At 72.1% G+C, this 55404-nt stretch carries 54 protein-coding genes, 1 tRNA gene and 4 pseudogenes (2 of these 59 cut by a window edge); 31 read left to right on the top strand and 28 right to left on the bottom strand.

The features are described 5' to 3' along the window. From ACVGV0_RS08800 to ACVGV0_RS08790, 3 genes are all read left to right on the top strand, one after another. Positions 1–150: the 3' portion of a muconolactone Delta-isomerase family protein gene (locus ACVGV0_RS08800; protein WP_459159374.1), read on the top strand. It extends 141 nt beyond the left edge of the window; 150 of the gene's 291 nt are visible here — the last part of the coding sequence; its start codon lies beyond the left edge, outside the window; it ends in the stop codon at positions 148–150. A gap of 99 nt (positions 151–249) precedes the next feature. Then, positions 250–1359, top strand: a complete 1110-nt coding sequence (locus ACVGV0_RS08795) for an oxidoreductase (RefSeq protein WP_459159373.1) — start codon at positions 250–252, stop codon at positions 1357–1359. A 453-nt stretch (positions 1360–1812) separates the two neighbouring features. After that, on the top strand, positions 1813–2217 hold the full coding sequence (locus ACVGV0_RS08790) for a hypothetical protein (protein ID WP_459159372.1): 405 nt from the start codon (positions 1813–1815) through the stop codon (positions 2215–2217). A 52-nt stretch (positions 2218–2269) separates the two neighbouring features. Here the strand turns inward: ACVGV0_RS08790 and ACVGV0_RS08785 are convergent, their stop codons facing one another. Beyond that, positions 2270–2671 (bottom strand): hypothetical protein, encoded by a 402-nt coding sequence (locus ACVGV0_RS08785; RefSeq protein ID WP_459159371.1) that lies wholly within the window; start codon positions 2669–2671, stop codon positions 2270–2272. A gap of 271 nt (positions 2672–2942) precedes the next feature. Here ACVGV0_RS08785 and ACVGV0_RS08780 point away from each other — a divergent pair, with 271 nt between their 5' ends. From ACVGV0_RS08780 to ACVGV0_RS08760, 5 genes and pseudogenes are all read left to right on the top strand, one after another. Further along, the gene (locus ACVGV0_RS08780; protein WP_459159370.1) at positions 2943–3257 is read left to right on the top strand and encodes a type VII secretion target; all 315 of its coding nucleotides are present in this window, start codon (positions 2943–2945) and stop codon (positions 3255–3257) included. A 9-nt stretch (positions 3258–3266) separates the two neighbouring features. Then, positions 3267–3986: a WXG100 family type VII secretion target gene (locus ACVGV0_RS08775; RefSeq protein ID WP_459159369.1), complete on the top strand. Its 720-nt coding sequence runs from the start codon at positions 3267–3269 to the stop codon at positions 3984–3986. 1 nt (position 3987) lies between these two features. Beyond that, positions 3988–4368: a hypothetical protein gene (locus ACVGV0_RS08770; protein WP_459159368.1), complete on the top strand. Its 381-nt coding sequence runs from the start codon at positions 3988–3990 to the stop codon at positions 4366–4368. 44 nt (positions 4369–4412) lie between these two features. Then, positions 4413–5586 (top strand): annotated as a pseudogene (locus tag ACVGV0_RS08765) (transcriptional regulator). 264 nt (positions 5587–5850) lie between these two features. Next, a complete protein-coding gene (locus ACVGV0_RS08760; RefSeq protein ID WP_459159367.1) occupies positions 5851–6123 on the top strand; it encodes a tyrosine-type recombinase/integrase in 273 nt (90 codons plus the stop codon). A 56-nt stretch (positions 6124–6179) separates the two neighbouring features. Here ACVGV0_RS08760 and ACVGV0_RS08755 read toward each other — a convergent pair. Beyond that, positions 6180–6256 (bottom strand) — tRNA-Pro (locus ACVGV0_RS08755). 342 nt (positions 6257–6598) lie between these two features. Here ACVGV0_RS08755 and ACVGV0_RS08750 point away from each other — a divergent pair. Both ACVGV0_RS08750 and ACVGV0_RS08745 read left to right on the top strand, forming a co-directional pair. Further along, entirely contained in the window at positions 6599–7315 is a 717-nt protein-coding gene (locus tag ACVGV0_RS08750; RefSeq protein WP_459159366.1) for an SDR family NAD(P)-dependent oxidoreductase, read from the top strand. Between the two features lie 230 nt (positions 7316–7545). Further along, the gene (locus ACVGV0_RS08745; RefSeq protein ID WP_459159365.1) at positions 7546–8553 is read left to right on the top strand and encodes a DUF368 domain-containing protein; all 1008 of its coding nucleotides are present in this window, start codon (positions 7546–7548) and stop codon (positions 8551–8553) included. A 69-nt stretch (positions 8554–8622) separates the two neighbouring features. On the opposite strand, the pseudogene map reads toward ACVGV0_RS08745, so the two are convergent. Further along, a pseudogene (gene map, locus ACVGV0_RS08740) lies at positions 8623–9383 on the bottom strand (type I methionyl aminopeptidase). Positions 9384–9444: 61 nt separating this feature from the next. Here map and ACVGV0_RS08735 point away from each other — a divergent pair. From ACVGV0_RS08735 to ACVGV0_RS08720, 4 genes are all read left to right on the top strand, one after another. Further along, complete coding sequence (locus ACVGV0_RS08735) at positions 9445–9729, top strand: helix-turn-helix transcriptional regulator (RefSeq protein ID WP_459159364.1); 285 nt, start codon at positions 9445–9447, stop codon at positions 9727–9729. Positions 9730–9901: 172 nt separating this feature from the next. Then, the gene (locus tag ACVGV0_RS08730) at positions 9902–10849 is read left to right on the top strand and encodes a pseudouridine synthase (RefSeq protein WP_459159363.1); all 948 of its coding nucleotides are present in this window, start codon (positions 9902–9904) and stop codon (positions 10847–10849) included. Positions 10850–11043: 194 nt separating this feature from the next. Continuing rightward, positions 11044–11331 (top strand): hypothetical protein, encoded by a 288-nt coding sequence (locus tag ACVGV0_RS08725; RefSeq protein WP_459159362.1) that lies wholly within the window; start codon positions 11044–11046, stop codon positions 11329–11331. 2 nt (positions 11332–11333) lie between these two features. Next, on the top strand, positions 11334–12830 hold the full coding sequence (locus tag ACVGV0_RS08720) for a sodium:solute symporter family protein (protein ID WP_459159361.1): 1497 nt from the start codon (positions 11334–11336) through the stop codon (positions 12828–12830). Positions 12831–12875: 45 nt separating this feature from the next. On the opposite strand, the gene ACVGV0_RS08715 is transcribed toward ACVGV0_RS08720, so the two are convergent. Further along, positions 12876–13259 carry a DUF5313 family protein gene (locus ACVGV0_RS08715; protein WP_459159360.1) on the bottom strand — a complete coding sequence of 128 codons (384 nt, stop codon included), beginning with the start codon at positions 13257–13259 and terminating at the stop codon, positions 12876–12878. A 128-nt stretch (positions 13260–13387) separates the two neighbouring features. Between ACVGV0_RS08715 and ACVGV0_RS08710 the strand changes: the two genes are divergently transcribed. Continuing rightward, positions 13388–13555 carry a hypothetical protein gene (locus ACVGV0_RS08710; protein ID WP_459159359.1) on the top strand — a complete coding sequence of 56 codons (168 nt, stop codon included), beginning with the start codon at positions 13388–13390 and terminating at the stop codon, positions 13553–13555. A 14-nt stretch (positions 13556–13569) separates the two neighbouring features. On the opposite strand, the gene ACVGV0_RS08705 is transcribed toward ACVGV0_RS08710, so the two are convergent. After that, positions 13570–14739, bottom strand: coding sequence for a fumarylacetoacetate hydrolase family protein (locus ACVGV0_RS08705; RefSeq protein WP_459159358.1), 1170 nt, complete (start codon positions 14737–14739; stop codon positions 13570–13572). Between the two features lie 187 nt (positions 14740–14926). Then, positions 14927–15541, bottom strand: coding sequence for an NAD(P)H:quinone oxidoreductase (wrbA, locus tag ACVGV0_RS08700; protein WP_459159357.1), 615 nt, complete (start codon positions 15539–15541; stop codon positions 14927–14929). A 140-nt stretch (positions 15542–15681) separates the two neighbouring features. On the opposite strand from wrbA, the gene ACVGV0_RS08695 reads away from it, so the two are divergent. After that, positions 15682–16176 carry a MarR family winged helix-turn-helix transcriptional regulator gene (locus tag ACVGV0_RS08695; RefSeq protein WP_459159356.1) on the top strand — a complete coding sequence of 165 codons (495 nt, stop codon included), beginning with the start codon at positions 15682–15684 and terminating at the stop codon, positions 16174–16176. A 16-nt stretch (positions 16177–16192) separates the two neighbouring features. Here the strand turns inward: ACVGV0_RS08695 and ACVGV0_RS08690 are convergent, their stop codons facing one another. Together ACVGV0_RS08690 and ACVGV0_RS08685 are read right to left on the bottom strand one after the other, a co-directional pair. Continuing rightward, positions 16193–16522: a DUF2795 domain-containing protein gene (locus ACVGV0_RS08690; RefSeq protein ID WP_459159355.1), complete on the bottom strand. Its 330-nt coding sequence runs from the start codon at positions 16520–16522 to the stop codon at positions 16193–16195. 133 nt (positions 16523–16655) lie between these two features. Beyond that, on the bottom strand, positions 16656–16919 hold the full coding sequence (locus tag ACVGV0_RS08685; RefSeq protein ID WP_459159354.1) for a GlsB/YeaQ/YmgE family stress response membrane protein: 264 nt from the start codon (positions 16917–16919) through the stop codon (positions 16656–16658). Positions 16920–17140: 221 nt separating this feature from the next. Here ACVGV0_RS08685 and ACVGV0_RS08680 point away from each other — a divergent pair, with 221 nt between their 5' ends. Beyond that, positions 17141–17554 carry a CBS domain-containing protein gene (locus ACVGV0_RS08680; protein ID WP_459159960.1) on the top strand — a complete coding sequence of 138 codons (414 nt, stop codon included), beginning with the start codon at positions 17141–17143 and terminating at the stop codon, positions 17552–17554. A 181-nt stretch (positions 17555–17735) separates the two neighbouring features. On the opposite strand, the gene ACVGV0_RS08675 is transcribed toward ACVGV0_RS08680, so the two are convergent. Beyond that, positions 17736–18527, bottom strand: a complete 792-nt coding sequence (locus ACVGV0_RS08675) for a CHAP domain-containing protein (RefSeq protein WP_459159353.1) — start codon at positions 18525–18527, stop codon at positions 17736–17738. Positions 18528–19297: 770 nt separating this feature from the next. Here ACVGV0_RS08675 and ACVGV0_RS08670 point away from each other — a divergent pair. After that, positions 19298–19630, top strand: coding sequence for a putative quinol monooxygenase (locus ACVGV0_RS08670; RefSeq protein WP_459159352.1), 333 nt, complete (start codon positions 19298–19300; stop codon positions 19628–19630). Positions 19631–19740: 110 nt separating this feature from the next. Here ACVGV0_RS08670 and ACVGV0_RS08665 read toward each other — a convergent pair whose 3' ends face one another. Continuing rightward, a complete protein-coding gene (locus ACVGV0_RS08665) occupies positions 19741–20484 on the bottom strand; it encodes a CDP-alcohol phosphatidyltransferase family protein (RefSeq protein WP_459159351.1) in 744 nt (247 codons plus the stop codon). A gap of 66 nt (positions 20485–20550) precedes the next feature. Between ACVGV0_RS08665 and ACVGV0_RS08660 the strand changes: the two genes are divergently transcribed. From ACVGV0_RS08660 to ACVGV0_RS08640, 5 genes are read left to right on the top strand one after another with little or no spacing between them, the layout of a single operon-like run. Further along, positions 20551–21540 carry a zinc-dependent alcohol dehydrogenase gene (locus ACVGV0_RS08660; RefSeq protein WP_459159350.1) on the top strand — a complete coding sequence of 330 codons (990 nt, stop codon included), beginning with the start codon at positions 20551–20553 and terminating at the stop codon, positions 21538–21540. Between the two features lie 40 nt (positions 21541–21580). Then, the gene (locus ACVGV0_RS08655) at positions 21581–21979 is read left to right on the top strand and encodes a 6-pyruvoyl trahydropterin synthase family protein (protein WP_459159349.1); all 399 of its coding nucleotides are present in this window, start codon (positions 21581–21583) and stop codon (positions 21977–21979) included. Next, complete coding sequence (locus ACVGV0_RS08650; protein WP_459159348.1) at positions 21976–23049, top strand: glycosyltransferase family 4 protein; 1074 nt, start codon at positions 21976–21978, stop codon at positions 23047–23049. The genes ACVGV0_RS08655 and ACVGV0_RS08650 overlap by 4 nt, the downstream gene beginning before the upstream one ends. After that, a complete protein-coding gene (locus ACVGV0_RS08645; RefSeq protein WP_459159347.1) occupies positions 23046–23957 on the top strand; it encodes a class I SAM-dependent methyltransferase in 912 nt (303 codons plus the stop codon). The genes ACVGV0_RS08650 and ACVGV0_RS08645 overlap by 4 nt, the downstream gene beginning before the upstream one ends. After that, positions 23954–24997 carry a lysylphosphatidylglycerol synthase transmembrane domain-containing protein gene (locus ACVGV0_RS08640; RefSeq protein WP_459159346.1) on the top strand — a complete coding sequence of 348 codons (1044 nt, stop codon included), beginning with the start codon at positions 23954–23956 and terminating at the stop codon, positions 24995–24997. The genes ACVGV0_RS08645 and ACVGV0_RS08640 overlap by 4 nt, the downstream gene beginning before the upstream one ends. A gap of 42 nt (positions 24998–25039) precedes the next feature. Here ACVGV0_RS08640 and ACVGV0_RS08635 read toward each other — a convergent pair. Together ACVGV0_RS08635 and ACVGV0_RS08630 are read right to left on the bottom strand one after the other, a co-directional pair. Then, a pseudogene (locus tag ACVGV0_RS08635) lies at positions 25040–25693 on the bottom strand (RibD family protein); the annotation flags it as partial. A gap of 150 nt (positions 25694–25843) precedes the next feature. Continuing rightward, positions 25844–27850 carry a hypothetical protein gene (locus ACVGV0_RS08630; protein WP_459159345.1) on the bottom strand — a complete coding sequence of 669 codons (2007 nt, stop codon included), beginning with the start codon at positions 27848–27850 and terminating at the stop codon, positions 25844–25846. 99 nt (positions 27851–27949) lie between these two features. Here ACVGV0_RS08630 and ACVGV0_RS08625 point away from each other — a divergent pair, with 99 nt between their 5' ends. Next, a complete protein-coding gene (locus ACVGV0_RS08625) occupies positions 27950–28270 on the top strand; it encodes a hypothetical protein (RefSeq protein WP_459159344.1) in 321 nt (106 codons plus the stop codon). Between the two features lie 216 nt (positions 28271–28486). Here ACVGV0_RS08625 and ACVGV0_RS08620 read toward each other — a convergent pair whose 3' ends face one another. Beyond that, positions 28487–28777: a WhiB family transcriptional regulator gene (locus tag ACVGV0_RS08620; RefSeq protein WP_459159343.1), complete on the bottom strand. Its 291-nt coding sequence runs from the start codon at positions 28775–28777 to the stop codon at positions 28487–28489. A 182-nt stretch (positions 28778–28959) separates the two neighbouring features. Further along, positions 28960–30546, bottom strand: coding sequence for an N-acyl-D-amino-acid deacylase family protein (locus ACVGV0_RS08615; protein WP_459159342.1), 1587 nt, complete (start codon positions 30544–30546; stop codon positions 28960–28962). Between the two features lie 181 nt (positions 30547–30727). On the opposite strand from ACVGV0_RS08615, the gene ACVGV0_RS08610 reads away from it, so the two are divergent. Next, positions 30728–31246: a mycothiol transferase gene (locus ACVGV0_RS08610; RefSeq protein ID WP_459159341.1), complete on the top strand. Its 519-nt coding sequence runs from the start codon at positions 30728–30730 to the stop codon at positions 31244–31246. A 97-nt stretch (positions 31247–31343) separates the two neighbouring features. On the opposite strand, the gene ACVGV0_RS08605 is transcribed toward ACVGV0_RS08610, so the two are convergent. From ACVGV0_RS08605 to ACVGV0_RS08585, 5 genes and pseudogenes are all read right to left on the bottom strand, one after another. Beyond that, positions 31344–32357 carry a DNA polymerase IV gene (locus ACVGV0_RS08605; RefSeq protein ID WP_459159340.1) on the bottom strand — a complete coding sequence of 338 codons (1014 nt, stop codon included), beginning with the start codon at positions 32355–32357 and terminating at the stop codon, positions 31344–31346. Positions 32358–32436: 79 nt separating this feature from the next. Further along, positions 32437–33768 carry an MFS transporter gene (locus ACVGV0_RS08600; RefSeq protein WP_459159339.1) on the bottom strand — a complete coding sequence of 444 codons (1332 nt, stop codon included), beginning with the start codon at positions 33766–33768 and terminating at the stop codon, positions 32437–32439. Between the two features lie 254 nt (positions 33769–34022). Further along, positions 34023–34709 (bottom strand): ABC transporter permease, encoded by a 687-nt coding sequence (locus ACVGV0_RS08595; RefSeq protein WP_459159338.1) that lies wholly within the window; start codon positions 34707–34709, stop codon positions 34023–34025. Further along, positions 34706–35584, bottom strand: a complete 879-nt coding sequence (locus tag ACVGV0_RS08590; protein WP_459159337.1) for an ABC transporter ATP-binding protein — start codon at positions 35582–35584, stop codon at positions 34706–34708. Before ACVGV0_RS08590 ends, ACVGV0_RS08595 begins: the two co-directional genes overlap by 4 nt. A 31-nt stretch (positions 35585–35615) precedes the next feature. Next, positions 35616–35957 (bottom strand): annotated as a pseudogene (locus ACVGV0_RS08585) (GntR family transcriptional regulator); the annotation flags it as partial. Between the two features lie 266 nt (positions 35958–36223). Between ACVGV0_RS08585 and ACVGV0_RS08580 the strand changes: the two are divergent. Further along, positions 36224–37693 carry an aldehyde dehydrogenase family protein gene (locus tag ACVGV0_RS08580; protein WP_459159336.1) on the top strand — a complete coding sequence of 490 codons (1470 nt, stop codon included), beginning with the start codon at positions 36224–36226 and terminating at the stop codon, positions 37691–37693. 99 nt (positions 37694–37792) lie between these two features. After that, the gene (locus ACVGV0_RS08575; protein WP_459159335.1) at positions 37793–38617 is read left to right on the top strand and encodes an SAM-dependent methyltransferase; all 825 of its coding nucleotides are present in this window, start codon (positions 37793–37795) and stop codon (positions 38615–38617) included. 73 nt (positions 38618–38690) lie between these two features. Here the strand turns inward: ACVGV0_RS08575 and ACVGV0_RS08570 are convergent, their stop codons facing one another. Then, complete coding sequence (locus ACVGV0_RS08570; protein WP_459159334.1) at positions 38691–39710, bottom strand: NADP-dependent oxidoreductase; 1020 nt, start codon at positions 39708–39710, stop codon at positions 38691–38693. A gap of 166 nt (positions 39711–39876) precedes the next feature. Between ACVGV0_RS08570 and ACVGV0_RS08565 the strand changes: the two genes are divergently transcribed. Both ACVGV0_RS08565 and ACVGV0_RS08560 read left to right on the top strand, forming a co-directional pair. Then, positions 39877–40839 (top strand): pyridoxal-phosphate dependent enzyme, encoded by a 963-nt coding sequence (locus ACVGV0_RS08565; protein WP_459159333.1) that lies wholly within the window; start codon positions 39877–39879, stop codon positions 40837–40839. Between the two features lie 92 nt (positions 40840–40931). Further along, on the top strand, positions 40932–41729 hold the full coding sequence (locus ACVGV0_RS08560) for an IclR family transcriptional regulator domain-containing protein (protein ID WP_459159332.1): 798 nt from the start codon (positions 40932–40934) through the stop codon (positions 41727–41729). A 40-nt stretch (positions 41730–41769) separates the two neighbouring features. Here the strand turns inward: ACVGV0_RS08560 and ACVGV0_RS08555 are convergent, their stop codons facing one another. Continuing rightward, entirely contained in the window at positions 41770–42645 is an 876-nt protein-coding gene (locus ACVGV0_RS08555) for a glycine/sarcosine N-methyltransferase (RefSeq protein ID WP_459159331.1), read from the bottom strand. Here ACVGV0_RS08555 and ACVGV0_RS08550 point away from each other — a divergent pair. Both ACVGV0_RS08550 and ACVGV0_RS08545 read left to right on the top strand, forming a co-directional pair. Beyond that, positions 42644–42841: a hypothetical protein gene (locus ACVGV0_RS08550; RefSeq protein WP_459159330.1), complete on the top strand. Its 198-nt coding sequence runs from the start codon at positions 42644–42646 to the stop codon at positions 42839–42841. The two genes, ACVGV0_RS08555 and ACVGV0_RS08550, sit on opposite strands and share 2 nt — an antisense overlap. Before the next feature lie 388 nt (positions 42842–43229). Beyond that, complete coding sequence (locus ACVGV0_RS08545; RefSeq protein WP_459159329.1) at positions 43230–44741, top strand: acetyl-CoA hydrolase/transferase family protein; 1512 nt, start codon at positions 43230–43232, stop codon at positions 44739–44741. An 85-nt stretch (positions 44742–44826) separates the two neighbouring features. Here the strand turns inward: ACVGV0_RS08545 and ACVGV0_RS08540 are convergent, their stop codons facing one another. The 7 genes from ACVGV0_RS08540 to ACVGV0_RS08510 form a co-directional block, all read right to left on the bottom strand. Beyond that, complete coding sequence (locus ACVGV0_RS08540) at positions 44827–45741, bottom strand: PfkB family carbohydrate kinase (protein WP_459159328.1); 915 nt, start codon at positions 45739–45741, stop codon at positions 44827–44829. Positions 45742–45804: 63 nt separating this feature from the next. Continuing rightward, a complete protein-coding gene (locus ACVGV0_RS08535) occupies positions 45805–49758 on the bottom strand; it encodes a HAMP domain-containing protein (protein ID WP_459159327.1) in 3954 nt (1317 codons plus the stop codon). Between the two features lie 4 nt (positions 49759–49762). Beyond that, on the bottom strand, positions 49763–50419 hold the full coding sequence (locus tag ACVGV0_RS08530; protein ID WP_459159326.1) for a response regulator: 657 nt from the start codon (positions 50417–50419) through the stop codon (positions 49763–49765). A gap of 289 nt (positions 50420–50708) precedes the next feature. Beyond that, a complete protein-coding gene (locus ACVGV0_RS08525) occupies positions 50709–50945 on the bottom strand; it encodes a hypothetical protein (protein ID WP_459159325.1) in 237 nt (78 codons plus the stop codon). A gap of 279 nt (positions 50946–51224) precedes the next feature. Continuing rightward, positions 51225–52796: a PrsW family intramembrane metalloprotease gene (locus ACVGV0_RS08520; protein WP_459159324.1), complete on the bottom strand. Its 1572-nt coding sequence runs from the start codon at positions 52794–52796 to the stop codon at positions 51225–51227. 111 nt (positions 52797–52907) lie between these two features. After that, on the bottom strand, positions 52908–54329 hold the full coding sequence (locus ACVGV0_RS08515) for an amidase (RefSeq protein WP_459159323.1): 1422 nt from the start codon (positions 54327–54329) through the stop codon (positions 52908–52910). Positions 54330–54384: 55 nt separating this feature from the next. Further along, on the bottom strand, positions 54385–55404 hold the 3' portion of the coding sequence (locus tag ACVGV0_RS08510) for a CoA-acylating methylmalonate-semialdehyde dehydrogenase (RefSeq protein WP_459159322.1). 474 nt of this gene lie beyond the right edge of the window; the window shows 1020 of its 1494 coding nt (coding positions 475–1494); its start codon lies off the right edge, out of view; it ends in the stop codon at positions 54385–54387.

Here is a 55404-nt window from a genome sequence, read left to right as displayed (position 1 = left end):
GGTAGGAGCGCCAACATCGGCATCTGGAGCGCGGCCGATGCCGATGCCCTCAACGACGCTTTGGCGAGCTTGCCGATCCGGCCCTACGCCGACATCGACGTGACATCACTAGCCACCCACCCCATGACAGCCGAGAACCCAGCGGCGTAGCGCACGGCGCTGGGGCCTGGCCAGTCGGCGTCTGAACCACTGAACGCCGTGCGCTCAGCCACCCGAGCACGCTCCCACCGGCATCTGAAGGAGCAGACATTGACCCACACCGCAACGCGGACCACCCCGCCGCCAGAGTGGGTGGACGCAGACGCGACTCCCTGGACGGGCCTGCGGTTGCGGGGCCTGACCCTGCCCAACCGCGTGTGGCTCTCGCCGATGTGCCAGTACTCGGCCGAGCACGGCGCTCCCACCGACTGGCACCTGGCCCATTACGGCGCGAGGGCTGCCGGGGGAGTCGGGATGGTCATGGTCGAGGCCACCGCTGTCGCGCCGGACATGCGTACGACCGCCAGCGACCTGGGCCTGTGGAGCCAGCGCCAGGTCGACGCGCACCGACGACTGGCCGGCCTCATCCGCTCCGCCGGGTCCGTCCCGGCGGTCCAGCTGGGCGTCGCGGGACGGAAGAGCTCGCACGGAGTCCCGTGGGACAACACGGGCACACGCCACCCCCTCTCGCCCGCTGACGGTGGATGGCAGCCGCTCGCCCCGTCGCCGCTGCCCTTCGCAGGGCTTGCCGCACCGCGGAAGATGACGGCGGCGGACATCGACCGAGTGCTCGGAGACATCGAACGCGCCGCCCGCAATGCCCACCGGGCCGGCTACGAGGCCCTCGGCCTGCAAGGCTCGAACGGCTACCTGTTCCACCAGTTCCTTTCCCCGCTGGCCAACGAACGCACCGACGCATGGGGAGGTGACCTCGAGGGACGGCTACGATTCCCGCTCGCCGTGGTCTCCGCCCTGCGGGCCGGGTGGCCAGCGGAGAAGCCCGTCGTGATCCGCACGCCGGTCACCGATCTCCTCGACGGAGGAGTGACCACCGACGAGGCCGAGGTCCTCGTCGGTCGCATGGCCGAGCTCGGCGCGGACCTGATCGACATCAACTCCGGTGCTCTCGTCCCCGAAGCACCCCGCCCCACCGAGCCGCTCGAGAACACCCGGTACGCAGGGCATCTCCGGAAGCTCGGCGTGCTGACCGCCACCTCCGGCTCGGTCACCCAAGCACGACAACTCCACGAGGCCATCCCGGACTCGGTGGACGCTCTGCTGATCGGCCGGGCAATGCTCCGCGACCCCTACTGGGCACTCCGCGCCCACGGCGGACCACCCACCGACACATGGCCCAAGCAATACCACCGAGCATTCTGACCTTCTCGGCAAGTCCGCCGCTCAATGCCGGACAGCTGGGGACTGTAACGCTGCAGGATCCCCCAACGAGACAGGCCGGGAGGTCGAGTCCTCGGTCCTGCCCAGTCGGGGAACGTCCGCGGGGGTTGATGTTGGACCCGAACAGCGGGCCAGTGCCCGCCCTGCACAGCCCTCACGTCAAGCATCAGGTGAAGCCACAACGTCAACCATCACCTGAGACACGACAGGGCGCCGGCGAGGCTGTGCGGTCTCGGGAGATGCTTGGCACACCGATCTCACCTGATGGACGGCAGTGAGCCAGTTCCACTTCGGTTCAACCTGCGTGGCTGGACCTGCGTGGCTGGGTTGCGCTCAGGCCACGGCGGTGTTTTCCGCTTTCCGCACCTGCGCGGCTACGCGGGCTTGTAGAGTGCTTCTGGATCAAGACCGATCGAGATCCAGCTTGGGGGACGGATGGCCGAGAACACGACCGTTCCGAACGCCGCGCCGCCGCTGCCGTTGCCGACGACGCTCGGCAGCGACACCACCACGGCGGAGCCGGCTGCCGCACCGTTGACGGGTTTGCCGTGGCGCCGGTTGGTGACGGTGAACACGCACGTCAACGACGGCAGCGGTGGAGCGGAGCAACCCTCGCTCAGCGTCGATGTCGAGCAGGTCCCCGGACTCGTCGAGCAGCACGAGAAGGCGAGGGACAAGTTGCACGACATCCTGCGGAAGACCACCGACTTGCAGCAGGTTGAGGGCCCGGGCACTGACGAGGTCAGCCAGAAGCTGGCGCAGCCCTTGGGAGACGTGGCCGGCGAGGATCCCGGCGAGCTCACCTGGGTTGTGGACAAGACGATCGAGCACTTGGGATGACGCGCCCGAAATGCGGCATTTTTGCGGGTACGTCGACAAGGCAGCCGAGAAGTTAGGGGGCCTTCGGGCCTGAATCACCGGCCGGCACAGCGTCCACGAAGTTTTGATGAGGACGATTGATGATTACGGAGGTTCCATCTTCGGAAGCACGGGCTTGGACCAGTCTTGTCAGGGAAGCTGAGTAGAAGACGAACGGCGAACTGAACAGCAGGACGAATCCGATCCCGAGAAATCCACCAAGCACACCGTTCGGATGACCGATGATGAAGCGCGCGATGAGCGCGCCAGGTATCAGCACGAGAGCCGACCAGAACATGACCTGCGTGAGCGTGAACAAAATCGTCCGCGTCCGTGCACACCGCTCGCAGAGCGGCCAGTCACGCACCCCGACGATCTGCACTTTCCGCGCCTTCTCACCAAGACGGCCGGCCACGCCGAGAGCATTGGCACTCATGAAACGGCTTCCTTGCGGCTGAGCGCGCGACTGGAGCGCGAAGTCCCGCCGCCGAAAAGCAGGGCGCCCGTGTCGAACGCAGTACGGTGGCAAGCTAGCAGGCGTGCCAACCATCTCCGCCGACAAGACGAGCTCTTGCCGCTCCATCTGCCCTCCAGTGCTCATCAGAACATTACTGCTACTCAGCACGACACTCTGGAAGACAGTACCAGGAACATGATAAGTTGCCAACAATGCAGCGCAACCACCAAGAGCGGTACCGAGGTGACTCGTGGGCTTCAAAGCGAACCACAAAAGTATCCAGCAATTTGGCGAAGAACTGAGCGGCCTGGTCGGCGATTCCCGAGAAGCTGAATCGTACGCCGAAAAGTGGCTCTCATTCGGCTACTCCGAAGGCCGCATGTTCATTACTGCGGTCGAAGCTGCGGAGAACGCCAAGCAGGCACTGGTTGAGAACTACCAGCGGTTGGTAGAAGTCCAGCGCTCTGCAGCTTCCGAGGTCGACAAGGCCGCCCACTCGTATGAACAGATGGATCGCGGCGAAGCAGCACGCCTGGACAACTCTTACAAGAAGAAATCCAACTAAGGATGCTCCATGCCCCAGGAACCAGCAGCAACATTAACTGCACCAACACCATCTGACCCAATTCCTGACCTCGCCGAAAATGTCATAGGGGCCAGCCAGTACATCAGCGTTTCATACTGGACCGGCAGAGCTCTCGACATGACGATCGGAGTCAATCCTGGCGAATGGGTTGCCGAACAGTTCTCCGGCGATTGGGAAGTCGTGCAAAAAGCCGGAATAGCACTCGGGAACCTTAAAGAGTTCAATGCGGAATTCGCACAATCGATCAACAGTGCGATGCAGGATGTCTCCCATGACTGGCAAGGAGTGGCTGCGGATCAGGCCAGAACTTATTTCGCCGGCCTGGCCAAAGCGGTACAGGAACAGCAAGAGACGCTTGATGGCCTGAGTCAGCAGTTCAACCAGATGGCTACTGGCATGTACGAGACAGCAAAGGCCATCAAAGGGTTTTTGGACATGCTGCTCGACTATGCCATCGCAATGGGTCTCGAGCTTGCTGCCGCGGCGTTGAACGGTTGGAATGTGATCGGATCAATAGCTGCTGGAGCAGCGTTCGCCGCGACCCTGACTAAAGCAATGGGGGTCGCCGGGCAAGCGATCCAGGCGCACACTGTCGCATGGAACTCCGTTCAAGCCACCGTCGGCGTGATCGCCGGTTACGCCTCCGCATTGAAGGGTATCGAGCAGCACGCCCTCCCAGGAACGAACTACGACCACCCCGGAGCATGACGTGTCAGGCAAAGAGCAAGAACCGATGATGGACGTAGCGCGCGGCGATGTCGGGTTGTCGCGGCACCTGAGAAATTCATTGCGCACCATCCGGGACAAGACGGACGACGAAGAGTTCAAAAAGCTGGCAGACGACATTATCGCAGGGAAGCGGAGCCTCCGCGAAGCAAGCCGATCCGATGTGTTCTCCAGAGTACTGAACCCGCAGGTCGAAAAGGCTTCGGCGGAAATTGAATCGATGAGCGACGAAGAGCGCGAGGAACTAGCGCGTACCGGTGAGCAGCAACTAGCGGCCTTGGGCGAGGACTCCCCGAACAGTTCTTCCGACTCCGACGAAGACGACGAAGAAGTTGATTTCAGCAACACGACATGGCTGCACTAGTCGACTTCGATCAATGTTGGTTCCTCCCGAAAAGGGATCAACAACTGATTCGCGTCTACCTGAGCAAGATCGAACGCGGTGAGCGCGACGTCCGCCGGTTGGACGTCGTCTCGGACGTGGCTCGTGCGCTGCGGGTGACCGTGGCCGACCTGTTCGGCCAACCGGTGCTCGCATGGAGGACGACGACATCCCCGCTGTGCGCGATGCCCTCATGTCCCCGCGCCGGTTGTCCCGCACCCTGTTCGGCACCGCTGCCCCGCCGGTCAACGTCAACCCGTCTGCCTCGGCTCACTTCGTCGAACAGGCCTGGGACAGCTACCAAGCCGGGCTTATCGGGCGCGCGGTCTCCTCGCTGCCCGGCCTCATCGAAACGGCGCAGCAGCTCGAGGATGCGGCGAACGCGAGTGAGGGCGACGTGCAGGCGTGCTGGGCCGTCTCCGCCCGGACGCACCACCTCGCCGCCACCGCACTGAGCGAGGTCGGCGAGGCCGACCCGTCCTGGATCGCTGCCGAACGAGCCATGCAGGCCGCCGACCGCTCCGGGGATCCGCTCGTGCTGGCCTCGGCGTCGCGGGCCGGAACGCACGCGCTCCTGGCGGTCGGCCGGTTCGACGACGCGCTGCCGCTGGGCAACAACCGCCTCGGAATGGCTGGGGCTCCGCAGATGGCCAAGCGCGATCTCTCCGCGCTGAGCCTGTACGGCATGTTGCACCTGCGCACCGCCATCGCGGCCGCTCGGCGGCAGGATCGTCAGACCGCGACGGAGCTGCTGCGGCAGGCTTCCCCCGCTGCGCGCAGCCTCAACGAGGACGGCAACTGCTGGCAGACCGGCTTCAGTCCCACGACCGTAGAACTGCACCGCATGGCAGCCGCTCTGGACCTCGGCGATGTGCCTTGCGTCGTCGAGCACGGCCCCTCGGTCGTGGTGGACCATCTCCCCGTGGAACGACGCGTGACGCACATGATCGATGTCGCACGGGCGAAGAGCATGATCGCCGACGACGAACCGGCGTTGCAGTACTTGCTGTCCGCTGAGCGGGCCGCACCGCAGCTCGTGCGGCACGATCCCGGCGTGCGCGAGGAACTGATCGGTCGCAACGTCGCCGAGCTCGTGTCACCGCCGAGCACCACCGACCACGAGGTCGCCCCGATGGAACCGCGACGCCCGCCGGCTGGTCGAGCACGCCCAGCAGCGCTGGCTGTGCGCCCTCTGGTTGATCTACCTCGCCACCGGGCTGCGCCGGGGTGGAGCCCTGGGCCTGGCCTGGTCGGAGGTGGACCTGTCCACCGGCGAACTGCGCGTGCGCCGCACCGTCCAGCGGGTCAAGGGCCGGATCGTGTTCGGCGAGCCGAAGACGGCGCGGTCCCGGCGGACCTACCCGACCTCTGCCTGCAGGCGCTCAAGCAGCACCGCCAGGTGGTCGACGAAGGGGCTCTGCCGGCCCAGCACTCGCACCCGGAGCAACCGCAGGGCCTGTCCCCGTGACGCGCACCGGCAGGGTCATCGACCCGCGCAGCGTCAACCGGGCGTTCGGATCGCTGCTCAAGACCGCGGAGCTGGAACACGTGCGCGTGCACGACCTGCGGCACACCTGCGCGACCTTCCTGAAGATGCAGGGGGCGAGCGACCGCGAGGTCATGGAGCAGCTCGGGCACAGCTCCATCGGCGTGACCATGAACATCCACGCCCACGTGCTCGACGACAGCAAGCGGGAGATGTCGAGCCGGATGGACCGCTTCCTGAGCGAGGACTGATGTCAGCAGTGGATGTCAAAACGGGCCGCCGGAGTGCTCCGGCGGCCCGCTTTCGCTGGTCGGGACGGCGGGATTTGAACCCACGACCCCCTGACCCCCAGTCAGGTGCGCTACCAAACTGCGCTACGTCCCGTTGCGGTGTGCCCCTACTCTAGCGCACGCCGCACCAGCGCGATCAGACCCCCCTCCTCAGCCGTTCTCGCAGCGCACCTGCTCGGTGAGCGCGACTGGGTTGAATTTCAACCAGCACTGAAGTTACGAATGCAAAAAATTCCGGGAATCGAACCGGCGCGTCCCGAGCTCGACACCCGAGCACCGCGTGCATCCGCGGACGGAGATCACTACCCTCCGCGGCTGAAGAACGACCGACTCCCCCACCCCGCGGCAGGCGTCCGCGCCGGCCGAGCGTTGTGCCGGAGTGCGGCACCGACCGATCGCCCCCGCCCGACAGCGGTGACTTCACCAGGAGGCCCACGTGAGCTGGTTCGACGACGCCCGGATCGCGGTCACCGGTGCCGCGGGCGGCATCGGCCACCAGACCTGCGCAACGCTCGCCGCGCGCGGCGCCCGGGTGTTCGCCCTCGACCGCGCTCCCGCCGACGTCGGAGAGCACGTGCCGTGCGACGTCACCGACGAGCACGACGTCTCCGCCGCCCTGTCCCGCGTCCTCGAGCAGGCCGGCGGTGTCGACGGGCTCGTCACCGCGGCCGGCGTGGTCGAGGACGACGTGCCCGCCGAGGAGATGAGCGCCGCGGAGTTCGACCGCGTGCTCGGCGTCAACCTGCGCGGCGTGTTCCTGGCCTGCTCCACCTTCGGCAGGGCCATGCTGGAGGCCGGCGGCGGCCGGATCGTCAACGTCGCCTCGATGTCCGGCAACCACGTCGTCAACGTTCCGCAGAAGCAGGCCGCCTACAACTCCTCCAAGGCCGCGGTGAGCGCGCTGACGCGCTCGCTCGCGGTCGAGTGGACCGGGCGCGGCGTGCGGGTCAACGCCATCTCCCCCGGGTACGTGCGCACCAGCCTCGTCGAGGGCAAGTCCGAGCTCTTCGACGGCTGGCTGCAGGGCACCCCCGCGGGCCGGTTCGCCACCCCCGAGGAGATCGCCGCGGCCATCGCCTGGCTGCTCAGCGACGAGGCCGCCTACTGCGCCGGCACCGAACTGCTCGTCGACGGCGGCTACTCCCTGTCCTGAGCAATGGGGTCCTGAGCAACGGGCGCACCGAAGATCTCCCCGGCATCTTCCCCGAATGCCCCGCAGAGCCCGACCGAAGCGGCAGAACGGACGGCTGACCAGGGCCTGCGCGCCCGCGCACCGCGCCTTCAGTAGTGTCGAGCGCACGACCCCGTTGTTGAGCCGGCCGGCGCCGGGTGCTGCCGCGGCAGCCACCGCGCTGGCCGTCCCGTGAAGGTCAAGGAGAGCTGGTGACGAAGTCCCTCCCCCGCACGGCCGCCGGGCCGTCCTGGTCGAGGAGTGTTCTGAACGCGGTGCGCGGTGCGCTGATCGGCACCGCGGAAACGGTGCCGGGGGTGAGCGGCGGTACGGTCGCGCTGATCACCGGTGTGTACGAAGCGCTCATCACATCAGCCGGACACCTGTTCTCCGGGGTCCGCCGGGCGGCCGTCGACCTGCCGAAGGGTCGCGGCCTGGGCCGGGCCACCGCCGAGTTCCGCGAGGTGCGGTGGGGCGTCGTGCTCCCCGTGGTCGTGGGCATGGCGTTCGCGGTGCTGGTGATGGCCCGCTTCATGGAAGGGTTCGTCACCGGCTACCCGGTCCACACGAGCGCCCTGTTCTTCGGGCTCGTGCTCGCGTCGCTGTGGGTCCCGTTCTCGCTCGCCGCGCGCGCTCCCCGGCCCCGCCCGGACCGCGCCGCCTGGGGCGGGCGCAACCTCGTCATCGCCGTCGTGGTCGCCGCGGCGACGTACGTGGTGGTCAGCCTGCCACCGAGCGATGTCGCGGCCACGCCGGTCGCGGTCGTGCCGGCGGCGATGGTGGCGGTCTCCGCCCTCATCCTGCCGGGGCTGTCCGGGTCGTTCATCCTGCTGACCTTCGGCCTCTACGAGCCCACGATCTCCGCGGTCAACGACCGCGATCTGGCCTACATCGGGCTGTTCTTCCTCGGCGCGGTGATCGGGCTCGCTTCGATCGTGAAGCTGCTGCAGTGGCTGCTCGAGCACCGCGAGCAGATCACCCTGGTCGTGCTCACCGGTGTGATGGCGGGCAGCCTGCGCGCGCTGTGGCCGTGGCAGAACGACGACCGCGAGTTCGTCGCCCCGGACGCGCACCTGGGGGCGGGCATCGGCATGTTCGCGATCGGGTTCCTCGTCGTCGTGGCCGTGCTCGTGGTCGAGCGCCGCTTCACCTCCGAGCAGCCCGGCGGGCCCGGTGGTGACGCGTCGATGGAGGACACCCAGCAGATCCCGCGCACCTGAGCAGCACCCCGCGGCAGTGGCCGGTCCCCGCTCGGGGCCGGCCACTGCTGCGTCGGGGTCCGGTCGCGCTCAGGCCGTCAGCACGCGCGCTCCTCCTTCGGTCACCGCGAGCGTGTGTTCGGTGTACGCCGTCGCCGAGCCGTCCGCGGAGCGCAAGCTCCAGCCGTCGGCGTCGGTGACGACGCGGTCGGTGGTGCGCGCGAACCAGGGTTCCACCGCGAGGGTCAGGCCGGGGCGCAGGAGCAGTCCCCGGCCGGCGCGGCCCGTGTTGGACACGTGCGGTGCTTCGTGCATGCTCCGCCCCACGCCGTGGCCGCCGAACTCGGTGTTGACCGGATAGCCGAATTCCCGCGCGACGGCCCCGATCGCGGCCGAAACGTCGCCGAGCCGGTTGCCGGGCCGGATCGCCTCGAGCGCCGCGGCGAGAGCTCGCCGCGTTGATCCGACCAGACGCAGATCCTCCGTCCGGGCGGAACCGATGACCACGGTGCGCGCAGCGTCGGCCGCCCATCCGCCGATGGAGGCGGCGAAATCGACGCTGAGGACATCACCCGAGCGCAGCGCGTAATCACGCGGGAGCCCGTGCAGCGCCACGTCGTTGACCGACAGGCACAGCACGTTGCGGAAGGGCCGTCGCCGAACGAGGGGTTGTAGTCCCAGAAGCACGACGCGGCTCCCCGTTCCCGAACACGTCGCCGGGCGTGGTGCTCCAGCTCCAGCAGGTTCACACCCACGTCCGCACGCGCGCACACCTCGCGCAGCAGCTTCGCGACGAAGCGCCCCGTCTCCCGCATCCGGTCGATCTCGACCGGGGTCTTCAGTTCGATCACGCCTGCTCCCTTTTCGGTATTTTATTACCGGTATAAAAATATCGAAGGTACCATGCGGGCCATGGTGCGACCCCCGCTCACCGCGCAACAGGTGGAAGCCGGCAGACGCCTGGGTGCGACGCTCCGCGAGGCGCGCGCCGATCGCGATCCGGTCGACATCGCACGCGCTGCCGGTGTCTCACCGGAGACACTGCGCAAGATCGAAACCGGTCGTCTGCCCAGCCCGGCTTTCGGCACGATCGTTCAGCTCAGTGATGCGCTCGGGCTTCCCCTGGAACGCGTCGCCGGGGTCTGGCGCGGCGAGCGCGCCGCTACCCGCGCACACGTTTCCCCGAGCACAGGCTGAGCAGATCCGACCGGCGCGGCCCGACCTCGTCCCCGGGGCAGGAGCCTCGCCCGCCGCGGAACCTGCGTGCCGGACGAGCACGCCGCAGCCGCCCACGCCCGGCAGCACTGAGCGGAACGGCGCAGGTGCGAGGCCACCGCCGGTGCGCAGCACACCTCGGTAACCTGGGCGCGTGGCACGCAGCAGGCGATCCCCGCTGCCGCAGCGGAACGGAGTGGACGCGACCCCGGTCAAGCTCCCCCGGCAGGAGCAGTGGGACACGCTCTGGGCCTACCTGCGGGAGCGCTTCCACGCCTCCGCCGAGCAGCTGGCGGCGAAGTTCCGCGCCGGCGACATCGCCGACGCCTCCGGACCGCTCGGGGCGGACGCCGCGTTCGCGCCCGGCACGAAGATCTGGATCCACCGCGAGCCGCCCGCGGAGACCCCGGTCCCCTTCGAAGTCGAGATCCTGCACCGCGACGAGGACATCCTCGTCGTCGACAAGCCGCACTTCCTCGCCACGACCCCGCGCGGGCAGCACGTGCTGCAGACGGCGCTGGCGCGGCTGCGCCAGCGGCTGGGCCTTCCGCAGCTCGTCGCCGCGCACCGGCTGGACCGCATGACCGCCGGGGTGCTGCTGCTGGTGGTCAACCCGGCGCGGCGCGGTACCTACCAGAAGCTGTTCCAGCAGCGTCGCGTGCACAAGGAGTACCGCGCGGTCGCGGGGCGGCGCTCCACTGTGGAGTTCCCGCGGGTGGTGCGCACCCGGCTGGAGAAGGAGCCGGGGTGCCGGGCGGCGCAGACGCTCCCCGGACCGCCGAACAGCGCCACCGAGGTCGAACTGCTCGAGCAGCGCGGCGCTCTGGGCCACTACCGGCTCGTCCCGCGCACCGGCCGCACCCACCAGCTGCGCGCGCACATGAACCACCTCGGCACGCCGATCCTCGGCGACGACCTGTACCCGCGCGTGGCCGTCCGGCCCCCGGGCGAGTTCACCCGCCCGCTGCAGCTGCTGGCGAGCGCGCTCGAGTTCACCGACCCCGTCAGCGGGCGCGTGCGGCGGTTCGAGACGCGGCAGCACCTGCAGGCGTGGGACGACTACCGCGCGTGGGCGGCGGGGCGCTGGCCGGACCGGGCATGATCGCCGTCACTTGACGGATCGCTGCTTCCGCAGCAGGCTGTTCCGCCGGACATCGGTTCGATCACCGCGACCCGGGATCGTCGGCGTCCGCACCTGTCCGCCGCGGCCGTCCGCATCCCGGGCGACCACGGCGGGGTGGTCACCCACCACCGCCGGGATCGAACGATTCGCGATGCGACGACGGGATGGCAACGGTGCCGACTGCGCGGCCGCGTGGCCAGGAACCCATCCGCAAGCCGGGGGTCTGGGCCGGTCTGGTGGTGATTCTGCTCGCCGGCGTCCCCTGGTACTTGCCGGAGGGGACGATCGGCCCGCTCGTGTTCGGCGTTCCGCTGTGGATGCTGGTCGCGGTGCTGTTCTCGGTGGTGCTGTGCGGTTTTCTCACCCGGGTGCTGATGCGCGACTGGCACCTCGCGGATGAGGACCGCTCCGCGGAGGACGGCGCGCAGGAGGATCCCCGGACGAGCGGCGAGCAGGAGTGACCGTGCAGACCCCCACCTTCGCCGGATCCACCGGCATCGTCGTGCTGCTGCTGTACGCCGTGCTCATGCTGGGCATCGGGTTCTGGGTCGGTCGCGGCAAGGTCGGCAAGCGGCACGACCTGAAGAGCTACTACCTGGCCGGTGGCAACCTCGGCGCGCTGGTGCTGTTCTTCACGCTCTACGCGACCCAGTACAGCGGCAACACGGTCATCGGCTACGCACCCGAGGCGTACCGCGAGGGCTTCGCGTGGTGGCAGTCGGTGACGTTCTTCACCGCGATCGTCGGCGGATACCTGCTGTTCGCCCCGCGGCTGTACGTGCTGGCCAAGCGGCACTCCTTCGTCACGCCGAGCGACTGGCTGCGCCACCGCTTCCGCTCGCCCGCGGTGACGACGCTGGCGGTGCTGCTCATGCTGTGGGCGCTGGCCAGCTACCTGCTGGAGCAACTCATCGCCATGGGCCACGCCATCAGCGGGCTCACGGGCCAGACGGTGCCGTACCAGCTGGGCGTGACGGTCTTCGTCGGCGTGATGCTCGTCTACTCGTGGCTGGGCGGAATGCGGGCCGTCGCGTTCACCGACGTCATGCAGGGCATCGCGCTGCTCTTCGGCGTCGCGCTGATGCTGGTGGGTGCGTTCGTGCTCACCGGGGACTCGCTCGGGGGCAACACCAGCTGGTTCGCGCAGCACCACCCGGAGACGATCGCGGTGCCCTCGCTGACCGAGTCGGTCAACTGGCTGTCCATGGTCGTCATGGTCGGCCTCGGCATCGTGTTCTACCCGCACGCGGTGCAGCGGATCTTCTCCGCGCGCAGCGAACGCGCGCTGCGCACGTCGCTGGTCCGGATGGTGTGGATGCCGCTGATCACGGCCGGGGCCGTGGTGTGCATCGGGATCCTCGGCGTGCGCCTGTTCCCGGACCTGTCCGAAGCGGACTCCGAGCGGCTCGTGGGGTTGCTCGCCAACGAGGTCGCCGGGATCAACGTCGCGTTCTCGGTGGCGATGGTGCTGCTGTTCGGCGGTCTGGTCGCCGCGATCGTGTCCACTGCGGATTCGGCGCTGCTGAGCCTGTCCTCGATCGTCGCGCGGGACATCGTGGGGCGGCGCCGGCCGGACGTCGACGAGCACCGGCTGGTGATGACGGGCAAGGTCGTCGGGGTCGTGGTGGTGTGCCTGCTGCTGGTGCTGGCCTGGTTCCCGCCGAGCACTCTGGTGGACATCTTCGTGTTCAAGATCGAGCTGCTCGTGCAGCTGGCCCCGGTGTTCGTGCTCGCGCTCTACTGGCAGGGGCTGCGCGACCGGGCGGCGTTCTGGGGGATGCTGCTGGGCACCGCGGTGACTGTGACCATGACCTTGGCCGGCGTGCCGACCGTGTTCGGCGTGCACGGCGGCGTGTTCGGCCTGCTGGTCAACCTCGCCGTGTGCGTGCTCGGCTCGCTGCCCCCGCGGCGCGGCCGCTCCACCCCCGCGCGCACCGATCCCGAGGGCGCGCTGGTGTGATCACCGGCGGGACGGGCACCGCGCCGCTCCGCGGGCGCCGCCGGCTCACTCCCACCAGCGGCGGTGGTTCAGCCCCCGCTTGCCCGCCCGGCGCACGTCCTTGCCGAGCGCGCGGATCTCCCGGGCCATCCCGGGCGGGTATCCGTGCTTGATCGCGCGGTGCTCGGCCGCTTCGCCCATGTAGCAGAACGAGTAGAACAGCCCGACGAACAGCCCGAGCGCGACGGCGCTCACGCGGATCCACAGCGGTCCGGGCAGGAGCACGAGCAGGCAGAACGGGGCCAGCTGGGTCAGCGCCCGCGCCAGGTGCCGCAGCGGCCACGTCCGGGCCGTGACGTCGTGCAGCACCCACTCGGCGTGCCGGTCGGGGAGCTTTCCGCCGAAGGCGTACCAGACCCACTGCGCCGGGTTCGGGCGTTCACTGGCCACGACTTCAGGTTAGTCGCCGGGCGCGCCCCGATCGGGGAGGGCCCGGCGGGAACCGCGCCCCTGTTCGCCCCCGCGCGGTAACGAAACGGCCGGTGCGGCGATACCTCCGGTGAAGGAGGAGGATCACCGTGTTCATCATCGCCGTGACCGTGCTGACCGTGCTGCTCGTGGGATGCGTCATCTTCACCGACCTGGTGGATCAGGACGGGAGCGTGAACACCGGCAGTCTGCGACGCGCAGCCGACCAAGTGCTCCGGGCGGTGCGGGCCCTCTTCTCCGCGGCGCGTCCGCGCTGACCGGACCACCCCCGCTACCCCGGCGCGCCGAGCAGCCCGCGGCCGCCGAGGTTGCGCAGCAGCGCGCCGAGCCCGAAGGTCCACTGCGGACACTCATCGCACGGGGCGACCTCGTTGACGAGCGCGCCGAGCTCGGACGACGTGATGCGCACCCGGTCCCCCGAGTGGTGGGTGAACCCGTGACCGGGGACGTCGCGGTCCTCCGTCGGGGCGAACGCGGTTCCCGTGTAGAGCAGGAACCCGTCCGGGTACTGGTGCGTTCCCAGCGCCGCGCTCACGAGCTCCGCCGGGTCGCGGCTGATCTCGCGCATCGAGCTGCGCCCGTCGAGCACGAACCCGTCCGCACCGGTCACGCGCAGGTGCAGATCGGTGCGGCGCACCCGGTCGAGGTCGAAGTCCTCGTCGAACAGCCGGATCAGCGGCCCGAGCGCGGCCGAGGCGTTGTTGTCCTTGGCCTTGGGCAGCAGCAGGGCGCTGCGGCCTTCGACGTCGCGCAGGTTCACGTCGTTGCCGAGGGTGGCGCCGAGGACGCGGCCGTCGGAGCGCACCGCGAGCACCACTTCGGGCTCGGGGTTGTTCCACCGCGAATCGCGGGGAACGCCCACGCGCTCGCCGGTGCCGACGGCTGCGAGCAGGGGCGCTTTGGTGAAGATCTCCGGGTCGGGGCCGAGGCCGACTTCGAGGTACTGCGACCACAGGCCCTCCTGCTGGAGCCACTGCTTGACGGTGCGCGCCTGCGGCGAGCCGGGGCGCACGGAGGTGATCGTGTCGCCGATGGCGCGCTCGATGCGCGTGCGGACTTCGGCCGCCGCACCCGCGTCGCCGCCGGCCCGCTCCTCGATGACGCGCTCGAGCATGCTGCCCGCGAAGGTGACGCCGGCTGCTTTGAGCACGTGCAGGTCGGCCGGGGCCAGCAGCCGCGGGGCTTCGCCGCCGCGCAGCGTCGCCGCCAGGACGTCGGCGAGCGGCCACTCCCGGCGCGGTGCGGCTTCGCGCGCCAGGCCCACGGGGTCGGGGTGCTCGGTCAGGGCGCTGAGCGTGGGGGCGGCCTCGCCGAGGTCGACGAGCCGGTCCCCGCGGACGGCGACGACGACCGGGCCCGCTTCGGCCGGGTCGTGCACGCGGCCCACGAGCGTGGCCGACGGGTGGTCGTTGGGCAGGGCGTCGCGCACGTCCGGCAGCACGGGCACTCCTCGCAGTCGGTGACCGCGACCAACGTAGCGCTCCCCGCAGGTGCGCGAATTCCTCCGCTCGACGCACCCGCGCTGCCCCGAGCGGCGCACGGCGCGCCGCGCCTGCCGCGGGGAGGCCGTGCGCACCGGGCCGCGCGCGGACCTCCCCGCGCGGCCCGGCCGCTGCGCGCCGGTCGGTTCAGGCGCGGGCGCCCTTCAGCGCGCCGGCGACGCTGACCACGCGCCGGGCCTGCACCGCGGCGGCCGTGCGGGCGATGTCGTCGACCTTGTTCTCCCCCTGCGCGTCGGCGTGGCTGGTGCCGTAGGGGTTGCCGTCGATGAACTTCGACCCCTCGGTGAAACCGGGAGCGACGAGGACGCCGCCGAAGTGGTGCACCGTGTTGTACAGCGCGAGCAGGGTCGCCTCCTGGCCGCCGTGCTGGGTGGCGCTGGAGGTGAAGCCGCTGTAGACCTTGTCGGCCAGCTTGCCCTGGGCCCACTCGCCGCCGAGCGTGTCGAGGAACTGCTTCAGCTGCGCGGAGACGTTGCCGAAGCGGGTCGGGGTGCCGAGCAGCACCGCGTCGGACCACACCACGTCCTCGGCGGTGGCCTCGGGGATGTGCCGGGTGGCCTCCAGGTTGGTGCGCCAGGCCGGGTTGGCGTCGATCGCCTCGTCGGGGGCGAGCTCGGGCGCCCGGCGCAGGCGCACCTCGGCTCCGGCGTTCTCCGCCTCGCTGACCAGGCTGTTGGCGATCTCGGCGATCGTGCCGGTGGACGAGTAGTAGATGACGCTGAGCTTCACGGGCTCGCTCATGACGCGGTCTCCTTCTCCGATTGAATCTTCCAAAGAAGACACTACTGTGAACTTATCTTCCTCGCAAGAGTTTATATCGCGAAGTGATGCGGTAAACTCGACGCGAGGCGCGTGCCGGCACGACACGAAAGGACCCACCGGTGAGCACCAACGACCCGAACCACGCCGCGTCGACACCGATCGACCCGTGCACCGACGACAACGAGATCGTCACGTGGTGGGGGCTGGTGATCGAGGGCTACCAGGCCACCCAGGAGCGCCTCATGGAAGAGATCGCCGACCTGTTCGACCTCTCCCCCGCCTCCTTCGACATCCTCGTGCGGCTCGTGCGCTCCGCCGAGCACCGGATGCCGATGACGAAGCTCGCCCACGAGGCCGCGCTGAGCAGCGGGGGTTTCACCAAGGTCGCCGACCGGCTCGTGAAGTCCGACCTGATCCGCCGCGAACCGTGCGCGGACGACCGCCGCGTCACCTACGCCGTCCTCACCGAGCACGGCAGCGACGTCGCCGAGCGCGCGCGCTCCGCGTGCGCCGAGATCCTCCGCCGCCGCGTGCTGAACCCCCTGGGCGCGGAGGACTCGGCCGCGCTGGCCCAGGCGATGCGGACGCTCCGCGCCGCCAACGCGGCCGAATAGCCGGCACGTCCGGCGGTCACGCGCGCCGGTTCCTGCCGATCTCGTCGGCGATGGGATGGCCCGGGATCCGGGCCTGGTGTTCCGCGAGCGCGCCCTTCTCCGCCTGGCTCGCCTGCTGGGCCTTCTGCCCGTGCGTGCGCCCCTCTTCCGGTCCCGGCCCCAGCGGGACGGAGCGCAGCACTTCCTGGAGGTTGTCGTAGTCGGCGACCGGCATCGCGCGCAGCGCGCGCACCGTCACCGCGTCCGCACCGTGATCGTGCGCGTGCGTCACGATCCGGTCCTTGCTCGCCGGGAAGTCCAGCGAGGAGAGCGCCTGCTTCACGGACTTGCTGTCGGTGCCCATCATCGCTGTTCCTGCTGTTGTCGCGGGATCTGCTCGGGTGCGCACCGCCCGGCGGTGCGCACCCGGGGGGTACCCGCCCCCGGCGAGCCGTAACCGGGCCGGCCGCGGCGAGGGGCGCGACCGGCCCGGCGCCCGGTCACGCCCGCGACCGGTGGAACACCAGCCGGTAGACGAGCAGCAGGATCAGCGAGCCGATCACGGCCCAGATGAAGCTGCTCAGGTTGAACCCGGTGACCCCGCTGTTGCTGAACACCGAGCTGCCGAGCCAGCCGCCGAGCATGCCGCCACCGATGCCGATGAGGATCGTGACGATGATGCCGCCCGGATCGCGTCCGGGCATGATGACCTTCGCGATCGCGCCGGCGATCAGTCCGAAGATGATCCAGCTCAGGATTCCCATGAGTGTTCCTCCTCGCGCTCCGTGCCGCCTGCGCGTGTCCGAACAGGCTTTCCCGATCGCAAGTGTGGCACGCCGGCCGTGCCGGCACGGCCGGTGACGCCCCGGAACGATCACGGCCTCCCGGACCGCACCGCGCCAGCCGGACCGCACCGGGTGTGCCGCAGGCGGCCACCGGGTAGTCATCGACCGTCCACGAAGCTCGCAGGAAGGACGTGACCGGCATGACAACGGCCCGCGACATGATGACCGAGGACACCGTCACCCTCCGCACCGACGCCACCGCGGCCGACGCGGCCCGGGTGATGACCGAGCACGGCATCGGGTCGATCCCCGTCCGGGGGCACGACAACCAGCTCAAAGGCCTGGTCACCGACCGCGACCTCGTGCGGAAGGTCGTCGCTCAGGGCCGCGACGCCGGCACGTTCCCCGCGGGGGACCTCACCCAGTCGGAACCGGCCTCGATCAGCGCCGACGCTTCGGAGGCCGAGGTCGTCGACGCCATGATCCGCCACGGCGTGCGGCGTCTGCCCGTCGTCGACGGCGAGCGCCTCGTCGGGGTCATCAGCCTCGCGGACGTGGTCCAGGTGGTGCCCGAGCAGCGCTCCGGGGAGCTCGTCGCGCAGCTCTCGCGGTGAAGCCGGTGAACGCGCAGCAGGCCGCTCCCGACGGGTGGGAGCGGCCTGCTCGTGCGGAGCGGGGAACGCGTCACCGCAGCTCGGTGACCGCGCGGATCGGCGGCCACGTGCTCGACCGCACCGGCCCCACGACGCCGGCCGATCCGCGGTCTCCCTCAGCTGAGGAGCCGGGAGTCCGGGGTCACCACGGGGAGACACCGCCGTAGAAGGTGTCCGGGGTGAGCTGGTGCTGCTGGCGCTTGACGCTGTCGCTCGCGTTGCCCTCGATGGTGGTCACCGTGTTGCCGTCGACGCTCTCCACGATGCCGATGTGCTTGCTGGTGTCCGGCGAGGAGGGACCGCTGCCGAACAGCAGCACGTCGCCCGGCTTGGCCTGCTGCAGCTGGTCGGCGCCGTAGGCGGTGCCGTGCTCCTGGCCGGCGGTGAACAGGTCACCGGTGAAGGCGTACTGCTCGCTGTCGATGTCCACGCCGGCGTCCTGCCACATCTGGCTGGTGAACAGGGCGCACCAGGACACGGCCTGCGGGGAGTACGGGTTGACGTTGTCACCGGTCTCCTGCGTGCCGATCTCGGCGCGGGCGTTGTCGACGATGCGGTTGCGCAGGTCCTGCTCGGCCTTGGCCGGATCCGGCTTCTGCTGCTGCTTCGGGGCCTGCTCACCGCCCTGCTGAGCGGCGTCCTTCTGCTGCTTCGGCGCGGCCTTCTGCTGCTGCGCGGCGCCGCCGGAGTGGCCACCGCTCTGCTGGCCCTGCTGCTGGACCTCGGCGACGGTGCGGGTCTGCTCGTGCTCCGCGTCACCCGAGGACCCCAGCGGGGAGGTGAACGCCGCTGTCACGGAGGCCACCGCGAGCACGCCGGCCGTGCCGACCGTCGCGAGGCCGAACGGGACGCGGTCGGCGAACTTCCGAATCGGGGTCTTCGTCTCGGAAACGTTGTTTTCGGGGGAATTCGAACCGTCGGTGTCTTTCCGCATGGCTCCGGGAGTTTCAATCGGGGGCATCTCGGAGTTCATTGCCCGACCCGTCACCGGCCCGAGGCAACAACCCGATGTTGCCGAAGGAACGCGCTCGCAGAACCGAGGTATCTACGGGGACGACTACCTAGAACGGCCGAATCCGCTGTGAGGCACCGCATGATTCCGGCGCAGCGCGCACGGTGCACCACGCTCCGTGTCGGCACCTCGTCGCCCGCTGCGCACGCGTGCGCGCAGCGCACGGACACGAGCGGGCAGGCGGACCGCACTCGCCCCGGGATCGTGCCTCACCCGGCGCGGCGCGACCGCGCCGGGTGCTGCGCGCCCGACCGTTCCGAGCGGTCGACGAGGAGGAGGAATCCGACGAGAACCAGCACGAACGACACCGCCGACATCGGTTCACCGACCTCCGCATTCTCCGAAAATCGCCGCGGTTTCCATTTCAGCGGAGCGCGCTTCGCGCGGGAACCGCCGAACGGGTGGTTCGCGCCCGGCATTCTCGCCGAATTCGCTTCATCGCGGAACCGGACAGCTCCGGGCGCGCCGAACTCGGTTCGGCGCGCCCGCGGTGCCGGCGGGGCGCCGCAGGCGCGGGCAGTCCGCCGATCCGGGCCCCGACGTCCGCCGCGGCGGCGTGCAGTCCACAGCAGACGGAGTGCGCGGTGCCGCGCGGAGGGGGACGCGGCCGGGACGACCTCCCCCGCGCGCACCGCGATCGGATCCTCTACTGTGGATCACGCGCAGAAGGTGCGTCCAGAAAGGCATGGCTCATGATCTTCATCACCGCCAAGTTCCGCGTGCGTCCCGAGTCCGCCGACCGCTGGCCGGAGATCGCCGCGGACTTCACCCGCGAGACCCGCAACGAGCCCGGATGCCTGTGGTTCGACTGGTCCCGCAGCATCGAGGACCCCAACGAGTACGTGCTCGTGGAGGCCTTCCGCGACGGTGACGCCGGGGCTGCGCACGTGCAGTCCGAGCACTTCAAGACCGCGCAGCAGACGCTTCCGCCGCACCTGGTGGAGACCCCGCGCGTGATCAACGCCCAGATCGACCAGCAGGACTGGTCCGAGCTCGGCGAGATGGCCGTTCCGCAGGAGGGCTGACCCGCGCGGGTGCGGTGGGCGCCGCTCCCGCACCGGTGGGCGCTCCGGCCCGCGCTCCCGCACCGTCCTGTTCGGACGCCCCCGCGGGGCGCGGCCCGGCCCGCTCCCGTTCACATCGCGGATCCGGCACGCCGCCGCTCCCGCGTCCCGGCGCGGGAGCGGCGCCACAGCCACCAGGTGTCCGCGCCGAACGACCACAGCAGCGACACCAGCGCCAGCAGCGCCGCGCCGTGCGCCGCGGGCGCCGGCACCACCGGCGCCGCCGCGATCACCAGCAGCACGCCCTGCGCGGCCGCGACGGCCTTGCGGCGCCGGCTCGGCGGCAGCGCGGCGCGCATCCACGGCAGCGCGCGCCCGGCGAGGACGAACGCGTAGCGCAGCGCACCGATCCCCAGCACCCACGCGCCCAGGTCCAGCGCGACGTACCCGCTGAGCACGAGGACGAGGAACGCGTCCAGCTCCATGTCGAAGCGCGCGCCGAACGCCGAGACGCAGTTCCGGCGCCGCGCCACCTGACCGTCCACCCCGTCGAGCACGAGCGCGGGGACGACGAGGCCGAGGAACACCCCCGCGGGGATCGGGCCCGCCGTGGCCTGCACCGCCTGCGCGGTCACCGCACCGACGAGCACTGCGCGCACCAGCGTCACCCGATCGGCTGACCCCCAGGGAGCGGTGCGGGCGGTGCGCCACAGCAGCAGCGCGAGCCCGGCCGCGTAACCGCATCCGGCGACCGCGCCGCGCGCACCGAGCGCACCGCAGGCGTTCAGCAGCGCCAACGCGCCGAGCTGCGCGGCCGTGGCGAGCGCCAGTTCCGCGACGAAGCGGCCACTTCCGGGAGTCGTTCGTGCCACCACGCACCCCAGGGTGCCGCGTATCCTCCCGGGCGAACACAGCAGGCGCGATCACCCGACGGAGGAAGCATGGCGACCTCGGCGCGCGCGTTCTGGCTCGCCCGGCCGGAGCAGGGCGAGATCCGCGCCGTCGCGGTGCCCGACCCCGGCCCCGGCGAGGTCCTCGTGCGCACCCGCTACACGGCGGTCAGCCGCGGGTCGGAGGCACTGGTGTTCCGCGGCGGCGTCCCCGCCGACCAGCACCGGTTGATGCGCGCCCCGTTCCAGGAGGGCGAGTTCCCCGCCCCGGTCAAGTACGGCTACCTCAACGTCGGCGTGGTGGAGCAGGGCCCGGCCGACCACCTCGGCCGCACCGTGTTCTGCCTCTACCCGCACCAGACGCACTACGTGGTGCCCGTCGAGGCGGTCGTCCCGGTGCCGGAGGCCGTGCCGGCGCACCGGGCGGTGCTGGCCGGAACGGTCGAGACCGCGGTCAACGCCTGCTGGGACGCGGTACCGCTGCTCGGCGACCGCGTCACCGTCCTCGGCGCCGGCATGGTCGGCTGCTGCGCCGCGCGCCTGCTCGCCCGCTTCCCCGGCGTGCACGTGGAGCTCGTCGACGTCGACACCTCCCGACGGGCGGTGGCCGAGGCGCTCGGCGCCGACTTCGCCACCCCGGAGCGGGCGGCGACCGGCCGCGACCTCGTGGTGCACGCCAGCGCCACCGAGTCCGGGCTCGCCCGCGCGTTGGAGCTGCCCGTCACCGACGGGACGGTCGTGGAGCTGAGCTGGTACGGCGACCGCCCCGTCACCGTGCCGCTGGGCGGATCGTTCCACTCGGGCAGGCTGACCGTGCGCGGCAGCCAGGTGGGCACCGTCTCGCCGAACCGGAACCACCGGAGCACGCGGGAGCGGCTCGCGCTGGCACTGGACCTGCTCGCCGACGAGGCGTTCGACGCGCTGGTCACCGGTCAGAGCGAGTTCGGCGAGCTGCCCGCGGTGCTGCCGCGCCTGGCCCGCGGGGAGCACTCGGCGCTGTGCCACCGGATCGTCTACGGTTCCGGCGAACCGGTGTCCTGATCGCACCGGACCGGCGCCGGCGAGCACGAAGGAGACGGCATTGTTCAGCGTCACCGTCCGCGACCACGTGATGATCGCGCACAGCTTCCGCGGCGAGACCTTCGGCCCCGCGCAGCGGCTGCACGGGGCCACCTACCTCGTCGACGCCACCTTCCGGCGCCCCGAGCTCGACGCCGACGGCCTCGTCGTGGACATCGGACGCGCGAGCGGGAAGCTCGGCGAAGTCCTCGCGGACCTCAACTACCGCAACCTCGACGACGACCCGGCCTTCGCGGGGCGCAACACCTCGACGGAGTTCCTCGCGCAGGTGATCGCCGACCGGTTGGCCGAGCGGGTGCACGCCGGCGAGCTGGGCGAGAACGCGCGCGGGCTGGCCGGAATCACCGCCACGCTCTCCGAATCGCACGTGGCCTGGGCGAGTTTCGACCGATCGCTGTGACAACCGCGCGGTCCGTCCACTTCGTACTGCCGCCGGAGGGCGACGCCCCCAGCGGCGGCGACCGGTACGACCGGCGGTTGGTCGAGGAGCTGCCCGGCGCGGGGTGGCGGGTGCGGTGCACCGTCCTGCCGGGACGCTGGCCCGACCCCGGAGCGGACGACGCGGCGCGGTTGGACGCGGCGCTGGAGGAGCTGCCGGACGGTCGCCCCGTCGTGCTGGACGGGTTGGTGGCCTGCGGCACGGCCGGCGTCCTCGAGCGGCACGCGGCACGGCTGCCGCTGGCGGTGCTGGTGCACCTGCCGCTGGCCTGCGAGACGGGCACGCCGACGGATCTCGCGCGCGAGCTGCACCGGCGGGAGGGGCAGGTGCTGCGCGCGGTGCACCAGGTGCTCGTCCCGAGCTCCTGGACGGCTCGCCACGTCTCCCGCGAGCACGGCGTGGCGCCGGCGCGGATCACCGTGGCCCCGCCGGGGGCGGATCCGTCCGCCCCCGCCCGCGGCAGCGGCGGTTCCGGCGCGCTGCTGTCGGTCGCCGCGGTCACACCGATGAAGGGCCACGACGTGCTCGTCTCCGCGCTGGCGCGGTGCCGCGACCTGGACTGGCACTGCTGCGTCGCCGGTTCGCGCACCCGCGCCGCGGAGCACGCGGCGCGGGTGCGCGACGACGTCCGCGCCCGCGGGCTCGCCGACCGGGTGCGGCTCGCCGGCCCGCTGCGCCGCGCGGAGCTCGGCGCGGCCTACGCGGCCTCCGACCTGGTCGTCGTGCCCTCGCGGGCGGAGACGTACGGCCTGGTGGTCACCGAAGCGCTCGCGCGGGGCCTGCCCGTGGTGGCTTCCGATGTCGGCGGGGTGCCGGAAGCACTGGGCAGCACCGACGAGGGGACGCTGCCGGGGATGCTGGTGCCGCCGGATGACCCGGCCGAGCTCGCCCGGGCGCTGCGCCGGTGGTTGACCGGTGCCGGTGAACGCGCGCGCCTGCGCGACGCGGCGCACCGCCGCCGTGGCACCCTGAACACGTGGCGGGAAACAGCCCGGCAGGTGGGGCGGACGCTCGAGCACCTCAGCACGTGAACGCGGCGGAGGTCGACTGGCTCGCGTTGCGGGCGCCCGCCGACGCGGCGGCCCGCGCGGAGGAGCTGGTGGAACTGCTGCGCCCCCGGCTGAGGCCGGTGCGCGGTGAGCTGCGCATCCGCGACCTCGGCTGCGGTACCGGTGCGCTGGGCCGGTGGTTGGCCGGACGGCTGCCCGGGCCGCAGCACTGGACCGCCCAGGACCGCGACGCGCACGCCCTCGACCGGATCGGGCCGCGCGGGGAGGGGCCGGACGGGGACGGCCTCACCGCCGCCGACGGCCGGCCGGTGCGGGTCACGCCGGAGCAGCGCGACCTGACCGCGCTGACGCCGGGGATGCTCGCGGGGACCGCGCTCGTGACCGCTTCGGCCCTGCTCGACGTGCTCACCGCGCCGCAGCTGGAGCGGATCGCCGCGTGCTGCGCGGCGGCGCGGGTGCCGGTGCTGGTGACGCTGACGGTCACCGGCCGGGTGACGTTCGACCCGCCCCACCCCGCGGACGCGGCGTTCCGCGAGGCGTTCAACGCCCACCAGCGGCGCCGCGCCGGTCGTCACCGCCTGCTCGGACCGGACGCCGCGCCCGCCGCGCGCATCGCGTTCCGCCGCCGCGGCGCGCGCGTGCTCGCCCGGCCCTCCCCGTGGTGCCTGGACGCCGGTTCGGCCGCGCTCACCGAGGCGTGGCTGCGCGGCTGGGTCGACGCCGCGCAGCAGCAGCGCCCGAGCCTGGCGCGGCGGGCCGCGGACTACCGGCGCGACCGCCTGGCCCGGTTGCGGGCCGGCGAGCTGACGGCGCGCGTGGAGCACACCGACCTGCTCGTCTTCCCCCCGCGCGCGCTGCCACCTCGAAGGGGGCCATCTCGAAAGGGGCTGCCGCGAAAGGGGCCACCGCGGAGGGGGCGTGCGCGATGAGACGTGCGCGACGCGCGGCGGTGCGCGTGCTCGTCACCGGTGGCGTGCTCGCGCTGCTGACCTGGCAGGTGGGACCGGGCGCGTTCGCCCGCGGCGTGCAGGTGCTCGACGTCGCCACCGCGGGAGCGGCGCTCGCGCTCGGCGCCGCGTCGACCGCGTGCAACGCGGCGCGTTGGTGCCGCGTCGCGCGCGGGCTCGGGATTCGGCTGCCGCTGGGCAGGGCGATCGCCGACTACTACCGCGCGCAGTTCCTCAACGCGGCACTGCCCGGCGGGGTCTTCGGGGACGTGCACCGCGCCGTGCAGCACGGGCTGGCCGGACCCGCGCGGGGACGACGGGTGCGGGCGGTGGTGCTGGAACGCGTCGCCGGGCAGGTGGTGCTGCTGCCGCTCGCGGTCGCGGCGGTCGCGCTGGCCCCGGCGCTGGCCGAGCTGCGGTTCGGCATCCTGATCACGGCGCTGGCCGCCGCCGGGGGCCTGATCGGCGCCGTGGCGGTCGCCGCGCTGCTCGCGCGCACCGGTCGCCGCGCGGCGCGCTGGCGACGGGTCCTGGCCGAGACGCTGGCCGATCTGCGGGAGCTCGCCGCTCCCGGTGCGTGCGCGCGGATCATCGCGCTGTCGGTGGCGGCGCTGGCGGGGCACCTCGCGTTGTTCGTCGTGGCCGCGCGGGCCGTCGGGATCGCGGCCCCGGTCGAGCAGGTGCTGCCGTTGGCGGTGGTGGCGCTCGTGGCGATGAGCGTGCCGGTCAACATCGGCGGCTGGGGGCTGCGCGAGGGCGCGGCGGCCGCGGCCTTCGCCCTAGCCGGGCTCGGCGCCGCCCAGGGCGTCGCCGTGTCCGTCGCCTACGGCGTGCTCGCGCTCGTGGCCTGCCTGCCGGGCGCTGGCGTGCTGCTGCTCCAGCGTCACCGGCCGCGGTCCGGTCAGGTCGAGCTCGAACAGCGAGTCGGCGCCGAGGGAGAACCGGCGCACGGGGGCGCGCAGCGCATCGCGCATGCGCGGCGTCCCCGGAAAGCGCAGGCCGGGCACACCGTCGCCCAGTAGCACCGGGGCGACGGTGACGTACAGCCGGTGCAGCGCGCCGGCGCGCAGGAAGCGCGACACGGTCACACCACCGCCTTCGACGAGGACGCGGTGCAGGCCGAGCTCGGCGAGCCGGTCGAGCACCACGTCGGCGGCGAAACCACCGGACTCGCGGGGCAGGTGCAGCACCTCCACGCCCTCGGTGCTGCTCGCGCCGGGCCGGTCGTCGCCCTCGGCGAGGATCCACAGGGTGGGTGCGGCGCCGTCGGTGAACACGCGCCGGCCGCTCGGCACGCGGCCCTGCGGGTCGAGCACGACGCGCACGGGGTTGTCGCCGGTGCACGCGCGCACGGTCAACTGCGGGTCGTCGGCGGTGACCGTGTCCGCACCGACGACGACCGCGTCGGCGAGCGCGCGCAACCGGTGCAGGTGCTCCCGGTCGTCCTCGCCGGTGACGTGCACGGCGTCACCGGTGCGGGTGGCGATGCACCCGTCGAGGCTCTGCCCGAGCTGGGCGTAGGCGCAGCGCTGCCCCGCCAGGCACAGCGGGAGGTAGAGCTCGAGCAACCGCTCGGCCACGGGCGAGGCGCCCTCGCCCCACCGCCACTGCCCGGCGCCGTCGGTGACCAGGCCGGCGCGCGCTGCGTCGGGTGGGGTGCGGACGTCGAGCAGTCGCCGCCACGCCTCGGCCGCGTCCACGGCGGGCTCGTCGTTCATCGCTCGTGCCACGTCATCGTCACCGCGGTTCGTCTCAGGCGGAAGGATGCTGCGGCGTCACGCTACCGCGGGTGGGCTCGCGCGCACCACTCTCCCGGAACCGGGTACCACCGCGGCCGCCGCGGCGCTCCGGACGGTCACCGGGACCGGTCACTGGCTGATCCAGTAGCCGAAGGAGAGGTAGTCCGAGTACGGCCCGACGTACTCCTGGGGGGACTTCAGCTCCACCTGCACCTGCCGACCGTTGACCAGTTCGGGCGGGATGGAGAACTGCGTCTCCGCCCAGCCCCGCGGGTTCGTGGTCAGCTCGTGCGTGCCCAGGTAGGTGCCGTCGACGAACACCCGCACCGCGCGGCCGCCCGAGGGCGCACCGGGCTTGGGACCGCTCGCGTCGTGCCGCGCGGTGACCGTCGCCTCCCGGTGCGGGGTCAGGTTGCCGAGGGTGAACGACTCGGCGCCGTACACGTGCCGGTTGCTGTCCGCGACCCGTCCGCGGGGGGTCTCGACGGTGGCCGCGTCCGTGGTCGGGCGGAAGGTGGCCATCGGCGAGCGCACCGCGTGGTCGTGGGCGCTCTCGCTGTCCATCGAACCCACGTCGAGGTGGTCGCGGATCTCCCCGGGAACCGGGCGCAACGGGGTGTTCCCGGTGCCGGTGCTGCTGTAGTCCGCGCGGTAGACGGTCATGTCCTGCCGCGCGAGCACGACCTCGCCGAACAGGCCGGCGTGTTCCAGGTGCTCCAACCGCACCCCGCCGGGCATGGAGTCGTAGATGGCGAAGTAGTCGGGCCGCTCCTCCGGCGGCATGGCGCTGAGCTCCTCGTAGAGGCTGCCGGCGCCGTTGATCGCGGGTTTGGCCAGCCCGTTGGTGGTCAGCCCGATGAGGTCGACCGTGGGTTGCCGTCCCAAGTAGGCGGCCGCACCGACGTCGTGCACGCCGATGCGGGCATCGGGCGGCAGGTGCCCGGAGGTCCACGTCGCCAGCGAGACGATCCGCTCCCGGATCGCACCGGTGTCCAGGCCGACGGTGTGGGCCCAGGCCGGCAACGACAGCAGCGTGAACAGCCCTGCCGTGCCGAGCACGCCCGCGGCCAGCGCGCGGCCGGCTCCCCGGCCGAACCAGCGCGCGCAGGTCACCGCTCCCACGACGACGAGCACGATCACCGGTGGCAGGAACGGGTGCAGGTAGCGCACCTGCTGCCACAGGGCCGTGGCGAGCGTGGACACGGCCAGCAGGCTCAGCAGCACCCCGCCGCCGAGGACGAGGCCGACCGCGCGGTGCGTTCCCGGCCGCCGCACGAGCACGGCCACCCCGAGCGCCGCCACGAGCAGCGCGCCGGGGAAGAGGAAGTCCTGCCTGCTGATGCCCGCGAGGATCGCGGAGAACTGCCGCATGTTGTCCGCGACGCCGCCGGCGAACTGGCCCAGGTTGAACGCCGGCATGCTCAGCATCGATTTGGCCTGGTTGCCGTTCGGCGAGAGGCTGCCGGTGGCGATCCCGTAGAACAGCAGCTGTCCGCCCAGCGCGAGCAGCGGCAGCGCGAACCACGCGGCGCCCAGCACGCGCCGCGGCCAGGACCGCTGCCCGCGCAGCAGCGCGAGGAGCATCGCGAGGATGATCAGCACCACCACCGGGACCATCTCGAACCGGCACAGCACGGCGAGCACGGCCACCAGCGGTGTCCAGCGGAAGCGTCCCGCCTCGTGCTCGGCGGCGAAGACCGCCAGCAGCCCGGTCACCAGTGCCGCGGCCACGGGGGCTTCCATGCCGCTGACCGCCGACCACAGCAGCGGCCCGCTCAGCGCGACGAGCAGCCCCGCGCACACCCCGCCGAGGCGGCCGACGAGGCGGCGGGTGAGCACGGCGGTGCAGGTGGCAGCCAGCACGTGGGAAGCCATCCCGATCACCACCGCTGCCGGCAGCAGGAGGCTGCCGTGGGCGCCGAGGGCGTACAGCAGTCCGACCGCGAAGACGTAGAGCAGGCTGCTGGCACCGGTGCTGATCGGCTCGCCGTCCTGGAACCGCAGGATCTCGCCCTGGCCGATCTGGCGGCCGTACTGCATGTGGATGTAGGTGTCGTCGAGCGGTGGGATGAAGTGGCCGCCGTTGAAGTACAGGTTCACGCCAAGGAAGGTGATCGCGGCGATCGCGGCCGCCACCGGGACGCTCCACCACAGGGGATCGAAACGGCGGCCGGAATCGTTGCCGGGCCGGTCCCGATCCGATCCTGCGGGATTCCCCTCCGCACCGTCGACGCGATGTTCTTCGCGGATCTCGGAAAACGCTCGCTGATCGATCGACATCAGGGCGGCTCCGTCGGTTTCGACATCGTGCTGGCTCGCCTCAGCGTCGGGGGACGGCCTCCGCGAACGCCGGTGCCGCCCCGGTGCGCAGCGACGATCAACAGCATCCGGGCCGGCGCCGCCGTCCCGGAGGACCACGTCGCTGTCGGCGGGCGAAAGTATGCCGATCTGCGCGCGCCCTTGCATGCTGATCTCGGTCAATCAAATATCAACACGGCATGCACCGGCACTGGACGCAGTTTTTTCACCACCCTGAGGGACGCGCCACCGCGGTGACACCGCCATTCCGGTGCCGTGTTCGCGGACGGCCGCGCGCATTCACGGATTCCTCCGGGACCGGCACCCGCGGTGCGCCCGCGCGTTCGCCGCCCCGCGGCGCGCCCCCGGGGTCTGCCGCGGGGCGCGCGCAGCAGAGGTCCGCGCACGCAGAAGGGGCCCGGACGTTCACGAACGTCCGGGCCCCTTCTGCCGTGGCTGAGCGAGGTGCGCGGCTCAGTCGCGCGCCGAGCGCTCGGCGCTGACCGTCCGGGTGTTCCGCCGGGACAGCGAACGCCGCTCGCGCGGCGTCATACCGCCGAAGATCCCGAAGTCCAGCCCGTTGCTGAGCGCGTCGGCCAGGCATTCGGACGCCACCGGGCAGCGACCACACACCGCTTTCGCGCGGTCGACCTGCTTGGCTCCCAACCCCACCTCGGAGATCGGGAAGAACAGCTCGGGGTCCTCGTCCCGGCAGGCGGCACGTTCCCGCCAGTCGTCGCCCGCATAACCGTTGTTCTCCGCCATCGTGCCACCTCCTTAAGCAATGGAACTCGCGTTCACGAACGGTCTCCCCGTCCACACGCACGCGCGCTCCCCACGCGCGCGGTCAACACGCGCACACGTGCGGGCGGGGAGACCATGACGATCGGATCGACGGTGAAACCCAGGAGTTAACGCGTCAGCCCCCGCGGATGTTCCGCGGAGTGTCATGACTCACGATCATCTCTGCCGAGCACCCGGCCCGGGCGCCGCCCTGTTGTGTCACCGTCCACAACCACCGGCTCGCCGTTGACAACCACAGCGCGACACCCGGTCGCCCCCTGCCGCGGTCGCTCGTAGCGCGCCCGATCGTGGATCGCCGCCGGATCAAACACTGTAACGTCACCGACCGCCCCCGTGGCAAGTACACCGCGGCCCGCGAGCCGCAATCGTGTCGCAGGCAACTCCGTCATCTTCCGCACCGCCTCCTCGAGCCCGAGAAGGCCCTCGTCCCGCACGTACCACCCGAGGACCCGCGCGAACGTGCCGAAACTGCGCGGATGCGGGTGACCTTCGCCGCGCTCGGCGAGCGTCCACCCGTCACTGGCCACCGCCACGCGGGGATGGCGCAGCACCGCGCGCACGTCGTCGGCGTGCATCGAGTGGTGCACGACCAGCACCTCGCCGCGGTGGGCCTGCAGCACGCGCAGCACCGCTTCGGCCGCGTCGGTCCCCTCGCACCGCGCGATCTCCACCACTGAGGACCCGACGTGCACGGAATAGCGCCCGGCGGGCGCTTCGGCCAGCACGAGACCGTGCGGATCGAGATCGCGCCCGAACCTCCGCCGCGTCTCGGCGGCGATGCGCCGCCGCTGCTCCGCGTCGGCGAGCCGCTCCAGCAGGGGCCCGGTTCCCCCGTCGACCGCCCACGGCGGCAGCGCGGTGAGCAGCGACGTGCTCGACGCGGTGTACGGGTAGACGTCGGCGGCCGCGTCGACACCGCCGGCGCGCGCGGAATCCAGCCGCGCCAACGCCTCCGTGACCGAACCGTGATTCTCCGGGCCCGCGGCCTTCAGGTGCGACACCTGCAGGCGCGCCCCGCTGCGGCGGGCCGCCACGACCGCCTCGTCGAGCGCGCCGAGCAGTCCCGCGGCCTCGTCGCGCAGGTGCGTCGAGTACAGCAGGCCGTGCGCGGCGGCCGTTTCCACCAGTGCGGCGACCTCCCAGTCCGGTGCGAACACGCCGGGCGCGTAGATCAGCCCGGTGGAGAAGCCGAGCGCTCCCCCGGCCGCGGCCGCGCGCACGCAGGCCCGCATCCGCTCGAGTTCCGCCGGATCCGGCTCGCGGTCCTGCTCGCCCAGCACGGCCAGCCGGATCGCGTTGTGCCCGACCTGCACACCGATGTTGACCGCCGGGCACGCCCGGTCCACCGCGGCGCGGAAACCCCGCGCGTCCCGCCAATCCCAACTCAGCGGACGGTCGTCGAAGATGCTCGCGCGGCGCAGCAGTCCGAGATCCCCGACCGGGAACGGCGAGTGTCCACAGTTTCCAGTGATGAGCGTCGTCACACCCTGCCGCAGCTGCGGCAGCGCCGCGGGGCTCTCCTCGACGGTGAAGTCGGCGTGCGTGTGCAGGTCGATGAACCCGGGAGCCACGACGAGCCCGGTGGCGTCGATCTCCCGCGCGCCCCGCAGCCGGCGCGGACCGATCTCGGCGATGCGGCCTGCGGTGATGCCCAGGTTCCCGCGGCGGCGGGCGCGTCCCGTCCCGTCGACGAGCACTCCGCCGTTGACCGCGATGTCGTGTTCGGACACGTGCACTGCTCCCCTCGCCGCTGCGCCGCGCCCTGCAGGACGGGCGCCGCGCAGGATAGGCGCCGCGCAGGGCGGGCACCGCACCGCGGCCGGGGCCGGCGCGCCCGCGCCGCGCACGGTGCCGCCCGCCGGCAGCGGGACTACCCTGCCGTGAGGACGTCGCCCCGCGGAGGTGTTCCCGATGACCAGTGCCGACCTGCTCGACGACGGTTTCGACCGGATCCGGGAGTCCGCGCACAACGCGGCGGCCGGGCTCTCCGGCGACCAGCTGACCTACCGCGCCGACGCCGCCGCGAACTCGATCTCGTGGCTGCTGTGGCACCTCACCCGCGTGCAGGACGACCACGTCTCCGAGCTGACCGGAACCGAGCAGATCTGGACCGCGCAGCACTGGCACGAGCGGTTCGACCTGCCGCTGCCGGTCGACGACACCGGGTTCGGGCACACCGCGGAGGAGGTCGCCGCCGTGTGGGTGCCGACCCCGGAACCGCTGCTCGGCTACCACGACGCGGTGCACGAGCACACCACCGCGTTCGTGCGCGGTCTCACCGACGAGGACCTGCCGCGCGTGGTCGACGAGTCCTGGGAGCCGCCCACCACGCTCGGGGTGCGGTTGGTCAGCGTGCTCGCCGACGGCCTGCAGCACGTCGGGCAGGCCGAGTTCGTCCGGGGAATGGTCGAGCGCGGAGCGGGCGCGTAGGAGAGTCCGCGAATTGGCTGGCGCAGTGAATCCGGTGGCAGGACCTCCGGCGAGGCCTCGCTGCGGGATCCCCGACATCGGGTAGCCACCCGCGCCCCTACTCCAGCTCGGCGCGGACGCCGACGAGCCGGACGGGCCTGTCGAGCGGGAACTCGCCGAGGGCGGTGAGGGCCGCTTCGGTGATCGCCTCGGCGGTGGCGGCCCGCACACCGCGGCCGTGGGTGTGCGTGCGGAACCGGTCGTCGCGGATCTTGACCACGACGCGGCGCGGCCGCAACCCGTCCTGCTCGAGCTCCCCGGACAGGGTCGCGGCGAGCCGCCGCACCTCGGTGCGCACCCGGTCGCGGTCGTCGAGGTCGGTGTCGAAGGTGACTTCGCGGCCGTGCGAACGCGGCGGAGGGGGCGTGTCGGTGACGGGACTGCTGTCGAACCCGTGGGCCAGCGCGACCAGCCACGGCCCGATGGACGGGCCGAAGGCGGCGGCCAGCTCTCCCCGGTCGGCGCGGGCGAGTTCGGCGACGGTGCCGATGCCGCGCTCGGCGAGGCGGCGGCTCGTCTTCGACCCGATGCCGTGCAGCGCATCGCACGGGCGGTCGGCCATGACGGCGACCCAGTTGTGCACGTCGAGCCGGTGGACGTTCTCCGGTTTCGCCAGCCCGGAGGCGATCTTGGCGCGCAGCTTGTTGTCGCCGATGCCCACCGAGCACGCCAGTCCGGTGCGCTCGCGCACGCGCCGCTGCAGTTCCCGCGCCGCGGACTCGGCCTCGGCCGTGTCGACGAGCAGGAAGGCCTCGTCCCAACCGGTCTGCTCCAGCCGACCGCCCCAGCTCCGCAGCACGGCCATCACCTCGGTGGAGGCCTCCTGGTAGTGGTCGGAGTCGGCGGGGAGGAACACCGCCTGCGGACAGCGGGCGGCCGCGGTGCGCAGCGGCGTGCCCGAGCGCACCCCGTGCTCGCGGGCTTCGTAGGAGGCGCCGGCCACGACGCCGCGGCGCGTCGGGTCGCCGGTTCCGCCGACGAGGACCGGCCGGCCGCGCAGCTGCGGGTGCCGCAGCAGTTCGACGGCCACGATGAACTGGTCCAGGTCGACGTGCAGCACGACGCGTTCCACGCCCTCAGGGTCGTCCCGGTCGGGTGCGGGCGCCAGCCGCGCCGGGCGCCGGCGGAGGGATCCGCCGGTGCCCGCGCGCTCAGCGGTCGATGTCGGTCTGGCGGGTCTCCCGGGTGGCGATCAGGGCCAGGAGGGTGAGCGCGCCCATCGCGGCGAGGTAGACGCCGACCCAGCCGAGCCCGTGCTCGTCGGCGAGCCAGGTCGCCGCGTACGGCGCGACGGAGGCGCCGAGGAGGCTGGCGAGGTTGTAGGAGACCGAGGCTCCGGTGTAGCGCACCGCTGCGGGGAACAGCTCCGGCAGCACCGCCCCCATCGGACCGAAGGTCATCCCCATCAGCGCCAGCCCGACCACGAGGAACGACACCGTCGGCAGCACGCCGCCCCGCCCGAACCAGGGGCCGAGCAGCAGGCCGAAGGCGATGATCGCCGAGGTGGTGGCGATGAGCGCGGGCCGGCGTCCGAACCGGTCGGCGCACCAGCCCGCGACGGGGATGGTCAGCCCGAAGAAGACGACGCCGATGAGCAGCAGCACCAGGAACTCGGAGCGCTCGTAGCCGAGGCCACCGGCACTGGTCCCGTACGACAGCGAGAACACGGTCATCAGGTAGAACAGCACGTAGGTGGCCAGCATGACGAACGTGCCGAGCAGGACCGCCTTGGCGTCGGTGCGGAACACCCGCGTGAAGGGCACCCGGGCGCGCTGGTCGCTGGCCACGACCCTGGTGAACGCCGGGGTCTCGTGCAGGCTCAGGCGCACCCACAGGCCGACGAGCACCAGCGCCGCGGAGACGAGGAACGGGATGCGCCAGCCCCAGGAGAGGAACGCCGCGTCGCCCATGGTTCCGGACAGCAGCAGGAACAGGCCGTTGGCGACGAAGAACCCGATCGGCGCGCCGTACTGGGGGAAGGTGCCGAACAGGGCGCGGCGGCCGGGCGGCGCGTTCTCCGTGGCCAGCAGCGCGGCACCGCCCCACTCCCCGCCGAGGCCGAGGCCCTGGCCGAAGCGGCACAGCGCCAGCAGCAGCGGTGCGAGCACGCCGATGCTCTGGTAGGTGGGCAGCACCCCGATGAGCACCGTGGAGATGCCCATCGTCAGCAGCGAGGCGACGAGGGTGGCCTTGCGCCCGATGCGGTCGCCGAAGTGGCCGAACAGGGCGGATCCGACGGGGCGGGCGACGAAGGCGATGGCGAACGTCGCCAGCGACTGCAGCGTCGCTGCCGTGTCGTCCCCGGCGGGGAAGAACAGGTGCGGGAACACGAGCACCGCGGCGGTGGCGTAGACGTAGAAGTCGTAGAACTCGATCGAGGTGCCGACGAGACTGGCGACGACCACTTGGCGCGTCGAGTTGCGCCGTTCCGCCCCCGCTGCTCGGACCCCCGCCGGCGGGGCCTCGGTGCGGCCGGCAGTCATGGCACCCACCCTTCTCCTCACTCGTTCGAACGAGGAGACAGAGTACGTGCCGACTACCCACTCAACGGGACGGGGCTCCCACCATGTGGTTCAGCTCGCGTTGCGGACCGAGCGGGAACCACGCGAAAGGCCGTTGCGCTGCGCGGACACCGCGAAACCCCGCCGGGGTGACCACATCGCGGGACAGGGCGTTCGGGACGAACCGAAACGAGCGGCGGGGCGGCCCGCGCCCCGCGGACGCGGACCGCCCCGCCTCACACCGCGAGGCGGCGGATCGTGGCGAATCCGCCCGCGCCGAACACCGCGGCGAGCAGCGCCGCGATCCCGGCGAGGCCGAGCGGACTCAGCGCCGCGAGGAACTCCCCGATCGCGGACCACGCCCCGACCCAGGTCACCACGACGACGAATCCCGCGGCGAGGACCAGCTGCGCGGCGAGGTAGCACACGGCGCCGAGCACGCGCCAGCGCCGGTAGGTCAGTCCCCACCACATCCCGTAGGCGAACAGCAGCACCATGAACGCGAACGCGGTCAGCCACGTCAGCGGCCACGGCCCGTCGAGCACCCAGGGCACCCGGAAGAAGTGCATCTGCAGCCCCCACCCGCCGGTGGCCGCCTCGACGACCTGCAGCGCCGCCACGCCGAGCGCGTACACCGCGGCGACGAGGACGCCGAGGCCGAGCGCGCCCAGGTAGTAGCTGCGCCGGCTGACCCCCAGGGAGAACGCGAACGGCAGCGCCTGCGACATGCCCACGCTGCCCTGCACCGCCAGGAACACGTACAGCGCGATGATCCCGCCCGTGAAGTGCTGCTCACCGCTGGCCACCACCCCGGAGACGACGGCGTTGATCGCGAACGACAGCGCGAGGACGGCGGGCGGCAGGACCGCGTACTGGAACCGGTCGATGAGGAGGTACCGACCGACGTTGACGAGCGTGCTCATGACTCCCCCTGTTCGGCGCCGGAGGTCTGGACGAGCAACTGCTGCAGCGACAGCGGTTCCAGCCGCAGCCCCAGCCGCGCGGCGCGGGTCTGGTCCAACGAGTCGAACGGTTCGGCGATGGTCACCACCGACCGGGAGCCGAGGCTCTTGCGGTGCAGCACGCGGCTGCCGGTGACGAACTCCTCCACCGCGCCGCCGGCACCGGTGACGGTGACCGCGCTGCCGCGCACCTCGTCGCTCGGAGCGCTGACCGCCAGCCTGCCGCGGTCGAGCATGACGACGTCCTCCAGCAGGTCCGCGGCCTCGTCGACGAGGTGGGTGGACAGCAGCACGGTGCGCGGACGCTCGGCGTAGTCGGCGAGCATCCGGTCGTAGAACAGCTGCCGCGCGGCGGCGTCGAGCCCGGCGTAGGGCTCGTCGAAGATGGTGAGCTCCGCCCGCGAGGCGAGTCCCACCACGATGGACAGCGCCGAGCGCATACCGCGGGAGAGCTTCTTGACCTGCCGGTTCACCGGGAGGTCGAAGTCCTCGATCAGCCGGGCCGCGAGCTCCTCGCTCCAGTTCGGGTGGAACCAGGAGGCCGCGCGCACGGCGTGCCGCACCCGGATTTCCGGGAACACCTGGTCCTCGCGGACGAAGACCATCCGCCGCAGGACCCCCTCGTTCTCCATGGGATCCTCGCCGAAGACGCGGAGGCTGCCGGAGCTGGCGAACTCGTGCGCGGTGATCAACCGCATGAGCGTGGTCTTGCCCGCCCCGTTGCGCCCGAGCAGTCCGGTGATCGTCCCGCTCCGGACCTCGAGGTCGACGTCCTCAACCGCCGTGGTCCCGCGGTAGCTGCGCGTCAGCGCCCGTGTTGAAATCGCCGGTTCCATTGCCGTGGTCCTCCGCAGTCCTGCTCGTCGTCTCGATCAGCGACAGCAACGTGCCGTGGTCGATGCCCAACCGCTGCGCTTCGGCCAGCATCGGTTCGACGTACTGCTGGGCGAATCGCGTGCGCCGCTCGGCGAGCAGCTGCTCGCGGGCCCCCTCGGCCACGAACATCCCCACGCCGCGCCGCTTCTCCAGAAGTCCCTGACTGATCAGCATGTTGATTCCCTTTGCCGCGGTCGCCGGGTTGATCCGGTGAAAGGCCGCGAGCTCGTTCGACGAGGGAACGCGATCGCCCTCCGCCAAGCTCCCCTCCGCGATCTCGTCCGAGAGCTGCTCGGCGATCTGCGCGAAGAGGGGAACTCCCTCGTTGAGCACGGTCACCTCCCTGTGTCCCCTCACCACCTTGGTTAGGTGGTTCACCACTTAACTAATGTACCCGAGAGGCAGTTCGGACACCACCCCCGCCCGCAGCTGCCACCGGCCGAGGGGCGGCCCGGCGCGGCCCGCACCGAGCGCTCCGCCCGCTCGCGGACTCCGCTGCGGCCGACCGGTGGCCCCGGACCGGGTGGTGCGAGGCGTTCCGCGGCGGTGCAGCGGGTATCCGCTCGGCGGAACCGCACAACCGCACCCCGGAGGTGGCCGTGACGCAGGAGCAGCCCTACACCGGATTCGACCGGATGCCGATCGGCGGCGAACGGACCGCGGGCTCGACCGGTCGGACCGCCGCCGACAACGACCCCTACAGCGGCGAAACCCTCGTGCGGACCGGGCAGGCCGATGCGTCCGATGTGGACGCGGCGTTCCGCGCCGCGGAACGGGCCCAACCCGCGTGGGCGGCCGCACCCGGCGTGGAGCGGTCCGAGGTGTTCCTGCGCGCCGCGGAGATCCTGCAGCGCCGCCGCGCGGAGATCCTCGACTGGCTCGTGCGCGAAGCCGGCGCCGTGCGCCGCCGCGCGGAGTGGGAGTGGCTGGCGGTGCGCGCGGTCATGCTGGAAAGCGCCGGTCAGACCACCCACGTGACCGGCAGCATCCTGCCCTCGGCGCTCGTCGCGGGCAAGGAGAACCGCGTCTACCGCGAACCGGTCGGCACCGTCGCGGTCATCAGCCCGTGGAACTTCCCGCTGCAGCTGTCCAACCGCTCGGTCGCCCCCGCGCTGGCCGCGGGCAACGCGATCGTGCTCAAACCCGCCACCGACACGCCCGTCACGGGCGGGTTGCTGCTGGCGCGGATCTTCGAGGAGGCCGGCCTGCCGCCCGGCCTGCTCAACGTCGTCGTCGGACGCGGCGGCGAGGTCGGCGACCCGCTGGCCACCGACCCGCGCGCGGCGGTCCTGTCGTTCACCGGCTCCACGGCGGTGGGCCGCGGCATCGCCGCGAAGGCCCCGCTGAAGCGGCTGAGCCTGGAACTCGGCGGCAACGGCCCGCTCGTCGTGCTCGACGACGCCGATATCCCCCGGGCCGTGGAAGCGGCCGTGTTCGGCTCGTGGTTCCACCAGGGCCAGGTGTGCATGGCGACCAACCGCATCATCGCCGAACGCCGCGTGCACGACGACCTCGTGGAGCGCGTCGCCGCGCGCGCCCGCGAGCTGCGCTGCGGCGACCCGGCCGATCCGGACACCGCGGTGGGTCCGGTGATCAACGCCGACCAGCTGCGCGCGGTGCTCGGCGCGGTCTCCCGCGCCACCGACGACGGGGCGACCGTCGTGGTCTCCGGCGACGCGACGGGGCCGAGCGGGCTGGTGCTGCCGCCGCACGTGCTCACCGGCGGCAACGACGTCGCCACCGCGGCCGAGGAGGTGTTCGGGCCGGTGGCCACGATCGTCCCCGCCGAGGACGAGCAGCACGCGCTGCGGCTGGCCAACGACACCGAGCACGGGCTGTCCAGCGCGGTGTTCACCGGCGACGCCGAGCGCGGCGTGCGGTTCGCCCGGCAGGTGCGCGCGGGGATGACGCACGTCAACGACACGACCGTCAACGACGAGCCGAACACCGCCTTCGGCGGGGAGGAGGCCTCCGGTCGCGGCCGGTTCGGCGGCGGGTGGGCGATCGAGGAGTTCACCGCCGACCACTGGATCAGCGTGCAGCACACCCCGCGCGACCTGAGGTTGTAGCCGGTGGGCGCGCGCTCGTGGCCGGAACCGGCGACAGCGGCCCGCGGTGCGTGCGAAACTGCGCTCCCACGGAGATCACGAACGCGAACGGGGTGGAGCATGACCACGGAGCCGTCCTCGGAGCAGCCCTCCCGCGCGCACGCGGGCACCGGCATCGACGACACCGTCGCCCACTCGGCCCGGGTGTGGAACTACTGGCTCGGCGGCAAGGACCACTACGCCGTCGACCGCACCCTGGGCGACGGCATCATCAACGCCGACCCGCAGATCGTCGACATCGCCAGGGCCAGCCGCAGCTTCCTCGCCCGCGCGGTGCACCACCTCGTCCGCGAGGCGGGCGTGCGCCAGTTCCTCGACGTCGGCACGGGCCTGCCCACCGCGGAGAACACCCACGAGATCGCGCAGCGGCTGGACCCGAGCTGCCGCGTCGTCTACGTCGACAACGACCCGCTCGTGCTCGCCCACGCCCGAGCGCTGCTCACGGGCACCGACGAGGGCGCGACCTCCTACATCGACGCGGACCTCTACGACCCGGAGGCGATCCTGCGGCAGGCGGCCGGGACGGTGGACCTCGACCGGCCGGTGGCGCTGATGCTGCTGAGCGTGCTCGGCCACGTGCCCACGGCCGAGCGCGCGCGCCGCGTGGTCACCGATCTCGTCGACGCGCTGCCGCCCGGCAGCTACCTCGCGATCACGGACAACGTGGACACCGATCCGGTCAACGCGCGGGCCGCGGAGCTGTACAACAGCAGCGACACCGTGCCGTACCACCTGCGCAGTCCGGAGGAGTTCACCGCGTACTTCGACCGCGTGGACGTGGTGGACCCGGGGATCGTCGGCTCGGTCCACTGGCGCCCCGACCTCGCACCGGAACCGCTCGAGAACGACGTTCCCACGCTCGGGGCCGTCGGGCGCAAACCTTGATCCGGTGGGACGGGGCGGGGGCGCGGCGCCCCCGCCTCCGCGGAACAGCTGCGCAGCGGAGCTGTTCCCCCGCTCACGCGGGGTCGGCGATCTTCACGAGCATCTTGCCCGTGTTCTGGCCGCGCATCATGTCCAGGAACGCCTCCGGGGCGTTGCGCAGGCCCTCCACCACGGTCTCCTGGTAGTGGATCTTGCCCTCGCTCAGCCAGCCGCCGACGTCGCGGGCGAACTGCTCGGTGAGCTCGGGGTGGTCGCCGACGATGAAACCGCGCATCCGCAGCCGCTTGCTCACCATCATGAACATGTTCCGCGGACCCGGTTCGGGTTCGGCGGCGTTGTACTGCGAGATCATCCCGCAGCAGGCGATGCGGCCGAAGTCGTTCATCGCGCCGATGGCCGCCTCGAGGTGCTCCCCGCCGACGTTGTCGAAGTAGACGTCGATGCCCTCCGGCGCCGCCTGCTTCAACTGGTCGCGCACCGGACCGTCCTTGTAGTTGAACGCGGCGTCGAAGCCGACCTCCTCGGTGAGGAAGCGCACCTTCTCCGCCGAGCCGGCGCTGCCGATGACGCGGGAGGCACCGCTGAGCTTCGCCAGCTGCCCGGCCAGCGAACCGACCGCACCGGCCGCCCCCGAGATGAACACGACGTCGCCCGGCTGCTGCTGCGCGATCTCGGACAGCCCGACGTAGGCGGTCATGCCCGGCATGCCGAGCACGTACAGGTAGGCGTTCAGCGGTGCGCGGTCGGGGTCGACCTTCTTCACCCGGCCCGCGTCGAGCACCGCGTAGTCGCGCCACCCGCGGTCGTGCAGCACGACGTCCCCGGCCTCCAGCTCCTCGGAGGCCGAGCTGACCACCTGGCCGACGGCGCCGCCGTCGAGCGGTGCACCGACTTCGAACGGGGCCACGTAGGACCGGCCCTCGTTCATGCGCCCGCGCATGTACGGGTCCACGCTCATCACCAGGTTGCGCACCAGGACCTGGCCCGCGGCGGGCTCGCCGACGGTGACCTCGGTGACGTCGAAGTTCTCCGAGGTGGGCCACCCCCGGGGCCGCGACGCCAGCCGGATCTCCACACCCGTGCGTTCCGTCATTCAGTGCTCCTCTTCCCGTCGGTTGCGTCTCGCAACGGAATTCCCCGCTCGACCATACGTCCGCGGGACCGGTGCCAGCTCGTCACCCGCGCCGCTCGTCGCCCGTACCGCCACCCGCAGCGGTGGCAGTACGATCAACCGCGGTCGCACCGACGAAAGGAACCCGATGACCGCGGAACTCGCCCCCTCCGACGTGTGCGACGCCGCGCGCCTGCTCTCCCCCGTGGCGCACCGCACACCGGTGGTCACCTCCCGCACGCTCGACGCCCGCGCCGGCGCCGAGGTGCTGCTCAAGTGCGAGAACCTGCAGCGCGCGGGGGCGTTCAAGTTCCGCGGCGCCTACAACGCGATCGCCCGGCTGTCCCCGGAGGAACGCGCCCGCGGTGTCGTGGCCTACTCCTCCGGCAACCACGCGCAGGCCGTCGCGCTGGCCGCGCAGCTGCTCGGCGCCCGCGCGGTCATCGTCATGCCCACCGACGCGCCCGCGGTGAAACGCGCGGCCACCGAGCTCTACGGGGCCGAAGTCGTCGCCTACGACCAGCGCACCGAGGACCGCGACGAGCTGGGGCGCCGCTTGGCGGCCGAACGGGGGCTCACGCTCGTGCCGCCGTTCGACCACCCGCACATCATGGCCGGGCAGGGCACGACCGCGCTCGAGCTGTGGGAGCAGTCCGGCGAGGACCTGGGGGCGGTGCTCGTACCGGTGGGCGGCGGCGGTCTGCTCGCCGGTTGCGCCACGTTCCTCCGCCACGCGCGACCGGACATCCGCCTGATCGGGGTGGAGCCGGACACCGCCGACGACACCCGCAGGTCGTTCGCCGCCGGGGAGCGGGTGGCGATCCCGCGGCCGGAGACCCTCGCGGACGGCCTCGCCGCGCCCACCCCCGGTGCCCGCACCTTCGCCGTCAACCGCGCCCTCGTGGACGAGGTCGTCGTGGTCGGCGAGGACGAGATCCGCTCGGCGGTGCGGTTCGCGTTCGAACGCCTCAAGCTCGCCGTCGAACCCAGCGGGGCCGTCCCGCTGGCTGCCGTGCTCAGTGGACGGTTGGAGCTGCCGCACCGCGTCGGCGTGGTCGTCTCCGGGGGCAACATCGGCACCGAGCAGATCGCCCGGCTCTTCGCCGCGTGAGCCCCGGCCGCGGTCGGGGGCGAACGCGGGCCGCGGTGTTCCGAACCGCCCGCGCGCACGGCGCTCCGAGTAGTCTGGGCCGAGGAGGCACGATGGCACAGCAGCGGGGGGAGCACTTCGTGCGCTCGGTGGACCGGGCGCTGTCGGTGCTCCGCGCCTTCACCCCGGAGCGGCAGGAGATGACGCTGACCGAGGTCTCCCGGGCCAGCGGGCTGGACCGGGCGGGTGCCCGGCGCATCCTGCTGACCCTGGCCGACCTCGGCTACGTGCGCCACGACGGGCGGCACTTCGCGCTGACCTCGCAGGTGCTCGAGTTCGGCCACGCCTACCTGTCGAGCCGTTCGCTGCCGCAGATCGCCGAGCCCCACCTGCGCCGCCTGACCGAGCAGGTGCGGGAGATGTCCGCGCTGGCCGTGCTGGAGGGCGAGGAGATCTGCTACGTCGCCCAGGTGCCCGGCCCGAAACTGCTGTCGGTGACGATCCCGGTGGGCACCCGGTTCCCCGCGCACGCCACGTCGATGGGCAAGGTGCTGCTCTCGGCGATCCCGCCGGAACGCCTGGCGGCGCGGCTGCAGGGCAAGGAGTTCAGCCGGTTCGCCTCCCGCACGGTGACCACGTGGGAGGAGCTGTTCGCCGAGCTCGCCCGGATCCGCAAGCAGGGCCACGTCATCGCCGACAGCGAACTCGAGGACGGGCTGCGCGGGGTCGCCGTGCCGGTGCGCGATGCGGACGGGAGCGTCTGCGCGGCGGCGAACGTCTCCCTCGACGCGAACAGCGCCTCGGTGGAGGACGTGCGCCGCGACGTCGTCCCGCTGCTGGCCGCCACGGCGGCGCGCATCGAGGCGGACCTGCGGATGCGGCCGCGGCGCCCGGCGGACCACGCGCAGTGATCCCGCCGGGCACCGCTCCCCTGTGGCGGGCCCGCCGGCCTCAGTGGCCCGCGAGTTCCTCGCGGTAGGCCTTCTCCGCCACGTGGATGAAGAAGTCCGGTTCCGAATCCGCGTAGGACTCCTGGAAATCGCCGTAGGTGTCGATCCGCTGGAAACCGACGTCGCGCAGCAGGCCGCGCGTGTAGTCCTTGCGCAGCGGGTACATGTTCAGGTGGTACTCGCTGCCGTCGGGGAACCCGTAGCGGTAGCGCGCCAGCCCCTCGTCGACGTGCTCGGGCACGGCCGAGACCTGCTCACCGCAGTAGTAGTAGGTGTGCTCGCTCGTGCCGTCGCCGTCGAGGACGGCGTCGTAGTTGCGCTGGTCGAGGATGAGCACTCCGTCGTGGGCCAGCACGGAGTAGAACTCGGCGAGCGCCTTGCGGCGATCGTGCTCGTCGAACAGGTGCGTGAACGAGTTGCCGAGGCAGAGCACCGCGTCGAACGGGCCGTCCACCTCGCGGCTGAGCCAGCGCCAGTCGGCGTTGACCGTCCGCAGCACCTGACCGCCGTGCTCCATGCCGTTGCGGAACGCCTTGGCCAGCATCTGGGGACTGCCGTCCGCGCTGACCGCGTCGAATCCCGCGTCGAGCAGGCGCACCGAGTGGAACCCGGTGCCGGTGGCCGCGTCCAGCACCCTCCGCGCTCCGCGGGAGCGGAGCTGCTCGATGAAGAACCGGCCTTCGCCGTGCGCCCGACCGCTCCAATCGATCAGGTCGTCCCACTTGTCGACCAGACCGCCGACGTATTCCCGGGCGTAGTGCCCGGTCTCGCGGACCTCCAGCGGATTCGCGCCGAAATCCTGGGACTCCATGGCCAGCGACTCCGCGGCTCCGGTCATCGTTTCGCCGTTGCGCTGGTTCAGGACGTTTTTCGTCATGCTCCGTTTCCTATTTCTGCTCGGGCACCGCGAGGAGGAATGCGCGCATCCCGCGTGGGTCGTTCTTTCTCCACCGCTTTCCGGTGCCGAGCTCGACATTAGGCGGTTCCACCTCGGATTCAAGACCGCGCTGCCGGGCTTCCGGGCGGAATTCGGGGCCGCGTTCCGGAGCGGGTTCGGCGCGCTGCCCGCCTGACCTGGTGCGTCGCCGCGCCGCGCGGTGGCCGCGCTGCCGGCGGAGAAATCCGCGCCGCGTTCGTGCCGCGACCGCTGCTGTCGCTGCGCGAACGGGCCGAATGCGGGAGCGGCCGCCGGCAGGAGCTCTTCCCGGATCGGACCGCCCTCCCCTCTACCGCGTCGTTTCCGCAGGTCATGGACTCGAACACCGACAGGTGCGCGGACCTCCGCGCCCGCTCCGGCACCGGCGACGGGGCGCGAGGTGCTGCGCGTCACAGTTCAACCGCGCACAGCGCGCTCCTACGGTGCTGCGCACACCGCGATCCAGGTCACACGCGGTGAGATGCGGCGGAAGACGACGGGGACCGCACGCGCCCGAGCGCGGTGCGGGCACGCGGGAGGTTTCGATGGAGGAACGGATCCGGAACAGGGCGTTCGCGGCAGCGGTCGTGGAGGCCGACGAGGCCGCGCAGTTGATCGAACCGGGATCGATCGTCGGCATGAGCGGGTTCACCGGCGCGGGCTATCCGAAGGAAGTGCCGCAGGCGCTGGCCAAGCGGATCTCCGCCGAGCACGAGCAGGGCCGCGAGATGCGGATCTCGCTGTGGACGGGTGCCTCCACCGCGCCCGAGCTCGACGGGGCGCTGAGCGAAGTGGACGGCGTCGACCTGCGCATGCCGTACCAGTCGGATCCGGTCACGCGGGAGCGGATCAACACCGGCCGCGTCGACTACGCCGACGTGCACCTCTCCCACGTGGCCGACAACGCCCGGCGCGGCTCGTTCGGCCACCTCGACACCGCGATCATCGAGGTTTCCGGGATCACCGAGGACGGCCGGCTGATCCCCTCCTCCTCGGTCGGCAACAACGCCGCGTGGCTGGCCCTGGCCGAGAAGGTGATCCTGGAGGTGAACTCGTGGCAGAGCGAGCACCTGCGCGGGATGCACGACGTGCTGGACCTGTCCGGTGCGGGCAGGTCGCGGCCCGTCCCGATCGCCACGCCGTCCGATCGCGTGGGCGAGCCCGCGCTGACGTGCCGGCCGGAGAAGATCGCGGCCGTGGTGCGCACGCACTCGCCGGACCGCAACAGCCCGTTCACCCCGCCCGACGCGGTGTCCCAGCGCATCGCCGAGCACGTGCTCGACTTCCTCGACGGCGAGAGGCGCTCCGGACGCCTGCCGCGCAGCCTGTTGCCCCTGCAGTCCGGGGTCGGCAACGTCGCCAACGCGGTCCTGTCCGGTGTGGACTCCGGACCGTTCACCGGCCTGGCCGCCTACACCGAGGTGATCCAGGACGGCATGCTGCAACTGCTCGAATCGGGCACGTTGCGCACCGCATCGGCCACGGCGTTCTCGCTGAGCCCCGCGGCGGTGGACCGGTTCAACCGGGAGGCCGCGGCCTACCGGGACCGGATCGTCCTGCGACCGCAGGAGATCAGCAACCACCCCGAGGTGATCCGCCGGCTGGGCTGCCTGGCGATGAACGGCGCCGTCGAAGCCGACATCTACGGCAACGTCAACTCGACGCACCTCATGGGCAGCCGCGTGCAGAACGGCATCGGCGGGTCCGGGGACTTCGCGCGCAACGCCGCCCTGTCCGTGTTCGTCACGCCCTCGCAGGCGAAAGGCGGTGCGATTTCCGCGATCGTGCCGATGGTCTCGCACGTGGACCACACCGAGCACGACGTCGACGTCCTCGTCACCGAGCAGGGGGCGGCGGACCTGCGCGGCCTGTCACCCCGCGCGCGGGCCCGGCTGATCATCGAGCGCTGCGCCCATCCCGACTTCCGCCCGGCGCTGCGCGACTACCTCCAGCGCAGCCTGCGGAGCTCGTACGGGCTGCACACCCCGCACCTGCTCGACGAGGCGCTGTCGTGGCACCAGCGCTTCGTCCGGACGGGGAGCATGCGGTTCGGTTGACCCGCGAGGGATCCGCGCAGCACCGCACGGCGCCCACCGGGGGAACCCGGACCACCGCTCCGCTCCCGGCGAGCGGTCCGCGGCCTCACATGCCCCGGACGTCCTCGACCCAGGTCCTGGTGCCGACGCGGGTCACCCTGACCGACGCGACGCGGTTGGCCCGGTCGAGCAGTCGCGGCACCTCCTCCCCGGCGGGAACGCGGCCGAGCTCGGCCACGCCGTGGGCGAGAGCGCCGTGCCAGACGTCACCGGCGGCGAGGGTGTCCTGCGGGCTCACCGACGGCGGTTCCACGGTGCCGCTGCGCTCCGGCCCCGACTCGGTGCGGTGCACCCAACTGACCGGTCCGGCTCCGGCCGTGCGGGCGAGCACGCCCACGCCCCGGTCGAGCAGGGCCGCGTCGGTGTCGTCCTGCTCCGGCAGGTCCGGCAGGCGGAACCCCTCGGAGCAGGCGCAGAGGTCGATGTGCGGCAGGAGCTCGTCGAAGACCGGTTTGTAACTGCCCGCGTCGGCCACCACGGGCACCCCGCGGCGCGCGGCGGCGTGCACGGCCTCGCGGGCGAGCTGCGGGTGGTGGCCGTCGATGAGCACCGCGTCGGCCTCGGCGACGGTGCGTTCGGTCTCCGCGGGCGCGGGCAGGTCCACCCCGGCGGCGTTGTGCGAGACGATCGTGCGCTCGCCGTCGCTGTCCCGCACGGTCACGGCGCTCACGGCCGGGGCCTCGTCTCGTTCGGCGGCGGCGTCGAGCAGGGCGACCCCCTGTTCGACGAGGTCATCGCGGGCGAGGGCGGCGAGCGGGTGCCGCCCGAGCCCGGTGAGCAGGGTGGCCCGCCCGCCGAGCGCGGTGACCGCCACCGAGGCGTGGCTGGCCGGACCGCCGGCCGCGGTCTCGACCGATGTGGACTGGGCCTTCTGCCCGAGCCGGGGGTACTCCTCGACCCGCTGGACCAGGTCGACGGTGCACAATCCGACCAGCAGCACTGCGATCCGTTCTCCGGGCATGTTCCCAGTCTGCCTGCCGCCGCCGGGGTCCGTGGCTGCGGCTGTTCACCCCTCGGCGGCAGTTCACTCCGCGGCGGGGTCTTCCGGCGGCAGCTCGGGTTCCGGCGGGGCGGGGCGCGTCCCCGCGCCCAGTCGAGCGGTGAGCAGTTCCACCAGCTGTTCGGGGTCGACCGGCTTCGGCACGAACTCGTCCGCACCGGCCTGCAGGCTGGTGCTCCGGTCGTCCTCGCGGGCCTGGGCGGTCACGGCGACGAGCAGCAGGTCCCGGTACCGGGGGATCTCCCGGACGAGCCGGATGGCGGTGTTGCCGTCCATCTCCGGCAGCATCACATCCATGAGCACCGCGCGCACGTCGTGCTCGCGCTGCAGCGCGGCGAGCCCGGCGGCGGCGGACTCCGCGCACAGCACCCGCAGGCCGTGCCTGCGCAGCAGTGCGGCCGTCGCCTCGGCCCCCCGCGGGTCGTCGTCGACGATGAGCACGGTCTCGCCCTGGAACTGCGCGGGGGACGTCCGCACCGCCGCGTCCGGTTCGGCCTGCGGCCCGGGCGGGTCGATGCCTTCGGCCACCGCGTCCCAGGTCGTCGTGGGGTCGTCCCCGGCGGCGACCCCGGCGGGCTGCTGCGGGATCGCTCCGGCCGGCACCGGCGCTTCGCCCTGCTCCTGCGGCTCCACTTCGGGGGCGGCGGGGAGGTAGAGGGTGAAGGCGCTGCCCTCGCCGTGCCGGCTGTGCACCCGCAGCTCCCCGCCGAGCAGGGCGGTCAGCTCCTGGCTGATGGACAGGCCCAGCCCGGTGCCGCCGTGCCGGCGGGCGGTGGTGCCGTCCACCTGCTGGAAGGCCTCGAAGATCCGCTGCAGCTGCTCGGCCGGGATGCCGATGCCGCTGTCGCGCACCGAGAACGCCACCGGCTCCGCCGCCGCGGTCAGCGCGGTGCCGCCGACCTCCGCGAGCTCGGCGCGGCGCATGCGCAGCTCGACGCTCCCCTCCTCGGTGAACTTGATGGCGTTGGACAGCAGGTTGCGCAGGATCTGCTCCAACCGGCTGTGGTCGGTGCGGATCGTGCCGGGCAGGTCCGCGTCGACGAGCAAGTCGAAGTGCAGCCCCTGCTCCTCGGCCAGCGGCCGGTACAGCGACTCCAGGTGGGGGGCCAGGTCCGCCACGGCCACGTCCTCGATGAGCAGCCGCATCCTTCCGGCCTCCACTTTGGACAGGTCGAGGACGTCGTTGATGAGCGCGAGCAGTTCCGAACCGGCCTGGTGGATGGTCGAGGCGAGCTCGACCTGTTCGCCGGTCAGCGTGCCCTCGCTGTCGTCCGCGAGGAGCTTCGCCAGCAGCAGCACGCTGTTGAGCGGGGTGCGCAGCTCGTGCGACATGTTGGCGAGGAACTCGGACTTGTACGCCGAGGCCTCGGACAGCTGGCGGGCGCGCTCCTCGAGCTCCTGCCGGGCGCTCTCGATCTCCCGGTTCTTCAGCTCGATGTCGGCGTTGCGGCTGGCCAGCAGCGCCGCCTTCTCCTCCAGCTCCGCGTTCGACCGGCGCAGCTCCGACTGCTGCCGCTGCAACTGCTCGGACTGCTGGCTCAGCTCCGCGGCGAGGTGCTGCGACTCGGCCAGCAGCGACTCGGTGCGCGAGTTGACGACGATGGTGTTGACGTCGACGCCGATCGTCTCCTTCAACTGCTCGAGCAGGTCCAGCTGCAGCGGCCCGAACGGGTGGAACGCGGCCAGTTCCACCACGCCCAGCACCTGCTGCTCGAACGGGACCGGCACGACGACCAGGTGGGTGGCCTCCGCACCGCCGAGCCCGGAGCTCACCCGGGGGTACTCCCCCGGCGCGCCGGTGACCACGATGGTGCGGTTGTCCGCCGCCGCCTGCCCCACCAGCGACTCGCCGGCGCGGAACCGCCGGTCGGGCCGGCCCTCGGTGGTGCCGTGGGAGGCGATCTCCCGCCACGAGGGGCTCCCGTCGTGCTGGTCGGTCTCGCCGAGGTAGAACACCCCGCAGGGCGCGTCCAGCAACCAGGCGAGCTCGCCGAGCAGCAGCCGGGCCAGCGTCCGCACGTCCTGCTGGCCCTTCATCAGGGCGGACAGGCGCGCGAAGTTGCTCTTGAGCCAGTCCTGCTCCCGGTTGACCCGAGTGGACTCGCGCAGGTTGTCGATCATCGCGTTGATGTTGTCCTTGAGCACGGCCACCTCGCCGGAGGCCTGCACCGTGATCCGCTGCGTGAGGTCCCCGTTGGTGACGGCCGTGGCGACCCCGGCGATCGCCCGCACCTGGCTGGTGAGGTTGCCGGCCAGGCTGTTGACGCTCTCGGTCAGGCGCCGCCACGTCCCGGACACGTCGGCCACCTCGGCCTGCCCGCCGAGCTTGCCCTCGGTGCCCACTTCGCGCGCCACGCGGGTGACCTCGGCGGCGAACGCGGACAGCTGCCCGACCATCGTGTTGATCGTCGTCTTCAGCTCGAGGATCTCGCCGCTGGCGTCCACGTCGATGCGCCGGGAGAGGTCGCCGCGCGCGACGGCGGTGGTGACCTGCGAGATGTTGCGCACCTGGTTGGTCAGGTTGCGCGCCATGATGTTGACGTTGTCGGTGAGGTCCTTCCACGTGCCGGCGACGTTCGGCACCCGCGCCTGCCCGCCCAGCTTGCCCTCCGTGCCCACTTCGCGCGCCACCTGCGTGACCTGCTCGGCGAACACGCTGAGCGTGTCGACCATGTCGTTGATCGTCTCGACGAGGCTGCCGACCTCGCCGCGGGCGGTGACGGTGCTCTTCTTCGACAGGTCGCCTCCGCCCACCGCCGTGGCCACCCCGCCGATGCTGCGCAGCTGGGCGGTGAGGTTGTCGGCCATGGTGTTGACGTCGTCGGCGAGATCGCGCCACGCCCCCGACAGGCCGTGCACCCTGACCTGGCCGCCGAGCTTGCCCTGGACGCCCAGCTCGCGGGCCAACCGGTCCATCTCGTCGGTGAACGCCGCCAGCTGGTCGATCATGCCGTTGACGGTGTTCTGCAGCACGAGCACCTCGCCGCGGGCGTCGACCGGAACCCGCCCGCCGAGGTCGCCGCCGGCGACGCGGTCGGCCACCTCGGACAGCCCGCGCACGTGCTGGGCGAGGTTGCGCGACATGCCGTTGACGGCCTCGGCGAGATCGTGCCACGCACCGGGTTCCGCGGCGATGTCGACCTGCCCGCCCAGCTGGCCCTCCACGGAGATCTCCCGCGCGACGCGGACGATCTCGCCGTGCACCGAGGACAGCCGGTCCACGGTGGTGTTCACCTGGTGCCGCAGTTCGGCGAACTCGCCGTCGGCCGCGGTGGTCATCCGGCGTCCGAGGTCGCCGGTACCGGCCGTGCGCACGACTTCGGTCGCCTCCCGGACCTGCAGCGTCACGGTCGCGACGAGCTCGTCGACCGATTCGGCCATCTCCCGCCAGCTGCCGGCCAGCCCGGAGGTCTGCAGGCGCCCGCCGAGGCGCCCGTGGTGCCCGGTTTCCACCGCGACGCGCGTCATCTCCCGCGACAGCAGCGACAGCTGGTCGAGCAGCGCGTTCACCTCGGCGCCGAGCTGCCCGAACTCGCCGGGCAAGCCGACGTCCCCGGCGCGGCGGGGCATGCGCTGGGTGAAGTCGCCGCGGGTCATGGCCGTCAGCACCCGGTGCAGCTCCTCCAGCGGTGCGAGCGTCGAGTGCAGCAGTCCGTTGATCGACTGCGCCGCGACCGACCAGCCGCTGTCCGCGGGCGCGGTGAACCCGACCGGGGCGACGGGCCACCGCCCGTCCGCGGCGGCCTCGCTCACCCGGTGCAGCTCGCCGACCAGGTGCTGGTTGCGCTCGGCGAGCGCGTTGAACGCGGTGGCCAGCTCGGCCGGCAGCCCGTCGCCGGAGATCGCGAGGCGCCGGCGGAAGTTCCCGTCGCGCAGATCGGTCAACCCGCCCAGCACCCGGCGCATCGCCGCTTCGGCGGACCGCAGGCGCGCATGCGCGGATCCTTCCGCATCCACGGCCCGCTGCTGCTCGCTCATCTCGTCACCGCTTGTCGCGGGGGTCCCGTTCCAGGCGCAGTTCGGTGGCCAGCACGGCGGCTTCGCTGCGGTGCCGCATCGCCAGTTTGGACAGCATCTGCGAGACGTAGTTCTTGATCGTCTTCTCGGCGAGCTGCATCTCCCGCGCGATCTCGCGGTTGGTGCGCCCGGCTCCGATGTGCTCGAGGACTTCGCGCTCGCGGACCGTCAACCCCCGCAGGGGGTCCGCCTGCTGCTCCTCGCGGCGCAGCATGGCCATCATCGCTTCGGTCCGGCGCGGATCGACGAGCGTGCGGCCCGCGCCGACGCTGCGGATGGCGTCGAGGAGTTCGGTGCCGACGACCCCCTTGAGCACGAAACCGGCCGCACCCGCCAGCACGGCGTCCATCAACGCCTCCTGGTCGTCGTAGGAGGTCAGCATCAGGCACCGCAGCGAGGGGATCCGCGAGCGCAGTTCCCGGCACAGCTCGACACCGTTGCCGTCGCGCAGGCGCACGTCGAGCACGGCCACCTCGGGGGAGAGCTGCTCCGCCCGCGCGAGCGCCTCCCCCGCGGAGGCCGCCTCGCCGACCAGGTCGAGATCAGCGGTCCCGCCGATCATCGCGGCGATGCCGCGCCGGATCACCTCGTGGTCGTCGACGACGAATACGCGCGTTCCCATCCTCACCTCACGCCGAGGCCTCACGCCGAGGCCTCCCGTCGGGGCGCACCGCTGCCGCGCCACAGGGCGGACGCGCCGGTCCCAGCTGCGCGGCTTCCCGTTCCTGTTGTAGCGCACCGCGCGCGGCGAAGGCGCGTTTGCGCTGATCAAACGGGTAGTGCAACTCGAACGAGTGAAATCTCGGCGTGCTCCGCCCGCACCGCGCGAACCGGTGCGCCGCCGGCTGCGGGCACGGCCGGCGACACCCGGTTCCCGCCACCCCGAGCTGGCGACTCCGGACCCGTGCGCGTCAGTAGCGGCGCATGAACCGGTCGAAGGTCGTGTTCGCCGCACCCCAGTCCGCCGTGATCAACTCGGTCGTCTCACCGCCGGCGGGCTCGGCGTCGACGGTGACCACGAAGCCCGGCTCGGACACCCGGCGGCGCAGTTGCACCAGCCGCCCGCCCGCCGAGCGGCCGACCCGCTGCCCGCGGTCGCGCGTTGCGCTCTCGCCCGGTGCGAGCTCGGTCGCCGCGTTCTCCGCCATGGGTCCGTTGTAGCGCACGCGCGGTCGCCGGCACAGGGGACCCGGAGCGATTCGGCATCCTCCGAGCGAGTTAGGGGCCGCGCGGATTGGGCGGCCATGTGCTCGACCGCACCGGCCCGCGCGGCCGCTCGTCCCTGAACGGGCGCCGCGGAGACGTGCGGGCGGCGACCGCCGGGGGACCAGCCGACGAGTTCGGCGGTCGAGCGGCGTTCGGGGAAGCGGAGCCCTGCACGCCGCGGGGACTCGCGCTCGAGTTCCGCGGAACTCGGCTCGCCGGTCTCAGCCTCGCGGCGGCCCCTGCTGGGGCCCCTGCGGAGGCCCCTGCGGAGGGGGACCCGGGGGCCGCTGGCCCTGCGGCGGACCTGGGGACGGCGGCCCCTGCTGAGGCGGCCCCTGCTGGGGTGGTCCCTGCTGGGGTGGTCCCTGCGGGGGCCGGCCGCCCGGCGCCTGCGGTGGCGGCCCGCTGCCGCCTGCTCCCGGGGAGTGCCCCGGTGCCGGCGGCCGGGGGCCCGGTTGCCCCCGGGGAGCGTGCCCGGGCGCCTGCGGCGGGGCGGGTCGCCGCCCTCCCGGCGCGACCGGCTGCTGCGCGGCGGCAGGTTGGCCCACGGGCGGGCTCGCCGGGGCCTGCCGGTAGCTCGGCATCTCGCTGCGCTGCAGCTGCGCCGGCAGCGCGACGAATCCGGACTGCTCCCCGCGCGGAGTCCAGGAGGGGGCGGAGGCGCTCGGCACCCGGCGGAAGAACGCGTCGCGGGCCACGCGCATCAGCCCGAGGATCGCGTCGCGCCGGGCGTAGAACGGCTGCGCGTCGATCGTGCGGCGGCGCGCGTGGTCGTGCAGCAGCGCCAGCTCGGTGGCGGCCAGCTGGTAGTCGGCCATCGCCCGGGCACCGTTGACCCCCGCCTGCGTCCGCGCCCAGCGGCGCGCCTTGCGCCGCTCCGGCAGGCTGCAGAGCATGCGCACGTCGTTGGGCTGCACGAGCCCGCTGGGCACGTACGGCGGCAGGTAGGTGCCGATCTTGCCGATGGTGCGCTTGCGGTCGACGACCACGACGACGACCAGCCCCACGAGCACCAGCGCCAGGAACAGGTACGCCAGCACCATCCCGACGAGGCCGAGCAGCGTGACCCCGCCGTTCCACAGCGCGTGCAGGAACACGGCGCCGACCCAGCCGCCGATCACCGCGAACGCGCCCCCGGCGCCGCGGTTCTTGGCCGCGTAGGCCACGCCGAGCCCGATCATCGCCGTGTACATCGGGTGCCCCAGCGGGGAGATCACCCCGCGCATGAGCACGGTGATCAGCACGTCCTGCCCGGATTCGGCGAGGCCGCGCATGTAGTACAGGATGTTCTCGACCAGGGCGAAGCCGAGGCCGCACATCCCGGCGTAGACGATGCCGTCGGTCGGCCCGTCGATCTCCTGGCGCCGCACCCACAGCAGGTACAGCAGCAGGGCGCCCTTGAAGCTCTCCTCGACGACGGGCGCGACCAGCGCACTGCTGAACAGCTCCGACCACGCCCCGAACGCCGGCTGCGCGAGGATCCCCACCGTCGTGTTCACCACGAGCGCACCGAGCACGGCCACCCCCGCGCCCCAGGCGAAGGACAACCACAGGTTCAGCTGCGGTTCCGGTTCCAACCGGTCGATGAGCAGCAGCAGCCCGCAGCAGACGACCGCGGTCGGAACGGCCAGCAGCGTGCCCACGGCGACGTTCACCGGCCCGCCCCGCAGCAGGTAGTACGCCAGGGCCAGCAGCAGGCACGCACCGGAGATGATGAGGCCGACGATCAGCGCCACCGGCGCGCGCTGCGGATTGCGACCGTCGAGGATCGACTGCGGGCTGAACACGGGCATGCCGGAGAGGGTAGGAGACGCCTCCCCGCCCGTGGTTCCGAATCGGCGCACTCGGCGCCTGAGATCCACGTCATGCGCCGCCGAGCAGCCGCGCGGCGGCACCGCACCGGATCACAGGGCGGGACGGTGGTTCTCGGTGTAGGCCCACGGCCGGATCCGCTCGAGTTCCTTGCCGAGGCGGAACACGGCGGCATCCGCGTGGGGGCGGCCGACGATCTGCACCCCGGTGGGCACGCCGGTGCTCGCGTGCCCGCTGGGCACCGCCAGCACCGGGCACCGGTTGGCGATGTTGAACGGAGCGGCCATGGTGGCCTCGATGTGGTCGGCGAAGCGCACACCGTCCACTTCGAACCCGCCGGCGAGGTCGTCGCCGGCCGGGAAGGCGGGCACACCTGCCGTGGGGCACAGCAGCACGTCGTAGTCCTGCAGCGTCTCGGCGAGCTGGCGCTGCACCCGCGCTTCGATCGCGAGGCCCCGCGGCACGCTGGTGCTGCGGGCGGCCTGCTGCATGGATTCGAGGAACCGCGCGGTGTAGGGGGCGACCCGGTCCTCCTGGCCGGAGACCTGCTCGGCCACGAACGCGCCGAAGAACCGGGAGAAGTGCGCCGCGGTGGCGTAGGTGATCTCCTCGCGCCGCCACGGCAGCGTCACTTCCTCGACCAGCACGCCGGCCTGCTCCAGCGCCGCGGCGGTGGCCCGGGTGTTCGCCGCCACCTCCGGTGTGACCGGGTAGTCGCCCACGGTTTCGCACACCGCCACCCGCATGCCCGCGGCCGGCGGGTGCTCGAGGGGCAGTTCCTGCCGCGGAAGCGAGGCGTGGTCGCGCGGATCCGGTCCGATGAGCGCGTTGGCGAACAGGATCGCGTCGTCCACGGTGCGCGCCAGCGGGCCGTCGCCGCGGTAGTAGTCGGCCGACAGCGGGGGTTTGCCGGGGATTCTGCCGTAGGGGGCCTTGTAACCGACCAGGCCGGTGAACGCCGCGGGCACCCGGGTGGACCCCGCGATGTCCGAAGCGGAGGCCAGCGTGGTCGTTCCCGCGGCCAGGGCCGCGGCCGATCCGCCGGAGGATCCGCCGGGGCTGTACTCCCGGTTCCACGGGTTGCGGGTCACACCCCACAGGGGACCGTGGGTGAAGGTGGCGATGCTGAACTCGGGAGTGGTGGTGCGCGCGTGCACGATCCCGCCCGCCTGCTCGATGCGGTCGACGACCGGGGCGTTCTCCTCGGCAACGGCGTCGGCGAACAGCACCGATCCTTCGCTGAGCGAGTAGCCGGCCAGCGCGTGCTTCTCCTTGGCCGCCACCGGGATCCCCTCCAGCGCGCGCGGCGCGGGCCCGGTTCCGCGGAACCGGGCTTCCGCGTCGCGCGCCTGCCAGCGGGCCCGCGCGTACAGGCGCTCGGTGAACGCGTTGACCTGCGGCTCGACCTCGTCCGCCCGTTCGATCAGGGCGTCCAGCAGTTCCACGGGGGACAACTTGCCCGCCCGGAACAGCACCGCGGCCTCCGCCGCGCTCAGGTAGCACAGGTCGTTCATCGCGACACCTCACGTCGTTCCGGGCGCACCGCGCACCGCCGGCCTGCGGCTCGGGTCAGGAGTTGCGGGGGAAACCGAGGTTCACCCCGCCCTGCGAGGGGTCCGGCCAGCGCGTGGTGACCACCTTGTTGCGGGTGAAGAAGTGGATTCCCTCCGGACCGTAGGCATGGGTATCACCGAACAGCGACTCCTTCCAACCGCCGAACGAGTACTGCGCCACCGGAACCGGGATCGGCACGTTCACCCCGACCATCCCGACTTCGACCTCCTCGGCGAACTCCCGTGCCGCACCGCCGTTCTCGGTGAACACGGCCGTGCCGTTGCCGTACGGGTTGCCGTTGAGCACGTCGAGGGCTTCGCGGTAGGAGCCCGCGCGCAGCATCGACAGGACGGGACCGAAGATCTCGTCGGTGTAGACGGACATGTCGGTGCGCACGTGGTCGAACAGGGTCGGGCCGAGCCAGAACCCCTCGGCGGCGCCGTCGGCCCGGCAGTTGCGCCCGTCCACGACGAGCTCGGCCCCCGCGCGCACCCCGGAGTCGACGTAGGACGCGACCCGGTCCCGGTGCGCCGCGGTGACCAGCGGGCCCATGTCGCAGCCGCGCCGCCCGTCGCCGACGCGCAGCTTGTCCATCCGCTCGCTGATCTTGGCCGCCAGCTCGTCCCCGACCGGGTCGACGGCCACGACCGCGGACACGGCCATGCACCGCTCCCCCGCGGAGCCGAACCCCGCGTTGACGGCCGCGTCCGCGGCGAGCTCCAGGTCGGCGTCGGGCAGCACGACCATGTGGTTCTTCGCCCCGCCGAGCGCCTGGCACCGCTTGCCGCGGGCCGTGGCCGTTTCGTACACGTACCGGGCGACCGGGGTCGACCCCACGAACGAGATCGCCCCGACCTCGGGGTGCTCCAGCAGCGCGTCGACGGCGACCTTGTCCCCGTGGACCACGTTGAACACGCCGTCGGGCAGCCCCGCCTCCCGCCAGAGCCGCGCCAGCAGCACCGACGCCGAGGGGTCCTTCTCGCTCGGCTTGAGCACGACGGCGTTGCCGCAGGCGATCGCGGTCGGGGCGAACCA

This window comes from Salinifilum ghardaiensis (genome assembly GCF_054491345.1).
The sequence above is the reverse complement of the archived record's forward strand: the minus strand, read 5'-3'. Positions and strand labels throughout refer to the sequence as shown.

Coding starts and splice junctions, on each gene's coding strand:
- ACVGV0_RS08790 (WP_459159372.1), top strand. CDS start 1,813: ATGGCCGAGAACACGACCGTTCCGAACGCCGCGCCGCCGCTGCCGTTG.
- ACVGV0_RS08785 (WP_459159371.1), bottom strand. CDS start 2,671: ATGAGTGCCAATGCTCTCGGCGTGGCCGGCCGTCTTGGTGAGAAGGCG.
- ACVGV0_RS08775 (WP_459159369.1), top strand. CDS start 3,267: ATGCCCCAGGAACCAGCAGCAACATTAACTGCACCAACACCATCTGAC.
- ACVGV0_RS08735 (WP_459159364.1), top strand. CDS start 9,445: ATGGTGCGACCCCCGCTCACCGCGCAACAGGTGGAAGCCGGCAGACGC.
- wrbA (WP_459159357.1), bottom strand. CDS start 15,541: ATGAGCGAGCCCGTGAAGCTCAGCGTCATCTACTACTCGTCCACCGGC.
- ACVGV0_RS08690 (WP_459159355.1), bottom strand. CDS start 16,522: ATGATGGGCACCGACAGCAAGTCCGTGAAGCAGGCGCTCTCCTCGCTG.
- ACVGV0_RS08685 (WP_459159354.1), bottom strand. CDS start 16,919: ATGGGAATCCTGAGCTGGATCATCTTCGGACTGATCGCCGGCGCGATC.
- ACVGV0_RS08680 (WP_459159960.1), top strand. CDS start 17,141: ATGACAACGGCCCGCGACATGATGACCGAGGACACCGTCACCCTCCGC.
- ACVGV0_RS08675 (WP_459159353.1), bottom strand. CDS start 18,527: ATGCGGAAAGACACCGACGGTTCGAATTCCCCCGAAAACAACGTTTCC.
- ACVGV0_RS08670 (WP_459159352.1), top strand. CDS start 19,298: ATGATCTTCATCACCGCCAAGTTCCGCGTGCGTCCCGAGTCCGCCGAC.
- ACVGV0_RS08660 (WP_459159350.1), top strand. CDS start 20,551: ATGGCGACCTCGGCGCGCGCGTTCTGGCTCGCCCGGCCGGAGCAGGGC.
- ACVGV0_RS08640 (WP_459159346.1), top strand. CDS start 23,954: ATGAGACGTGCGCGACGCGCGGCGGTGCGCGTGCTCGTCACCGGTGGC.
- ACVGV0_RS08625 (WP_459159344.1), top strand. CDS start 27,950: ATGTTCTTCGCGGATCTCGGAAAACGCTCGCTGATCGATCGACATCAG.
- ACVGV0_RS08620 (WP_459159343.1), bottom strand. CDS start 28,777: ATGGCGGAGAACAACGGTTATGCGGGCGACGACTGGCGGGAACGTGCC.
- ACVGV0_RS08610 (WP_459159341.1), top strand. CDS start 30,728: ATGACCAGTGCCGACCTGCTCGACGACGGTTTCGACCGGATCCGGGAG.
- ACVGV0_RS08600 (WP_459159339.1), bottom strand. CDS start 33,768: ATGACTGCCGGCCGCACCGAGGCCCCGCCGGCGGGGGTCCGAGCAGCG.
- ACVGV0_RS08595 (WP_459159338.1), bottom strand. CDS start 34,709: ATGAGCACGCTCGTCAACGTCGGTCGGTACCTCCTCATCGACCGGTTC.
- ACVGV0_RS08590 (WP_459159337.1), bottom strand. CDS start 35,584: ATGGAACCGGCGATTTCAACACGGGCGCTGACGCGCAGCTACCGCGGG.
- ACVGV0_RS08575 (WP_459159335.1), top strand. CDS start 37,793: ATGACCACGGAGCCGTCCTCGGAGCAGCCCTCCCGCGCGCACGCGGGC.
- ACVGV0_RS08570 (WP_459159334.1), bottom strand. CDS start 39,710: ATGACGGAACGCACGGGTGTGGAGATCCGGCTGGCGTCGCGGCCCCGG.
- ACVGV0_RS08565 (WP_459159333.1), top strand. CDS start 39,877: ATGACCGCGGAACTCGCCCCCTCCGACGTGTGCGACGCCGCGCGCCTG.
- ACVGV0_RS08560 (WP_459159332.1), top strand. CDS start 40,932: ATGGCACAGCAGCGGGGGGAGCACTTCGTGCGCTCGGTGGACCGGGCG.
- ACVGV0_RS08550 (WP_459159330.1), top strand. CDS start 42,644: ATGCTCCGTTTCCTATTTCTGCTCGGGCACCGCGAGGAGGAATGCGCG.
- ACVGV0_RS08555 (WP_459159331.1), bottom strand. CDS start 42,645: ATGACGAAAAACGTCCTGAACCAGCGCAACGGCGAAACGATGACCGGA.
- ACVGV0_RS08545 (WP_459159329.1), top strand. CDS start 43,230: ATGGAGGAACGGATCCGGAACAGGGCGTTCGCGGCAGCGGTCGTGGAG.
- ACVGV0_RS08540 (WP_459159328.1), bottom strand. CDS start 45,741: ATGCCCGGAGAACGGATCGCAGTGCTGCTGGTCGGATTGTGCACCGTC.
- ACVGV0_RS08535 (WP_459159327.1), bottom strand. CDS start 49,758: ATGAGCGAGCAGCAGCGGGCCGTGGATGCGGAAGGATCCGCGCATGCG.
- ACVGV0_RS08530 (WP_459159326.1), bottom strand. CDS start 50,419: ATGGGAACGCGCGTATTCGTCGTCGACGACCACGAGGTGATCCGGCGC.
- ACVGV0_RS08525 (WP_459159325.1), bottom strand. CDS start 50,945: ATGGCGGAGAACGCGGCGACCGAGCTCGCACCGGGCGAGAGCGCAACG.
- ACVGV0_RS08520 (WP_459159324.1), bottom strand. CDS start 52,796: ATGCCCGTGTTCAGCCCGCAGTCGATCCTCGACGGTCGCAATCCGCAG.
- ACVGV0_RS08515 (WP_459159323.1), bottom strand. CDS start 54,329: ATGAACGACCTGTGCTACCTGAGCGCGGCGGAGGCCGCGGTGCTGTTC.